Annotated in this window: 53 protein-coding genes and 1 riboswitch (1 of these 54 only partly in view); of the genes, 26 read left to right on the forward strand and 27 right to left on the reverse strand. The window is 71.7% G+C overall.

Annotation, left to right across the window (positions count from 1 at the left end; all coding sequences use genetic code 11):
* Positions 1–623: 623 nt before the first annotated feature.
* Complete coding sequence (locus DCI01S_RS06815; protein ID WP_061228518.1) at positions 624–1,781, reverse strand: acyl-CoA dehydrogenase family protein; 1,158 nt, start codon at positions 1,779–1,781, stop codon at positions 624–626.
* 109 nt (positions 1,782–1,890) lie between these two features.
* Here DCI01S_RS06815 and DCI01S_RS06820 point away from each other — a divergent pair, with 109 nt between their 5' ends.
* Positions 1,891–2,664 (forward strand): PIG-L deacetylase family protein, encoded by a 774-nt coding sequence (locus DCI01S_RS06820; protein WP_082767677.1) that lies wholly within the window; start codon positions 1,891–1,893, stop codon positions 2,662–2,664.
* Positions 2,665–2,674: 10 nt separating this feature from the next.
* On the opposite strand, the gene DCI01S_RS06825 is transcribed toward DCI01S_RS06820, so the two are convergent.
* The 3 genes from DCI01S_RS06825 to DCI01S_RS06835 are packed head-to-tail and all read right to left on the reverse strand — an operon-like array spanning position 2,675 to position 5,568.
* Positions 2,675–3,421 carry an APA family fibronectin-binding glycoprotein gene (locus tag DCI01S_RS06825; protein ID WP_082767678.1) on the reverse strand — a complete coding sequence of 249 codons (747 nt, stop codon included), beginning with the start codon at positions 3,419–3,421 and terminating at the stop codon, positions 2,675–2,677.
* On the reverse strand, positions 3,418–4,107 hold the full coding sequence (locus DCI01S_RS06830; RefSeq protein ID WP_061228519.1) for an alpha-ketoglutarate-dependent dioxygenase AlkB family protein: 690 nt from the start codon (positions 4,105–4,107) through the stop codon (positions 3,418–3,420). Before DCI01S_RS06830 ends, DCI01S_RS06825 begins: the two co-directional genes overlap by 4 nt.
* Before the next feature lie 36 nt (positions 4,108–4,143).
* Complete coding sequence (locus tag DCI01S_RS06835; RefSeq protein WP_061228520.1) at positions 4,144–5,568, reverse strand: MFS transporter; 1,425 nt, start codon at positions 5,566–5,568, stop codon at positions 4,144–4,146.
* Between the two features lie 500 nt (positions 5,569–6,068).
* Between DCI01S_RS06835 and DCI01S_RS17165 the strand changes: the two genes are divergently transcribed.
* Entirely contained in the window at positions 6,069–6,263 is a 195-nt protein-coding gene (locus DCI01S_RS17165) for a hypothetical protein (RefSeq protein ID WP_129591165.1), read from the forward strand.
* Between the two features lie 102 nt (positions 6,264–6,365).
* Here the strand turns inward: DCI01S_RS17165 and DCI01S_RS06840 are convergent, their stop codons facing one another.
* Positions 6,366–7,250, reverse strand: a complete 885-nt coding sequence (locus DCI01S_RS06840; protein WP_061228521.1) for an inositol monophosphatase family protein — start codon at positions 7,248–7,250, stop codon at positions 6,366–6,368.
* Between the two features lie 137 nt (positions 7,251–7,387).
* Here DCI01S_RS06840 and DCI01S_RS06845 point away from each other — a divergent pair, with 137 nt between their 5' ends.
* From DCI01S_RS06845 to DCI01S_RS06865, 5 genes are all read left to right on the forward strand, one after another.
* Positions 7,388–8,032, forward strand: coding sequence for an ABC transporter permease (locus DCI01S_RS06845; protein ID WP_061228522.1), 645 nt, complete (start codon positions 7,388–7,390; stop codon positions 8,030–8,032).
* A complete protein-coding gene (locus DCI01S_RS06850; protein ID WP_061228523.1) occupies positions 8,029–9,225 on the forward strand; it encodes an ABC transporter ATP-binding protein in 1,197 nt (398 codons plus the stop codon). Before DCI01S_RS06845 ends, DCI01S_RS06850 begins: the two co-directional genes overlap by 4 nt.
* The gene (locus tag DCI01S_RS06855) at positions 9,222–9,974 is read left to right on the forward strand and encodes an ABC transporter permease (protein WP_061228524.1); all 753 of its coding nucleotides are present in this window, start codon (positions 9,222–9,224) and stop codon (positions 9,972–9,974) included. Before DCI01S_RS06850 ends, DCI01S_RS06855 begins: the two co-directional genes overlap by 4 nt.
* Positions 9,971–10,963, forward strand: coding sequence for a glycine betaine ABC transporter substrate-binding protein (locus DCI01S_RS06860; RefSeq protein ID WP_061228525.1), 993 nt, complete (start codon positions 9,971–9,973; stop codon positions 10,961–10,963). The genes DCI01S_RS06855 and DCI01S_RS06860 overlap by 4 nt, the downstream gene beginning before the upstream one ends.
* 61 nt (positions 10,964–11,024) lie before the next feature.
* Positions 11,025–11,909, forward strand: a complete 885-nt coding sequence (locus DCI01S_RS06865) for an alpha/beta fold hydrolase (RefSeq protein WP_244881670.1) — start codon at positions 11,025–11,027, stop codon at positions 11,907–11,909.
* 12 nt (positions 11,910–11,921) lie between these two features.
* On the opposite strand, the gene DCI01S_RS06870 is transcribed toward DCI01S_RS06865, so the two are convergent.
* The 3 genes from DCI01S_RS06870 to DCI01S_RS06880 form a co-directional block, all read right to left on the reverse strand.
* Positions 11,922–12,245 (reverse strand): hypothetical protein, encoded by a 324-nt coding sequence (locus DCI01S_RS06870; RefSeq protein WP_061228527.1) that lies wholly within the window; start codon positions 12,243–12,245, stop codon positions 11,922–11,924.
* Between the two features lie 9 nt (positions 12,246–12,254).
* Positions 12,255–12,671 (reverse strand): MmcQ/YjbR family DNA-binding protein, encoded by a 417-nt coding sequence (locus tag DCI01S_RS06875; protein ID WP_061228528.1) that lies wholly within the window; start codon positions 12,669–12,671, stop codon positions 12,255–12,257.
* Between the two features lie 101 nt (positions 12,672–12,772).
* Entirely contained in the window at positions 12,773–13,201 is a 429-nt protein-coding gene (locus DCI01S_RS06880) for a hypothetical protein (protein WP_061228529.1), read from the reverse strand.
* A 140-nt stretch (positions 13,202–13,341) separates the two neighbouring features.
* On the opposite strand from DCI01S_RS06880, the gene DCI01S_RS06885 reads away from it, so the two are divergent.
* On the forward strand, positions 13,342–14,364 hold the full coding sequence (locus DCI01S_RS06885) for a carbon-nitrogen hydrolase family protein (RefSeq protein WP_232303033.1): 1,023 nt from the start codon (positions 13,342–13,344) through the stop codon (positions 14,362–14,364).
* Between the two features lie 36 nt (positions 14,365–14,400).
* Here DCI01S_RS06885 and DCI01S_RS06890 read toward each other — a convergent pair whose 3' ends face one another.
* Complete coding sequence (locus DCI01S_RS06890; protein WP_061228530.1) at positions 14,401–15,291, reverse strand: cation diffusion facilitator family transporter; 891 nt, start codon at positions 15,289–15,291, stop codon at positions 14,401–14,403.
* 68 nt (positions 15,292–15,359) lie between these two features.
* Between DCI01S_RS06890 and DCI01S_RS06895 the strand changes: the two genes are divergently transcribed.
* The 3 genes from DCI01S_RS06895 to DCI01S_RS06905 all read left to right on the forward strand — a co-directional run bounded on the left by DCI01S_RS06895 (position 15,360) and on the right by DCI01S_RS06905 (position 17,935).
* Positions 15,360–15,794, forward strand: coding sequence for an NfeD family protein (locus DCI01S_RS06895; RefSeq protein ID WP_061228531.1), 435 nt, complete (start codon positions 15,360–15,362; stop codon positions 15,792–15,794).
* 52 nt (positions 15,795–15,846) lie between these two features.
* Positions 15,847–17,208, forward strand: a complete 1,362-nt coding sequence (locus DCI01S_RS06900) for an SPFH domain-containing protein (RefSeq protein ID WP_061228532.1) — start codon at positions 15,847–15,849, stop codon at positions 17,206–17,208.
* Between the two features lie 70 nt (positions 17,209–17,278).
* Positions 17,279–17,935 (forward strand): TetR/AcrR family transcriptional regulator, encoded by a 657-nt coding sequence (locus DCI01S_RS06905; RefSeq protein WP_061228533.1) that lies wholly within the window; start codon positions 17,279–17,281, stop codon positions 17,933–17,935.
* 24 nt (positions 17,936–17,959) lie between these two features.
* On the opposite strand, the gene DCI01S_RS06910 is transcribed toward DCI01S_RS06905, so the two are convergent.
* The 7 genes from DCI01S_RS06910 to DCI01S_RS06940 are packed head-to-tail and all read right to left on the reverse strand — an operon-like array spanning position 17,960 to position 26,642.
* Positions 17,960–19,399, reverse strand: a complete 1,440-nt coding sequence (locus DCI01S_RS06910; RefSeq protein ID WP_061228534.1) for a TIGR01777 family oxidoreductase — start codon at positions 19,397–19,399, stop codon at positions 17,960–17,962.
* Positions 19,400–19,434: 35 nt separating this feature from the next.
* A complete protein-coding gene (locus tag DCI01S_RS06915) occupies positions 19,435–20,211 on the reverse strand; it encodes a lipocalin family protein (protein WP_082767679.1) in 777 nt (258 codons plus the stop codon).
* Positions 20,208–22,427: an MMPL family transporter gene (locus DCI01S_RS06920; RefSeq protein ID WP_082767680.1), complete on the reverse strand. Its 2,220-nt coding sequence runs from the start codon at positions 22,425–22,427 to the stop codon at positions 20,208–20,210. The genes DCI01S_RS06915 and DCI01S_RS06920 overlap by 4 nt, the downstream gene beginning before the upstream one ends.
* Before the next feature lie 41 nt (positions 22,428–22,468).
* Entirely contained in the window at positions 22,469–23,278 is an 810-nt protein-coding gene (locus tag DCI01S_RS06925) for an alpha/beta fold hydrolase (RefSeq protein ID WP_061228535.1), read from the reverse strand.
* Positions 23,279–23,314: 36 nt separating this feature from the next.
* Positions 23,315–24,025, reverse strand: coding sequence for a histidine phosphatase family protein (locus DCI01S_RS06930; protein ID WP_061228536.1), 711 nt, complete (start codon positions 24,023–24,025; stop codon positions 23,315–23,317).
* Positions 24,025–25,338 (reverse strand): phosphotransferase family protein, encoded by a 1,314-nt coding sequence (locus DCI01S_RS06935; RefSeq protein WP_061228537.1) that lies wholly within the window; start codon positions 25,336–25,338, stop codon positions 24,025–24,027. The genes DCI01S_RS06930 and DCI01S_RS06935 overlap by 1 nt, the downstream gene beginning before the upstream one ends.
* Positions 25,339–25,352: 14 nt before the next feature.
* The gene (locus tag DCI01S_RS06940) at positions 25,353–26,642 is read right to left on the reverse strand and encodes an acyl-CoA dehydrogenase family protein (protein WP_061228538.1); all 1,290 of its coding nucleotides are present in this window, start codon (positions 26,640–26,642) and stop codon (positions 25,353–25,355) included.
* 80 nt (positions 26,643–26,722) lie between these two features.
* Between DCI01S_RS06940 and DCI01S_RS06945 the strand changes: the two genes are divergently transcribed.
* Together DCI01S_RS06945 and DCI01S_RS06950 are read left to right on the forward strand one after the other, a co-directional pair.
* Entirely contained in the window at positions 26,723–27,712 is a 990-nt protein-coding gene (locus DCI01S_RS06945) for a glucosyl-3-phosphoglycerate synthase (RefSeq protein WP_061228539.1), read from the forward strand.
* 79 nt (positions 27,713–27,791) lie between these two features.
* A complete protein-coding gene (locus tag DCI01S_RS06950) occupies positions 27,792–28,400 on the forward strand; it encodes a class I SAM-dependent methyltransferase (RefSeq protein ID WP_061228540.1) in 609 nt (202 codons plus the stop codon).
* Positions 28,401–28,835: 435 nt separating this feature from the next.
* On the opposite strand, the gene DCI01S_RS06955 is transcribed toward DCI01S_RS06950, so the two are convergent.
* Positions 28,836–29,582, reverse strand: a complete 747-nt coding sequence (locus DCI01S_RS06955) for a nicotinamide mononucleotide transporter family protein (RefSeq protein WP_061228541.1) — start codon at positions 29,580–29,582, stop codon at positions 28,836–28,838.
* A gap of 100 nt (positions 29,583–29,682) precedes the next feature.
* Positions 29,683–29,838: riboswitch (FMN riboswitch) on the reverse strand.
* Between the two features lie 121 nt (positions 29,839–29,959).
* A complete protein-coding gene (locus DCI01S_RS06960) occupies positions 29,960–30,466 on the reverse strand; it encodes a Rieske (2Fe-2S) protein (protein ID WP_244881671.1) in 507 nt (168 codons plus the stop codon).
* Positions 30,467–30,529: 63 nt separating this feature from the next.
* Between DCI01S_RS06960 and DCI01S_RS06965 the strand changes: the two genes are divergently transcribed.
* Positions 30,530–31,690: a pyridoxal phosphate-dependent aminotransferase gene (locus DCI01S_RS06965; RefSeq protein WP_061228542.1), complete on the forward strand. Its 1,161-nt coding sequence runs from the start codon at positions 30,530–30,532 to the stop codon at positions 31,688–31,690.
* A 43-nt stretch (positions 31,691–31,733) separates the two neighbouring features.
* Here DCI01S_RS06965 and DCI01S_RS06970 read toward each other — a convergent pair whose 3' ends face one another.
* From DCI01S_RS06970 to DCI01S_RS06980, 3 genes are all read right to left on the reverse strand, one after another.
* Complete coding sequence (locus tag DCI01S_RS06970; RefSeq protein ID WP_061228580.1) at positions 31,734–32,699, reverse strand: NADPH:quinone oxidoreductase family protein; 966 nt, start codon at positions 32,697–32,699, stop codon at positions 31,734–31,736.
* Positions 32,700–32,795: 96 nt separating this feature from the next.
* Positions 32,796–33,233: a hypothetical protein gene (locus tag DCI01S_RS06975; protein WP_061228543.1), complete on the reverse strand. Its 438-nt coding sequence runs from the start codon at positions 33,231–33,233 to the stop codon at positions 32,796–32,798.
* Positions 33,234–33,253: 20 nt separating this feature from the next.
* A complete protein-coding gene (locus DCI01S_RS06980; RefSeq protein ID WP_082767681.1) occupies positions 33,254–33,916 on the reverse strand; it encodes an SDR family oxidoreductase in 663 nt (220 codons plus the stop codon).
* A gap of 197 nt (positions 33,917–34,113) precedes the next feature.
* Here DCI01S_RS06980 and DCI01S_RS06985 point away from each other — a divergent pair, with 197 nt between their 5' ends.
* Entirely contained in the window at positions 34,114–35,376 is a 1,263-nt protein-coding gene (locus DCI01S_RS06985) for a L,D-transpeptidase (RefSeq protein ID WP_061228545.1), read from the forward strand.
* Positions 35,377–35,469: 93 nt separating this feature from the next.
* Here DCI01S_RS06985 and DCI01S_RS06990 read toward each other — a convergent pair whose 3' ends face one another.
* Positions 35,470–36,945: a peptide MFS transporter gene (locus tag DCI01S_RS06990; protein WP_061228546.1), complete on the reverse strand. Its 1,476-nt coding sequence runs from the start codon at positions 36,943–36,945 to the stop codon at positions 35,470–35,472.
* Positions 36,946–37,170: 225 nt separating this feature from the next.
* On the opposite strand from DCI01S_RS06990, the gene DCI01S_RS06995 reads away from it, so the two are divergent.
* A complete protein-coding gene (locus tag DCI01S_RS06995; RefSeq protein ID WP_061228547.1) occupies positions 37,171–38,529 on the forward strand; it encodes a hemolysin family protein in 1,359 nt (452 codons plus the stop codon).
* Positions 38,526–39,629 carry a hemolysin family protein gene (locus tag DCI01S_RS07000; RefSeq protein WP_243699593.1) on the forward strand — a complete coding sequence of 368 codons (1,104 nt, stop codon included), beginning with the start codon at positions 38,526–38,528 and terminating at the stop codon, positions 39,627–39,629. The genes DCI01S_RS06995 and DCI01S_RS07000 overlap by 4 nt, the downstream gene beginning before the upstream one ends.
* Before the next feature lie 72 nt (positions 39,630–39,701).
* On the opposite strand, the gene DCI01S_RS07005 is transcribed toward DCI01S_RS07000, so the two are convergent.
* Complete coding sequence (locus tag DCI01S_RS07005) at positions 39,702–40,202, reverse strand: DUF4112 domain-containing protein (RefSeq protein WP_061228548.1); 501 nt, start codon at positions 40,200–40,202, stop codon at positions 39,702–39,704.
* A gap of 83 nt (positions 40,203–40,285) precedes the next feature.
* On the opposite strand from DCI01S_RS07005, the gene DCI01S_RS07010 reads away from it, so the two are divergent.
* The 3 genes from DCI01S_RS07010 to DCI01S_RS07020 are packed head-to-tail and all read left to right on the forward strand — an operon-like array spanning position 40,286 to position 44,978.
* Positions 40,286–42,217, forward strand: coding sequence for a penicillin-binding transpeptidase domain-containing protein (locus DCI01S_RS07010; protein WP_061228549.1), 1,932 nt, complete (start codon positions 40,286–40,288; stop codon positions 42,215–42,217).
* 18 nt (positions 42,218–42,235) lie between these two features.
* Positions 42,236–43,150: an SDR family NAD(P)-dependent oxidoreductase gene (locus DCI01S_RS07015; RefSeq protein ID WP_061228550.1), complete on the forward strand. Its 915-nt coding sequence runs from the start codon at positions 42,236–42,238 to the stop codon at positions 43,148–43,150.
* 10 nt (positions 43,151–43,160) lie between these two features.
* Positions 43,161–44,978 (forward strand): acyl-CoA dehydrogenase, encoded by a 1,818-nt coding sequence (locus DCI01S_RS07020; RefSeq protein WP_061228551.1) that lies wholly within the window; start codon positions 43,161–43,163, stop codon positions 44,976–44,978.
* 117 nt (positions 44,979–45,095) lie between these two features.
* On the opposite strand, the gene DCI01S_RS07025 is transcribed toward DCI01S_RS07020, so the two are convergent.
* A complete protein-coding gene (locus tag DCI01S_RS07025; RefSeq protein WP_061228552.1) occupies positions 45,096–45,773 on the reverse strand; it encodes a fasciclin domain-containing protein in 678 nt (225 codons plus the stop codon).
* A 150-nt stretch (positions 45,774–45,923) separates the two neighbouring features.
* Between DCI01S_RS07025 and DCI01S_RS07030 the strand changes: the two genes are divergently transcribed.
* From DCI01S_RS07030 to DCI01S_RS07040, 3 genes are all read left to right on the forward strand, one after another.
* Positions 45,924–47,564, forward strand: a complete 1,641-nt coding sequence (locus tag DCI01S_RS07030) for a molybdopterin-dependent oxidoreductase (protein WP_061228553.1) — start codon at positions 45,924–45,926, stop codon at positions 47,562–47,564.
* Between the two features lie 98 nt (positions 47,565–47,662).
* A complete protein-coding gene (gene sigK, locus DCI01S_RS07035; RefSeq protein WP_061228554.1) occupies positions 47,663–48,244 on the forward strand; it encodes an ECF RNA polymerase sigma factor SigK in 582 nt (193 codons plus the stop codon).
* Entirely contained in the window at positions 48,241–49,107 is an 867-nt protein-coding gene (locus DCI01S_RS07040; protein WP_061228555.1) for an anti-sigma factor, read from the forward strand. The genes sigK and DCI01S_RS07040 overlap by 4 nt, the downstream gene beginning before the upstream one ends.
* A gap of 20 nt (positions 49,108–49,127) precedes the next feature.
* On the opposite strand, the gene DCI01S_RS07045 is transcribed toward DCI01S_RS07040, so the two are convergent.
* Together DCI01S_RS07045 and DCI01S_RS07050 are read right to left on the reverse strand one after the other, a co-directional pair.
* Positions 49,128–50,402, reverse strand: a complete 1,275-nt coding sequence (locus DCI01S_RS07045) for a class I SAM-dependent methyltransferase (protein ID WP_061228582.1) — start codon at positions 50,400–50,402, stop codon at positions 49,128–49,130.
* A 65-nt stretch (positions 50,403–50,467) separates the two neighbouring features.
* Positions 50,468–51,940, reverse strand: a complete 1,473-nt coding sequence (locus DCI01S_RS07050) for an FAD-binding oxidoreductase (protein WP_061228556.1) — start codon at positions 51,938–51,940, stop codon at positions 50,468–50,470.
* Between the two features lie 320 nt (positions 51,941–52,260).
* Between DCI01S_RS07050 and DCI01S_RS07055 the strand changes: the two genes are divergently transcribed.
* Positions 52,261–52,860 carry a DUF732 domain-containing protein gene (locus tag DCI01S_RS07055; protein ID WP_061228557.1) on the forward strand — a complete coding sequence of 200 codons (600 nt, stop codon included), beginning with the start codon at positions 52,261–52,263 and terminating at the stop codon, positions 52,858–52,860.
* Positions 52,861–52,881: 21 nt separating this feature from the next.
* Here DCI01S_RS07055 and DCI01S_RS07060 read toward each other — a convergent pair whose 3' ends face one another.
* Complete coding sequence (locus DCI01S_RS07060) at positions 52,882–54,009, reverse strand: patatin-like phospholipase family protein (protein ID WP_061228558.1); 1,128 nt, start codon at positions 54,007–54,009, stop codon at positions 52,882–52,884.
* Positions 54,010–54,198: 189 nt separating this feature from the next.
* Here DCI01S_RS07060 and DCI01S_RS07065 point away from each other — a divergent pair, with 189 nt between their 5' ends.
* Positions 54,199–54,681 carry a DUF4262 domain-containing protein gene (locus DCI01S_RS07065; protein ID WP_061228559.1) on the forward strand — a complete coding sequence of 161 codons (483 nt, stop codon included), beginning with the start codon at positions 54,199–54,201 and terminating at the stop codon, positions 54,679–54,681.
* Between the two features lie 38 nt (positions 54,682–54,719).
* Positions 54,720–54,912: the 5' portion of a type I 3-dehydroquinate dehydratase gene (aroD, locus tag DCI01S_RS07070; RefSeq protein ID WP_061228560.1), read on the forward strand. Its footprint extends 737 nt past the window's final position; the window shows 193 of its 930 coding nt (coding positions 1–193); the start codon lies at positions 54,720–54,722; its stop codon lies beyond the right edge, outside the window.

The raw sequence follows: 54,912 nt of genomic DNA on the forward strand, positions 1-54,912 counted from the left end.
CCGGTTCTCCGCCGCCCACCCCTCCCGCGCCGCCACCGTCAACCCCGTCAACGCCGCCGGGGCGGATGAGTCGGCGGAACCGGACGAGCCAGCAGCGCCAGACGAGTGGGCAGAACCGGACGAGCCAGTGGAGCCGGCAGGGCCGGAACCGGACGCGGGGCCGCCAGCAGCGCGCTCGGGATCGCCGTCCATGCCCCACCCCCCCGTGGTCGCCTACGCGGCCATGCCGCGCCATATCTCGAATACGTGTTCTATTCTACGGTCACGCGTTCGACACCACAAGGGCTTCCCACGAGTCGACCGCCGAGTTCCGTATCGACGCACTCCCCACACGGCCCGCGCCAGCAGAGCGGCTCGTAACCGCCGTCGCGTCCCGCCCGGGCCCGTAGCGACGTTCGGCCCTGCGGCAGCAAACTCCCGGTACACGCACGATCGCGCGCACCCAAAGGCGCGCGCGACCGGTCAAGCGGTGCGGCGGACGCCGGTCACCGACGGCGGCCGCGGCACCGCGCCCACCCCGGGCAGCCGGCACCGCGCCCACCCCGGGCAGCCGGCACCGCGCCGACCCCGGGCAGTCGGCGCCGCGCAGCCCACGCGCCGCGCGGACCCCGCCCGCAGGAGGGCTACAGCGCCCGGCCGATGACCTCCTTCATGATCTCGTTCGTGCCGCCGTAGATCCGCATGACGCGGGCGGCGGCGAACTTCTGGGTGATGGGGTACTCCATCATGTAGCCGTAGCCGCCGAACAGTTGGAGGCAGCGGTCCACCACGTCGTCGAGCATGTCGGTGGCCTGCATCTTGGCCATGGAGGCGGTCACGGCGTCGAGTTCACCGGCGATCTCGCGCTGGATGCAGTAGTCGACGAACGTGCGGGTGGCCATCACCTGGGTCTTGCAGTGCGCCAGCTCGAAGCGGGTGTTCTGGAAATCCAGCACCGGCTTGCCGAACGCCTCCCGCTCGCGGGTGTACTCGAGCGTCTCCACGACGGCGGCCTCTGCCATCGCCAGCGCGTCGACCGCGATGGCCAGACGCTCGCGCGGCAGCTGGTTCATCAGCTGGTAGAAGCCCTGCCCCTCCTCGCCGCCGAGCAGGTTGGCGGCGGGCACGCGCATGTCGTTGAAGAACAACTCGGCGGTGTCGGCGCCGTGGCGGCCCATCTTCTCGAGCACGCGCCCCCGCTCGAAGCCGGGCGTCGACGCCTCGACCGCGAACAGGGCCATGCCCTTGTGGCCGGCGTCGAGGTCCGTCTTGGCCGCCACCACCACGAAGTCGGCGGAGCCGCCGTTGGAGATGAAGGTCTTGGAGCCGTTGATGATGTAGTCGTCGCCGTCGCGGCGGGCGGTGGTGCGCACGCCCTGCAGGTCGGAGCCGGCGCCGGGCTCGGTCATGGCGATCGCGGAGATCCACTCACCGGAGCAGATCCTGGGCAGCCACGCCTTCTTCTGCTCCTCGGTGGCGTAGTTGGCGACGTAGTGCGGGGTGATGGTGGAGCCGACGCCCATGCCGAAGGCGGTGTCGCCGGAGTAGACCAGTTCCTCGGTGACGAGGTACTCCATGCCGGGGTCGCCGCCTTGGCCGCCGTACTCCTCGGGCACGTCGAGGCAGATGAGGCCGGCCTCGCCGGTGCGCACCCAGGTCTCGCGGTCGACGTGCTTCTGCGCGGCCCACTTCTCCTGGTTGGGGGTCATCTCCTTGGCGAAGAACGCGCGGGCGTGTTCGCGCAGCAGCCGGTGGTCGTCGGTTTCCCACGCGGGGCGGTAGTCGGGGAAGAGTGCGGACACGAGAGGCCTCCGGGAGGGGACGACGACGACGAGGAACGCCTCCGAGCGTACGTCCGCCCGTTCCGGAAGAGGGCGCGCGCACGGTCGCGGGAGAGGTCATACTCGTGCCATGAGCGAATCCCCCGACCTGCCGGAGAAGACGGAACCGACCGGGACGACGCCCGGAGGTGGGGCCGCGGCTCTCCCCGAGCCGTTCCCCTCGGACTGGACCCGCTGCCTGGTCCTCGTCGCCCACCCGGATGATCCGGAGTACGGGATGTCCGCGGCCGTGGCGCGGTGGACCGCGGAGGGCCGCAGCGTCGTCTACGTGCTGGCATCGAGCGGCGAGGCGGGCATCGAGGGGATGTCGCCGGCGATCGCCGGGCCGATCCGCGAGGAGGAGCAGCGGCGGTCCTCGGCCGTGGTGGGGGTCGACGAGGTGGAGTTCCTGGGGTTCCCGGACAGCCGGATCGTCAACAACGCGGCGCTGCGTGACGCGATCGCGGACGCGATCCGCCGGCACCGGCCCGACATCGTGGTGTCCCTGTACTCGGGCCCCGAGTTCGGCCCCGGCATGCCCAACCAGAGCGACCACATGGAGTTCGGCGCGGCCGTGGGCGCGGCGTACGACGACCTCGTGGCTGCGGTCGGCGTGGACGCCGCGGAGGGGCGACCGCAGATGTGGTTCGAGTCCGCGCCCGGGCCCACCCACTACGTGGAGGTCACGGGCTTCGTCGAGCCGGCTGTGGAGGCGCTGGCGCAGCACTCCGAGTACCTCTCGGTCCTCGACCCGGCCACGCCCGTGCGGGAGCAGGCCCGTCGGCAGGTCGAGGCGGTGTGCGCGCCGATCGAGGGGATCGCCGGCGGGAACCCGGTGGTGGGTTTCCGGCGGATGCGGCCGTGACGGCCGGGCGTCAGGCAGGCGCGCCCGGCTGGCCGGCCGGCGTGTAGGCGGCCTCGGACAGCCGCAGGCGCTCGACGATCTCGTCCGCCCACTCCGCGGTCGGTGAGGGCACGGTGCCGTCGCCCGGGCGACCGACGTAGGTGAGCCAGTAGCGCTGCGCGCCCTGACCGACGACCGCCGAGTACACCAACGCCCCCTCCGGGCCGACCACGTCCTGCGGGGCCGAGGGGATGACCCGGAACGAGACCGACCAGCCGTCGCCGACTCGGGTCGACAGCTCCTCGACCCGCTCGTCGACCGCCTGCCCCGGGACCGGGAGGAGGATCGGGCCCATTCCGTTGGCCAGGGTGATCGCCGCCAGCCGGTTGTCGCTCTCGCGGGGGTCGAACAGGTCCTCGGTGAGCCCGCCCACCAGCACGACTCCGTCGGACTGGGCGGGTTCTGCCCGCTCGGGGCTCATCGCGGTGCTGCCGAAGAGCAGTTCGCCCGACTCCGCACGCCAGCCCTCGGGGACGCGGATCACCAGCCCGGCGAAGGGGTCGACGTGATCGGAGCCGGCGGCCACCTGGACCTTCGGACTCAGCTGCCGCGCGGACGGCGCGTGCGTCCGGTCCGAGATCACCCATGTCGCCACCGCCGCGATCAGCGCCACCACCAGGACCAGCGCGATCGCCAGCGCGGCCCGGGCCCGGCCCGCGAGAGGGGACGCGGAGGGCCCGGAGGAACGGCCGGATTCGGACCTCTCTGCGGAACTCATCCGCCCAGCGTAGGTGGCCGGGTCATCCGCAGCGTGATGTTGACCCGCCCCGGCTCGGCGCCCAGCACCTCACGGCACCACGACGGCGCCGTGGAGTCGAAGACCTTGGGCACGCCGTGGAACGCCATCCGCGACGGCCCGCCGAACACCACCAGATCGCCCGACTCCAGGCGGACGTCGGTGTACGGCCGGCCGCGGTGCTCGGGCGTGCCGAAGCGGAACGTGCACGCGTCTCCCAGGCTGAACGACACGACGGGCGCGGGGCTCGCCTCGTCGCGGTCCTGGTGCAGGCCCATCGTCGCGCCACGGCCGTAGAGGTTCACCAGAGCGGCGTCGGGGGTGCAGGGATCGCCGCCGTCGAGGACCGCGGAGCGCGGATCGACCGCCGCAGCCGAGGTCAGCGCGGTTCGCGCGGCCCGCACGAGCCAATCGGGGATCGGCGGGGTGGCGGCGTCGTCGTCGTCATATCTATACGGCGACCAGTGGCGCCCCAGACTGAACGTCCGCACCGACATCCGCCCGCCGCCGGGTAGGACGATCGAGCGCGGCGCCGCCACGGCCGCCCAGTCCGCGCACGCCCGGAGGAGATACTCCTGCTGCTCGCGGCTCATCCAGTCCGGCACGTGCACCGCGCCCGGGCCGAGGAGCGACGGCTCGCGGTGGACGCCGAACAGTGGCTCAGTCATCGGAGAAGAACTCAATCATTGAAGATGAACTCAGTATCACCTGGTCGTGTTCTCCTCCCCCGGCTTCTGCGCGGTGATCGGCGCGGCGATGTCCTCGAGGGACTTCCCCTCCGCGTCGACGCCGAGGAAGATCTCGGCGATTCCGCCGATCGCCATGATGCCCGCCGCGAGGAGGAAGCCCAGGCCGACCAGTCCGCGGTCGCCGCTCTCGATGAAGTTACCGAACAGCAGCGGGCCAATTATGCCGCCGACGCCCGTGCCGATCGCGTAGAAGAAGGCGATCGCCAGCGCGCGGGTCTCCATCGGGAAGATCTCGCTGACGGTGAGGTAGGCGGCCGACGCGCCCGCCGTGGCGATGAAGAACGTCAGTGACAGCAGCACGACGAAGCCCCACAATCCACCCGTCTCATTGAGGAATACGAAGTACAGCGGCACCGTCACCAGCGCCGACCCGAGGTACGTGCCGGCGATCATCTTCTTACGTCCGACCTTGTCGAACAGCGGGCCCAGAGTGAGCGCGCCGAGGAAGTTGACGATCGCGAACAGGGCCAGTAGCAGCGGCGCCGAGCCCGCGTCGATGCCGTAGTAGTTCTGGTAGAGCGTGCCGAGGTTGAAGGTGATCCCGTTGTAGAGAAACGCCTGACCGATGAACAACGCGAGGCACAGGATCGCCCGCCTGGGATACTTCCCGAAGGCGGTCCTCGCGATCTCGCGGAAGGGGATCGAGGCCCTCTGGTGGATGGTGATCCGCTCGTCGCGGCCGACCTTCTCCAGCGGTTCGTCGGTCTCCTTCCGGATCTGCTTCTCGATCCTCTCGACGATCTCCTCGGCCTCGTCCTCCCGGCCGTGGATGAACAGCCACCTCGGACTCTCCGGGACATGCCGGCGGACGAAGATGATCACCACGCCCAGCAGCGCGCCCACGCCGAGCGCGAACCGCCAGCCCAGGTTCTCGGCGAACATCGCCGTGTTGAGGAAGAACAGCGAGTAGAACGAGCCGAACGTCGCGCCCAGCCAGTAGGTGCCGTTGATGAGGATGTCCACGCGACCGCGGTAGTGGGCGGGGATCAGCTCGTCGACCGCGGAGTTGATCGCCGCGTACTCACCGCCGATGCCGGCGCCCGTGAAGAACCTGCAGATGAAGAACATCCACGGCTCCACCGCGAAGGCCGTGGCGAACGTGGCGACGCAGTACACCACCAGGGTGAGCATGAACAGCTTCTTGCGGCCCCACTTGTCGGTCAGTCGGCCGAAGAACAGTGCACCCAGACAGGCACCGAAGATGTAGATCGACGCTGCGAGACCGATCTGGCCCTCCGTGATCGGCAGGCCACTGCCGGGCTCCACCAGGCGCGCGGCCAGTGAGCCGATGAGGGTGACCTCGAGGCCGTCGAGGATCCACACGGTCCCGAGGCCCACGATGATCTTCCAGTGGATCCCCGCCCAGGGAAGGCGGTCCATCCGGGCGGGTACGGCCGTCTTGATGGTGCTGAGCCGGCGCTTACGCCTGCGTGTGCCCGACCCTGACCCGGTGTCGGGGGACGCATCACCCCGGGGATGTCGCTCCATGACTAGGTTCTAGCCAACTGTGACCGGGGTCGCATCCGATCCGGGCGTCGGCGCGGCGGGAAGTCCGTGCGCTCTCCTCTACCTCCGGCACGCACTCCGGCACGGTCCCGTCGGCGTCACCGACCCGGTAGACGGTGTCGTCGCATTCCTGCCCCCCGGACGCCCCGGAGCCCGACGCCGGGGTCGTGCTGCTCCACGAGCGGTTCGGCTTCACCACGTTTTCGACCCCACCGGGCGGGGCGACGGCCCACCGGCGTGGTGGATGCGAGCGGCCGCAGAGACCAACCTGCGGCGTTAACCCCCCTGACATGGGCAAGAACTTATGTTTGGTAGATTCTTAACGTCCCCAAAGAAACCGAGCCGAACTTCGGACGAAACAAGGAGAATCCTCAATGGGAAATCAAGGACTCGCGGCACTCAGCCTTATGCCCACCCTGTCCCTCACCGCGTTGATCCCCACGGCCGTCGGCCTGGTCACCTCGACCTCGTTCTGGGGCGCCGTCGCGCACAGCATGGGGATGCTTCCCCAGGAAGCCTTCATCCAGGCGGAGCAGCTGGGCATCACGCTGCCTCCCATGCCTCGCTGATTCAGGGGACTCTTAAGTAGTGCCTTCCGCGCCCCTCGACGTTTCTCGTCGGGGGGCGCGTCTGCGTCGTCGTGCCCTACCGGAGGGGCAGCTCCTCCCCTCTCACCGCTCCGGCTGCAGCACCGCCCAGGCCTGTTCGGCCAGCTCGGGCGTCGCCGCCGCCACCACGGTCCCGCCCTCGAGCGGCTGCCGGCCGTCCGGGCCGGTGATCACGCCGCCCGCGGCCTCGATGATCGGGATCAGCGCCACGATGTCGTAGGACTTCAGGTCGGCCTCCACGACCAGATCGACGCGCCCCGCGGCGAGCATGCAGTAGGCGTAGCAGTCCCCGCCGAAGCGCTGGAGGCGGACGCGGCGGCCGAGGTCGTCGTAGCGGCTGCGCACCTCGCCGTCGTCCCCGAACATCGACGGGTGCGTGGTGTACATGATCGCCTCGGAAAGCTCCGTGCAGCCCGATACGCGCAGGTCGATGGCCTCCGGTCCGTTGGTGCGGCGCCGCACGGTGGCGCGCCCGTGGACGGCGGAGAACGTCTCGCCCAACACCGGCTGGTCCATCCAGCCCGCGACGGCGCGGCCGCCCTCCACCACGCCGACCAGGGTCCCCCACCCCGTCATCCCGGTGAGGAACGCCTTGGTCCCGTCGATCGGATCCAGGTACCACGTACGGGCGGCGTCGGCGGGACCGGTGAGGCCGTTCTCCTCCCCCACCACCCGGTCGCCCGGGGACATCGACGAGATCCCCGCGCGCAGGAGCTCCTCGATCGCACGGTCGGCCTCGGTCACGGGATCGTAGCGGTGCCCGTTTCCGCCGACGGCCGCGCCGTTCGAGTCCGTGGCGCCCTTGTCTGTGGCGCCCTTGTCCGTGGCGGCCAGCGCCGCGAGGTCACCGTAGAAGTGCCGGCGGGCGATGCGGCCGCTCGCGGCGAGGAGCTCGTCGAGGTGCTCCGTCAGGTCGGGATCCAGGGGACGGGTGGGCCGTGGCGTCATGTCTACATGGTGCACGACCGCACCGCGCCGCCACAGCCGATCCGGGAGTCGGATATCCCGACTCCGCCCTCTACAGGTGCGGACGGGGCTAACGTGGTCGCACCCGTACCGCGCCGACCCGACAGAGCCGAGATGCGATGACCGCCCTGATGGACTTCCTCTCCACGCGCCGCCTCCAGCTGGCCACGGACTCATGGCAGCACGTCAGCGCCACGGTGCAGGCGGTGCTGCTGGCGACGCTGCTGTCGGTGGCGATCGGCGTGGCCGTCTACCGCAGCCGGTCCGGGTCGGCGGTCGCCACCGGCCTCGCCGCCACGGCGCTCACGGTGCCGTCGTTCGCGCTGCTCGGCCTGCTCATCCCGGTGCTGGGTCTGGGCGTGCTGCCCACCATGACCGCGCTGGTCATCTATGCCGTGTTGCCGATCCTGCGCAACACGATCGTCGGCCTGGACGCCGTGCCCGCCGCGACCGTCGACGCCGCGCGCGGGGTGGGTATGAGCCGGATCGGGGTGCTCGCCCGCGTCGAACTACCGCTGGCGTGGCCGTCCATCCTCGCCGGGATCCGGATCTCCACGCAGATGTCGATGGGCATCCTCGCGATCGCCGCGTACGTCAAAGGTCCGGGGCTGGGCAACCTCATCTTCGCGGCGCTGTCGCGGGTCGGCACGCCCACCGCGCTGCCCATGGCGCTGACCGCGACGGTGCTCATCGTCGTCCTCGCGCTCGTCCTCGACGCGCTCCTCGTCCTGCTCGGACGCCTGACCATCAAGGGGAACCAGTGACCAGTACCGGATCGACCACCACCGAGTCCGTCTCCGGCGTCCCGATCGTCCTGGACGACGTCACCAAGATCTACCCCGGCCAGGAGCGGCCGGCGGTGGACAACGTCTCGCTCGAGCTGCCCGCCGGCCGGACCACGGTGTTCGTGGGGCCGTCGGGCTGCGGCAAGACCACCACCATGCGGATGATCAACCGCCTCATCGAGCCGACCTCCGGCACCATCACGATCGACGGTCAGGACAACCGCGGCCTCGACGCCGACACCCTGCGCCGCTCCATCGGCTACGCCATCCAGGCGTCGGGGCTGTTCCCCCACATGACGGTCGCGCAGAACGTCGGCACGGTTCCGCGCCTGCTCAAGTGGAAGAAGCCGCGGATCCGGGCGCGGGTGGACGAAATGCTCGAACTGGTGGGACTGGACCCGTCGGACTATCGCGACCGCTACCCCGCGCAGCTGTCGGGCGGGCAGCAGCAGCGCGTCGGCGTCGCGCGGGCGCTCGCCGCGGATCCGCCGGTGCTGCTCATGGACGAGCCGTTCGGGGCGGTCGACCCCATCACGCGGGCGTCGCTGCAGGACGAGTTGGTGCGGCTGCAGGACGAGCTGCGCAAGACCATCGTGTTCGTCACCCACGACTTCAACGAGGCGGTGAAGCTGGGAGACAGGATCGCGGTGCTCGGCCCCGGGTCGTCGGTGCTGCAGTTCGACACCCCGGAGGCCGTCCTCACCAACCCGGCGGACGACACGGTGAGCGGGTTCATCGGTGACGACGCCGCGCTCAAGACCCTCACCCTCCGGCGCGTGGGTGACGTGGACCTGGGAGAGGCGACGACGGCGAGGGCCTCGGACGACCCGGCCGAGTTCGCCACCCGGTTGCGCGGGTCCGGCGACGAGTGGGCGGTCGTGCTCGACGACGCGGGCCGGCCCCTGCGGTGGGTGCGCGGCGACACGGTGGCCCGGATGCCCGATCTGCGGTCGGGCGGACTGCCGGTGGTCGGGTCCGTGACGGTGGACTCGTCCCTCCAGGAGGCGCTCGACGGGCTGCTGTCCACGGCGAGCGCCACCACGGTGGTCGTGGACCGCGACGGGGTGTACCGCGGCACCATCGGCATCGACGACCTGGTCGCCGAGCTGCGGCGCATCAACCACCGGCACAACGACGAGGGCCGGGTCCCCGGCCAGAGCGGTCGGGCATGAGCGCGCCCGCTGCCGTGGCCCGCGGCGGGTCGGCGAGGTTGTGGGTGCAGCCGCTGGTCATCGTGGCCGCGGCGGTCGGGGTGCTGTGGTGGGCGTTCTCCCGCGAGCTCGACGAGACGCAGCGGGCCTCGCTCAACGCGGCGTCCCTCACCCAGCGGACGCTCGAGCACGTGCAGATCACGGTGACGGTGGTGGGGATCGTCGTGGCGGTGGGTGTTCCCCTGGGGATCCTGCTCACCCGCCGGCGGACGCGGTTCCTCGCTCCGGTGGCGGTGGGGTTCGCCAACATCGGGCAGGCTGCGCCGGCGATCGGGCTGATCGTGCTGCTGTTCCTGGCGACCAACCGGACGGGCTTCTGGATCGGGGTGCTGCCGGTGGCGGTCTACTCGCTGCTTCCGGTGCTGCGGAACACCATCGTGGGGATCCGCAACGTCGACCCGGCGCTCATCGACGCCGCGCGCGGTCAGGGGATGACGAGCGCCCGCGTCCTGCGGTCGGTCGAGCTGCCGCTGGCGGTGCCGTTCATCCTCGCGGGGCTGCGCACCACGCTCGTGCTGGCGGTGGGCACGGCCACGCTGAGTTTCCTGGTGGACGCCGGCGGGCTGGGCATCTTCATCGACACCGGGTACCGCCTGCAGGACTACACGACGCTGGCCGTGGGCTCGGTGCTCGCGGTGTGCCTGGCACTGTTCGTCGACTGGCTCGGCGGGGTCGGCGAGCTCCTGTTCAACCCGAAGGGGCTGCGATGACCAGCACGAGAACCTCGCCCGTCAGACGCCTCGCCGCCGCCCTGCTCACCACCGTGCTGCTCGCGACCGGCTGCGGCCTCAACAACGGCGGGTCCGTGCCCCTGAGCGTGGGACCGGGGCCCGGGGGCACGGTCCCCGAGCTCGAGGGCGTGCGCATCACGGTGGGCGGAAAGGACTTCACCGAGGGCGTCATCGCCAGCTATCTCGTGGAGTTCCTCCTCGCGGCGGCCGGCATGGAGGTGTCTGACATGTCGTCGCTGGCCGGGTCCAACAGCTTCCGGCAGGCGCTGGTGACCGGGCAGGTCGACATCGGCATGGAGTACACGGGCACCGCGTGGATGAGCTACCTAGGCAATTCCGAGCCGATCCGCGATCCGCAGGGGCAGTGGGAAGCGGTGCGCGACGCCGACCTGGCCGAGCACGACCTGCGCTGGATGCCACCCACGACCGTCGACAACACGTATTCGTTCGCCATGAACCGGGCGACCGCCGAGGAGACCGGGGTGCGGACGTTCTCCGACTACGCCGAGCTCGTCCGCACCGACCCCCAATCGGCCGTCACGTGCATGGAGACCGAGTTCTCGGTGCGCCGCGACGGCTGGCCTGGGCTCGCCGAGGCCTATGGGTTCGACGCGGCGGCGGTGCCCACGCCGATCATGCAACCCGGGATCATCTACCAGGCCACCTCGGTCGGCCGGGAGTGCCGCTTCGGCGAGGTCTACACCACCGACGGCCGGATCAAGGGCCTCGACCTGGTGGTCCTGCAGGACGATCAGCGCTTCTTCCCCGTCTACAACCTCGCGACCGTCGTCCGCGGCGAGGTGCTGGACGCGTACCCGCAGATCGAGGACGTCCTCGCGCCGCTGGTGGACCTGCTCACGAACGAGGTGATGGTGGAGATGAACATGCGGGTCGACGTGGACGGCGAGGATCCCGCGCTGGTCGCCCGGGACTTCCTCGAGCAGGAGGGACTGGTGTCCGTCGACTGACGCGGATGCGCCCGCCCGGCCGGTGCCCCACCATCAGGGGACCATACCCAGGAGGATGCCCGTGCCCAGGAGGCCGATCGGATCACTGCCGCGGGCGGCCGCGCGTGCCCCGCGGATGGTGCCCGACCTGTCGCGGCTGCCACCGGGACGGATCGTCTCGCTCTCCGACGGCGTCACCACCCGCGTTCACGACACGGGCGAGGAGCACCTCACGCCGGTGATCCTGCTGCACGGCATGGCGGCCACGGGGATGCTCAACTGGTACCAGACGTTCGAGCGGCTCCGCGGAGAGCACCGCCTCATCACGTTCGATCAGCGCTGGCACGGCCACGGCTTCCACGGCGAGTTCACGTTCGAGGCACTCGCCGACGACGTGCTGCGGGTCGCCGACCACCTCCAGTTGCCCGCGCCGGTGCTGGGTGGGTACTCGATGGGCGGGATCGTGTCCCAGCTGGCAGCGCGCCGCGACCCGTCGCGCCTGGGCGGGCTGGTGCTGGCCGCGACCGGCACCGGGGCTCGGCGCAACGCTCTCGAGCGGATGTCGCTCAGTGGGTTGACGCGGTCCGCCCCGTTGCTCAACGCCGTGCCGGAGGAGGTCGGCGAGGCCGTGGAGGAGGAGGTCGACGACGAGGCCCTCAGACCGCACGCGTGGGCGCTGCGCGAGCTGTCCTCGGTGTCGTTCGCGACGCACCGCAACGTCATCGCGCAGGTCGCGGGATTCAACTCGACGTCGTGGCTGAACGAGCTCACGCTGCCGGTGGCCGTCGTCAAGACCACTCGGGACCTGGCGTTCCCGCAGTGGGTGCAGGACGAGATGGCCGACCTGCTGCCCCACAGCGCGGTGTTCCCGGTCCACGCCGGGCACGCCGTATGCGCCACGCATCCCGGGGAGTTCGCCCGACGGATGCGCACGGCGATCGGCTGGGTCGTCTCCAACCAGCGCTGATCGCGCCGGCCACTACAGCGCCGAGTAGCGCACCGCCGTCACCACGAACACGACCAGCGCGACGGCTCCCAGGACGACCCCGGCCAGGCCGCGGCGCTGGTCGGCTTCCTGGTTGGTCAGCCACCCGGTCGGCCACCGCGCGAGCAGCCCGAAGGACACCGCCATGAGCGCGGCGAGGAACGCGATGATGTTGAGCAGCGGCACCCAGGACAGCGCAAGCGAACCGACCCCCAGTACGAGGGCGCGGGTGCCCAGGTCCATCCCGCCGGACGAGCGCGTGCCGCCGGACGGGCGCCGGCGCGGCGAGGCGGCGTCGGAGCGGGGGCGCAGCGGCATACCGCCAGCCTAACCGCGGGAGCGTCGCTGGTCGTCGAGGCGAGCGACCCGCCGGACCCCGGCGGTCTGCCGGTACGAGGACTCGACGAGCTCGGCCACCTCGTCCCAGTCGGGTTCCCCGCCGCCTCCGTCCAGCGGCAGCGCCAGCCAGCCGGCGGGGCCGTAGTACGCCGGGACGTGGAACCGCGCGTCCTGCTCCAGGGCGGTGCGCTCCTCCGGATCCGGCAGGAACAGCAGCGCCCGCGCCAGCAGGGGGTCGGAGTGATCGCCCTTGATCGAGCCGCCGAACACCGCGAACACCTTGGTCGTGAACCAGTTGGGGCGTCCGTGCGAGATCTTCTCCGCGGCGTCGGGCAACGCGAGGCACACCTGCCGCAGCCGCGCCAGCAGCGGGTCCGCGGCGTCGAACATGATCGGGTGGCCCACACCGCCGAGGATACGACCGCCGGCGGCCCGGGCCGGGGCGAACGGCGCACAGACCCCGCCGGGCCGGCCGCGCCCGACCCGCGCTCGGCCTCCGAACTGTCTCAGCCCATGAACTGTCCCGAGACGAACCCCGCGAGCAGCACTGCGAACCCGCCGATCTCTCCGAGGATGAGCGCCCCCATTCCGAGGTGCAGCGCGGCCGAGGGCCGCTCGAACTGGTTGGTCGTGTCCTTCAGCGCGCCGTGGAGGATGTAGCTGCCGATCGCCACGAGGAAGAAGAACACCAGCACGCCGGCGGCGGTGAGGTTGACCCAGGTCGGCCAGCCGCTCAGTTCGACGAACACGGCGATGAGCAGAGTCGCGAACGAGTACAGCAACGACGCCCGGTGCGCGATGTCCACGTACGGGTGTGCGACGTGGCCGGGGCTCGTGGCCATCTGGCGGTACTTCCACACGCCGAGGAACAGCGCCAGCAGAAAGACGAGGCCCGCCGCGAGGAGGGTGAGCAGGGTGTCGATGCCGAGTTCCATGGGTCCTTCCGAAGAGCACTTGACAATGCGCGGGGATTTGTATGATGACGACCATAGGGCAGGTCGCTGACCTGCGCGCTCGTTCGCGGTCGGTCCGCGTTCACGCTCGATCCATGTTCGTGCTCACTACAGGAGGTCCGATGTCGGGTCAGGTGGTCCGCGCCGCGGCCGTGCAGCTGGAGGGCGTGCCGGGTCGCGTCGACCTCACGCTCGGCCGGCTGGAAACGATGATCGTCGAGGCCGCCGAGCGGGGCGCGCGCCTCATCGCGGTGCCCGAGTTCTGTACATCGCCGCTGCCGATGCGGGCGGAGGTCCACGACGCGGTCCTGCCGCGCGAGAACGTGGCGGTGGACATGTTCCGTCGCCTCGCCGCGCGCTACCACCTCACCGTCGGTGGGTCGATGGTGGTGGCCGACGACGACGAGGTCTACAACCGCTACCACCTGGTCGAACCCGACGGGACCGTGCACACGCACGACAAGGACCTGCCGACGATGTGGGAGAACTGCTTCTACACCGGCGGCGACTTCTACCGCGACGGCAGTGACGACGGCGCGTTCGAGACAGCACTGGGCGGCGTGGGGGTGGCGAGCTGTTGGGAACTCATCCGCACCGGAACCGTGAGCAGACTCCGGGGACGCGTCGGTGTCGCCGTCACCGGCACGCACTGGTGGACGGTTCCGCGGAACTGGGGCAGGCTCACCGACCGCGCACTGGGCCCGCTCGCGGAGTACAACCGCCGCCTCTCGGAAGGCGCACCGACGGAGTTCGCCCGCCGCCTCGGCGCACCGGTCCTACAGGCCTCGCACTGCGGGTCGTTCCGCACCGATTTCCTCCTCGCTCCCGGGACGACCGTGTCCGTGCCGTACGAGACGGAGTACGTCGGCGCCACGCAGATCGTCGACGCCTCCGGCACGGTGCTCGCCTCCCGGCGGGCCGACGAGGGCCCCGACATCGTCTACGCGGACGTCACTCTCGGGACCCGAGAGCCCGTCCTGCCGCTCGAGGAGCGGTTCTGGATCCCCGAGTTACCACTTCTCCTGCGCGGTTACTGGCACCAGCAGAACGTCGTGGGCCGGAGCTACTACCGGCGTCGCGGCCGCGCGGCGGGCCTGCAGGCGGCGGGGTTGCGGGCAGCGGAGCCGCGGGAGACGGCGGGGTAGCGCCGGACGGCCGACGGGCGGGCCACGCGACGCGCTCTACAGGTGCACGTCGTTGTAGGCCCGCTCGTCCTCGATCGGCTCGAGGTGGGTGGTGATGTGCGAGTTGGGCAGGGCGGCGTGGATCTCCTGCTCCACGGTCTCCACCAGGTCGTGCCCGCGCTCGACGGTCCACCGGCCCGGCACGAGCGCGTGGAACTCGACGAAGCGCCATTTGCCCGACTCGCGGGTCCGAAGCTCGTGGAAGTCGACGCGGCCGGGCTCGCGGTGCCGCTCGAGCACCTCCTCGATCAGCCGGTTGTCCTCGTCGGGCAGGGTCGCGTCCATCAGGCCCATGCCCGACTCGTGCACCAGTCGGTAGCCGATGAACAGGATGTTCAGGCCCACGCCGATCGCCACGATCGGGTCGAGGACCTGCCAGCCGGTCGCCCACGCCAGCGCGACGCCCACCACCACGCCGACGGAGGTGATGACGTCCGTGATCAGGTGCTTGCCGTCCGCCCTCAGGGTCGGTGACCGGTGGCGGATGCCCGCCCGCACCAACACGAGACCGACGACCCCGTTGAGGAGCGCGGCGACCACCGAGATCGCCAGGCCGACGCCGAGCGCCTCCAGCGGGGCCGGGTTGATCAGCCGCTCCACGCTCACGACCAGGATGAACGCCGCGGCCACGAAGATCATCGCGCCCTCGACACCCGCCGAGAAGTACTCCGCCTTGGAGTGCCCGTACTGGTGGTCGTCGTCGGCCGGTCGCTCCGAGACGCTGATCGCCCCCAGCGCGATCGCCGCCGCCACCAGGTTGACCACGGACTCGGCGGCGTCGGACAGGAGACCGACCGAACCGGTGACCCACCACGCCCCGACCTTGAGCGCGATGGTGACGATCGCGGTGGCCACCGAGAGCCAGGCGAACTTCTTCAGAGTCGACACGTTCCCAGAGCGTAGTCGCGTGCCGAGAGTCCACCTGCCGACCGCCCGTTGTCGGTAGGGTCGGGGTCATGCACGTGGGATTCGCCTGGCTCGGGGCAGCGGTTCTTCTCGCCGCCGGAGAGGCGGCGGGCGGAGAGCTGTTCATGCTCATGCTCGCCGGAGGCGCCCTCGGCGGTTCGGCCGCCGCCTTCCTCGGCGCACCGGTGTGGGGTCAGGCGCTGGCGTTCGCGCTCGTCTCGCTCATCCTCGTCGTCGGCGTCCGCCCGCTTGTCCGTCGGCGCCTGCTCAGCGCGCTGCCGGAGCACGACACCAACACGGCCGCCTTCACCGGTCGCGGCGGCACGGTCGTCGAGGCGGTCGGGCCGTCCGGCGGCCTGGTCGAGATCGCCGGGGACACCTGGACGGCACGACCGCTCATCGAGGGCGAGACGTTCGAGGCCGGCGACAAGGTCCTGGTGCACGAGATCGAGGGGGCCACGGCGATCGTCGTGCGCGGCCTATGAGTTCGCGGCCTCCCAGCAGTAGCCGATACGCACGACTCAACCGGAGGTACCCATGGGTGGCTTGATCTTCCTCGCCGTCATCGTCGTCCTGATCGTCTCGGTGGTGGTGAGCTCGGTCAAGCTCATCCCCCAGGCCGAGGCCGCGGTCATCGAGCGGCTCGGCCGCTACCAGCGCACCGTGAGTGGTCAGCTCACGCTCATCATCCCGTTCATCGACCGCGTGCGCGCAAAGGTCGACCTGCGTGAGCGGGTCGTGACGTTCCCGCCGCAGTCGATGATCACCGAGGACAACCTCACGCTGAGCATCGACACCGTCGTCTACTTCCAGGTCACCGACCCCAAGTCGGCGGTCTACGAGATCAACAACTACATCGTCGCCGTCGAGCAGCTCGCGACCACCACCCTGCGCAACGTCGTGGGCGGCCTGACGCTGGAGCAGACGCTCACCAGCCGCGACATGATCAACAAGCAGCTCCGCGGCGTGCTGGACTCGGAGACCGGCCGGTGGGGACTGCGCGTCGCCCGGGTCGAGCTGCGCTCGATCGATCCGCCGCCCTCCATCCAGGACTCGATGGAGAAGCAGATGCGCGCGGACCGCGAGAAGCGCGCCACCATCCTCACCGCCGAGGGACAGCGCGAGGCCGCCATCACCACCGCGCAGGGCGCCAAGCAGGCCGCGATCCTCGACGCCGAGGGCAACAAGCAGGCCGCGATCCTCGCGGCCGAGGCGGACCGGCAGTCGCGCATGCTGCGCGCGCAGGGTGAGCGGGCCGCCCGCTACCTGGTGGCCGAGGGGCAGGCCGCCGCGATCGCGCGGGTCAACGCCGCCGTCAAGGCCTCCAAGCCGACGCCGGAGATGCTGGCCTACCAGTACGTGCAGAACCTGCCCGAGATGGCCAAGGGCGACGCGGCCACCATGTGGATGATCCCGTCTCAGTTCGGCGACTCCCTGGAGACCTTCGCCAAGGCCGTCGCCAAGAAGGACGACGACGGGGTCTTCCGCTACGAGCCGTCGGACGTCGACACCGACGCGGATCTGCCCTCGGCCCCCGACGAGTGGTTCGACACCCGGACCGATCCGGAGATCGCCCGCTCCGTGGCCGCCGCGGAGGCCGCCGCCAAGGGCGCCACCTCCGTGATGGACGAGGAGCCGCGACGGGACAAGCCCAGGCCCGGCGTGTTCGACATGGTGCCGGAGTCCGAGGGCGGCGCCGCCCCCGACGCCCCGTCGAGCCGGGAGACCCAGGCGATCGACGGCCCGCGGGGCGCCGCGCCCGGTCAGCCCGGCTTCGACCAGAGCGGGCAGGGCGCCCAGGGCTACGACCCGGCCTATCAGCCGGATCCCGACCAGCGGTGGGGCCAGGGCCAGCAGGGCGGCTATCCCGTCGACGGCGGCGATCAGCCTCCGCGATAGCACAACCCCGGCGGGCCCCCGACACCCCGTTACGGGCAGCCGCCGCGGCCTCACGTCCTAACATGAGGGCGTGACTCGTGACAGTGGCCGCGGTGGTGTCCGGACGCCGGAGGCGGAACCGGACGCCGAGGACGTCCGTCTGATCGAGACGGCGTCCGCGGTGTTCGCCGAACGCGGGATCAAAGGGACCAGCACCGACGACATCGCGCGGGCCGCCGGCGTCACGCGGGTGACGCTCTACCGTCGGCTGGGGCCACGGGACGACATCCTGCGGGCGATCTACGCGCACGAGGCGCAGCGGCTCATGATGACCGTCAACGCGCGGTACACGCCGTTCGAATCCCTCGAATGGGACCCGGTCCGGCACGTCGAGGACCTGCTCGTGGGCACCGTCTTCGACATCCGCCAGAACGAGTTGCTGCGTCGGATGATCGAGAGCGACAAGGTCGAGGCCATGGCGATGCTCGCCGGTCAGTCGGATTCGGTGCTCGAGACGATCATCGAGATGCTCGCGCAGTTCGTGCGCAGCACGTGGAACGCCGACGTCCACACGCGCCACATGGAGCCCGACGAGGCCGAGCAGCTCTCGCTCGAGGTCGCCTCCGTGGTCGGCCGCTTCCTGCACTCGCTCGTGGTGATGCCGGACGGCCCGCCCGTCGTGGACTCCGAGGAGCAGATCCGGGCGCTGGCGCGCCGGGTGCTCGTGCCCATGATCCTGCAGCGCTGACGCTACAGCGCGGTCGGCACCTCGCTACAGCGCGGCCGGGACCTCCTCCGCGCCCAGTTCGTGCGCGAACGCCGCGCGCAGCGTGCGATGCCGGAAGTGGTGACCGGCGTCCGTGAGCGTCCGCGGCAGGATCCGCTGATCGGCCAGGGCCAGTTCGTCGGCCCCGCGCTCACCGAGCAGGACGGCCGGCGCCCACCCCGGGACGGGGACGAGAGTGGGGCGGCGCAGGACCGAACCCAGGACGCGGGTGAACTCGGCGTTCGTCACCGGCTCGGGGGCCGTGCCGTTGACCGCCCCCGACATCGTGGGGTCGACGATCGCGCGCAGGTAGATGTCGGTGAGGTCGTCCAACGAGATCCACGACATCCACTGTCGGCCGGAGCCGATACGGCCACCGAGCCCCGCGCGCGTCAGGGCCGCCAGCGGAGGCAGCATCCCGCCGGCCCCGGACAGGGCGATGCCGGTGCGGACGGAGACGACCCGGGCACCGGCCTCGCGGGCGGGGTCGCAGTCGCGTTCCCAGTCGACCACGATGTCGGCGACCGGCCCGGTCCCCGGCGCGGAGTCCTCGGTCAGCTGCTCGTCACCGCGGTCGGGGCCGTAGTAGCCGATGGCCGAGGCACAGACCATGGCGGTGGCCCCGTTGCGGGCGGCGACGAGCTCGGCGAGGCGACGCGTGGGGCCGACGCGGCTGTCGCAGACCCGTGCGACGTGACGATCGGTGAACCGGCCCGCGATGGGTGCGCCCGCCAGGTGGACCAGCACGTCCACGCCGTCGAGCAGATCCGGGGCGGGGGCCTCCGGATCCCAGCTCCGCTCCGACCCGCCACCGCGTCCGTCCCGGGCGACGCCGCCCTCGTCGTCGTTGTCGTCGTCGTTGTCGCCGTCGTTCTCGCCGACCGGTCCGCGCACCAGGCGGATGACGCGGTGGCCGGCCACGCCGAGCAGGGCCGTCAGGGCCGTGCCCACCAGTCCGGAGGCACCGGTCACGGCGACCGTCACCGGCGCGCCGCGGTGGCGGTCGATCGCGGCCAGGTCGGCGGCCATCTGCCGGTACCGGTAGGCGAACACGGGGGCGAGGGCCCCGCCGGGGACGCGGGCCTCGACCCGGTCGCCGAGGAGCGCTTCACCGTCCGGAGCGGCGGTGACGGTGTGCGTGTGGACCCAGCCGGTCGCGGCGGCGTAGGGCTGCGACACGCAGCGGTCGACGAAGCGCTCCCCCTCCACGTAGCCGGCGGGATCGTGCCGGGCGTGCCACCGGGGACCGAAGCGCCTGCCCAGCGGGCCGGGCAGGGCCGTGCGCGGCTCGAGCACCGCGAGGCCGTCCCGCAGGGACGCCGCCTCCCGGACCGGACGCAGCGGCATGAACGGCGGGGACAGTCGGCGGAACGCACCCGGGGAGGCGAAGTAGCGCCACGCCTCCCCGGGCGTCGCGGCGACCGTGCAGGTCAGGTCGATGCTCATCGGTCACTCATCCGTGTCGATGTGGGTCGTCTGCGTCAGGGCAGGAGGCACAGCGGGGAGGCGTCGCCCCGCCCACCGGCCATCGGGACGGTGAGGAACGCGCAGGACCACCAGCCGCGGTCCTCGATGACGTCGCGCACCGTGGCCCACTGCCCGGCGTCGAGCGCGGGCTCGCGGCTGAGGACGAAGCCCGACGAGCGGGTGGGATCGCCGACGATCGCCAGCGAGTAGTCGTCGGCGAGGTAGGTGATCCGGTAGTTGACGGGTCCGGCCTCGTCCTGGAACGGGACCATCGGGAAGTTCACCCGCAGGGAGGCGTTCGTGTCCGTGTCGCGGACCTTCGCCTCGCCCTCGATCACCGAGTCCGAGCTGATCGCCGAGCCGCAGCTGTTGCGGACCGAGACCGTGCCGGGCGCGGTGACCGCGTACTCGGCGCGGGTGTCGTTGGTGCACTGCAGGGTGTACGGCTGCGGGATCGCGGCGACCTGGAACCACTCCCCCGCGTAGCGCTCGAGGTCGACCGACTCGACCTGCGAGAGCTCGGGGCCGCCGAGGGATCCGAGGGCCACGCCGTCGGGCAGCAGCTGCGAGGACCCGCCGCCGAGGCGGCCGCCGTCGGTGAGGTCCTGCGCGCCCGCCGCCGGGGCGGCGCCGAGGCCCGCCGCGAGCAGCGGGGCCACGGCCAGCGCGGTCACGAGCCCACGGAGGCGGGAGGAGGGGCGGGAGACGCGGCGGGAGGCGGGGCGCCGGGTGCGGTCGGCCGGGGCGTGGGCGCCGGCGGCGGGGGCGTGGGTGCGGGCGGTGGTGCTCATGCGCGGATCTCCTCTGTGTGGCGGGGGGTGTCGGAGTCGGGGCCGGCCGGGTCGGGGCCGGTGGTTCCGGTGCCGTCGGCGGTGTGGTCGGCGCCGGCGACGCGGCGGTGCCCGCCGCGCGGATCGCCCGGCCACCAGACCTTGTCCCCGACGAGGGTGAACAGCGCCGGGACGACCAGGGTGCGGACGATGAAGGTGTCGAGCAGCACGCCGAGGGCGACGATCACGCCGACCTGGGTGAGCACGATGAGCGGCAGGACGCCGAGCACCACGAACACCGAGGCGAGCACGATGCCGGCCGAGGTGATGACCCCGCCGGTGAGGGCGACGGCGCGGACCATCGCCTCGCGGGTGGCGTGGGTGCCGGCCTCCTCGCGGGCCCGGATGGTGAGGAAGATCGAGTAGTCCACGCCGAGGGCCACGAGGAACAGGAAGCTGTACAGCGGCACCGCGACGTCGAGGCCCGGGAAGCTCAGGATCTGGGTGGTGACGAACGTGCCGAGCCCGAGCGCGGCGACGGACGACAGCGCGGTCGCGGTGAGGACCAGCAGCGGCGCGACGAACGACCGCAGGACCAGGATGAGGACCAGGAACACCACGAGCAGGATGAGCGGCGCGATGAGGGTCAGGTCGCGAATGTTGCCCTCGGAGGTGTCGACGGCCTCGGCCACCGACCCGCCGACGAGTGCGTCCGAGCCCGACACCGTGTCGACCGCCTCGCGCAGGGCGACCACGCTGTCCTCGGACCGGTCGGTGGCGGGGGCGGCGTCGAGCACGACGGTGACGCGGCTCCACCCGGTTCCCGATTCCCCGGCGGGTCGGGCGGAGACGACGCCCTCGACGCCCCGGGCGGCCTCCGCGACCCCGGCCTCGGTCCCGGTGCGGGTGAGGACGGTGACCGGGTCGGTGACACCGGCCGGGAAGTGCTCGGCCGCGGTCTCCAGACCGGCGGCGGACTCGGACGCGGTGCGGAACTGCTCGGTCTGGCTCAGGCCGACGCGGGTGCCGACCAGGCCCAGCGCGAGGACCGCCAGCAGCAGAACGCAGGACACCAGCACCGTGACCGGGCGCTTCACGACGCGTGCGGCGATGCGGCCCCAGACCCCGGGGGGCACCTCCTCGTCGAAGCCCTCGGGCGTGGCGGGCTCCGAACCCGCCTCGTGGCGACCGTGGTGCCGGCCCGGGCGCGGGATGAACGGCCAGAACAGGCCGCGGCCGCACACCGCGAGGGCGGCGGGCAGCGCGACGAGCGCGTAGACCAGCGCGACGAGAAGGCCGACCGCCGCGGACAGGCCGAGCGAGCGGTAGTTGGGCAGGGTCGCCAGCAGCAGGGTGAGCAGGGCGAGGACGACCGTGATGTTGCTGGCGAGGACGGCCGGGACCGCGCCGCGGTAGGCGTCGCGGAGTGCGGTGCGGCGGTCCCGGGTCCTGCGCAGTTCCTCGCGGTAGCGGGAGACCAGCAGCAGGGCGTAATTGGTGCCCGCGCCGAAGACGAGGACGGAGACGATGCCGGAGGTCGAGGCGTCGACGGTGACGCCCGCGGCCTCGCCGACCGACGAGACGAGCAGAGCCGCGACCCGGTCGGCGACGCCGATGATGAGCAGCGGAACCAGCCACAGGACCGGCGAGCGGTAGGTGATGATGAGCAGCACCGCGACGACCAGAGCGGTGGCGGCCAGGAGCCGGAAGTCGGCGCCCTCGAACGCGGCGGCCGTGTCCGCGGCGAACGCGGGGCCGCCGGTGAGCTGCGCGCTCAGACCGTCGTCGAGCCCCGCGACGACGACGGAGCGCATCTCCGCGACGAGCTCACGCCCCTCGCCGCCGGAGATGAGCGACGCGTCGACGGGCACGAGCACCAGAGCGGCGGCCCCGTCGTCCGACGGGATCGGACCCTGCGGCGGGGTCCCCACGACCTCGGACATGCGCTCACCGGCGCCGACCGCGGCGGCGATGCCCTGCGGGCCGAGCTCCGCGCCGTCCTCGCGGGTCACCACGAGGACCGCGGGCACCGAGCCGGAGTCGGGGAACTCCCGCTGGATCTCGGAGACGAGCGCGGCCTCGGAGTCGTCGGGCAGGGTCCGCGGCGCCTCGGACGAGCTCTCCGACGAGGCGAACGCGAACACCGCCCCGCTCACCAGCAGAACCGCCACCAGCGTCACCCAGGCGGAGACCCGACCGGTGACGACGCCCACCCACCCTCCCGCCGACCCTGACATCTCCGCGGCAGAGCGCCCCGCTCGCATCGATTCCCCTGTCTTCACACGCCGTATTCGGAGAGGAACGCCTCGAGGATGGCGGTGACCTCGTCGGGGCGTTCCAGGGTGGGCGAATGCCCGGCCCCGGGTATCTCGCGGTACCGCGAGTCCGCGATCAGCTCGACCAGCCGGCGGGACTTCTCCGGCGGCGTGGCCGCGTCCTCGGCGCCCACCACGACCAGCGTGGGCGCGATGATCCGGATCGCCTCGTCCTCGCACGGGTCCCGATCGGCGACCGACTCGATCGCCTTGACGAGTCCGGCCCGGTCGGTGCGCTCGAGCATCGCCATCCACTCGTCGACCCAGGGCGCGTCGAGGTTGGCGTCGGCGAGCATGATCGGCGCTACCCGCAACCGGACGGGGCGGATGCCGGCGACGCGGTACACCGCCGACAGGGTCCGGTACTTGCGGCGGTTGGCCGGTTCCTCGGCGGTGGCGGCGGTGTCCATGAGGGTGAGGGTGTGCACGGTCTCGGGATTGCGGGCGGCCAACCGGATGCCCACGAAGCCGCCCATGGACAGCCCCACGAAGTTGACCACCGGGATCTGCAGGTGCCGCAGCAGCTCGGCGACGTCCACCGTGAGGGTGTCCATGTCATACCCGCCGAGGGCGCGCGGCGAGTTGCCCTGCCCGCGGAAGTCGATCGTCACGCAGCGGTAGCGGTCCCGCAGGCGGGCGATCTGGGGGTGGAACATCCAGCCGGAGAACAGCAGACCGTGGGCGAACAACACCACGGGGGCGTCCTCACGACCGGCGGGCGCGCCGGTGTCGGTGTAAGCGATCGTCGTGTGACCGCGTCGGAACGTGGGCATCGGGCGTCTCTCCTGAGGTCGTGTCCCGCTGCGCGCTCACCGGAGGGTGATCAGGCGACGCGGGTCATCCGGTCCGGCCGCCCGTTCGAGGTGCTGGTGCTCGTTGACCGCGATGCAGGTCATTCCGCCCCGACCCACCACGACACGGGCCGTGCCGGTGTTCACCGTCACACGCTGCAGTCGGGTCCACAACCCGACGACGCCCTCCGGGTCGGCCAGCAGGGTCGCCACGGCCAGTGAGATGGTTCCGGCCGACGACACGACGAGGGTCGTCCTTCCGCTGCCGGAGCGGGCGGCGGCGTCGGCGAGGGCGGCCTCGGCGTCGGCGCGGTACCGGGCGAACGCCTCGAGCCCCGACCAGTGACCCAACGCCGCGTCGAGCTCCCGCTGGAAGGCCTGCTTGGCCTCGTCGGAGGAGCCCGCCGAGTCGAGGGTCCCGTGCTCGGCGGACAGGCCGGCCACGCGCGCGGCCTCCAGGACGGCGTCGGCGTCGTACTCCGCCCACCGCTCGTCGACCTCGACGGGGCAGTCGACGGCGCCGTGTGCGCGCAGGCCCTCGAGCAGGCCCTCCGCGGTCTCGCGCTGGCGCCGCATGCCGCCGTGCACGACCACGTCGGGCCGCAGGCCGCGGGCGGCCATGTCCTCGCCGGCCAGGCGCGCCTGCAGGTGCCCGGTCTCGGACAGCCGGTCGTAGTCGCCGCTGCCGAACGACGCCTGCCCGTGGCGGACGAGGTGGATGGCGCCCATCAGCGCTCACCCCCCGCGCCGCGGACCAGACCGCCGATGACGGGGAGTCCGCCGAGGACGCCGGTGACCCTGCCGCGGGCGTCGTGGACGCCGCCGGCGAGAAGCGGCAGCGCCACCCGGGGCACGCCGAGCAACTCCGGGATCACATCCTTCGGTGAGATCCGCGTGGGTGACAGGCGTCCGTCGCCGGTGCGGATGAGGCGCAGGCAGCGCTGCTCGAGGAACGCCACCCCGGGGCGGAACGCGCGGAAGGCCGGGTTGGTGGTCTGCCCGTGGTAGTAGCGGTGGTTGATCTGCTGGGCGATCACCGCGAGCCGGAACAGGCCGAACACCTCGTAGAAGCGCCACTGCTCGTCGGTGATGTCCAGGCCGGCGCGGCGCGCGTAGCGCTCGACGACCTGCCGCCGGGTGAGCATCCCCGGCGCGTTCGTGGGCTGGCGACGGAAGGCCTTGAACAGCGGGCCGTCGTCATCCTGGACCCAGTACGCCAGCGCGCCGCCCAGGTCCATGAGCGGGTCGCCCACGGTGGCCATCTCCCAGTCCAGGACCCCGATCACCCGGGTGACGTCGTCGGGGTCCAGGACGAGATTGTCGAACCGGAAGTCGTTGTGGACGAGGCAGTGGCCGACGTCCTCGGGCTGGTTCGCGTGCAGCCACTTCATGACCGGCGCGAAGTCCGGGACGTCCGGGGTGCGGGCGCGGCGGTAGCGGGCGGACCAGCCCTCAACCTGGCGGCGCACGTATCCCTCGCCGCGGTCGAGGTCCTCCAGTCCGGCGGCGGCGACGTCCACCGCGTGCAGGTCCACCAGCGCGTCCACGGCCGACTCGCTCAGGCGCCGGGTCGTGACCCGGTCGAGGCGCAGGTCGCGGGGCAGGTTCTTGCGCAGGATGGTGCCCGCCATGCGTTCCATGACGTAGAAGTCCGAGCCGATGACCGAGTGGTCGTCGCAGAACCCGACCATGCGCGTGACCAGCGGGTAGACCGGCCGCAGCGCCGACTGGACGCGGTACTCGCGCCTCATGTCGTGCGCGCCCCGGGCCTTGGTCCCCGCCGGCGGTCGCCGCAGGACCAGGTCCGCGCCGGGGTAGCGCAGCAGGTAGGTGAGGTTCGACGCGCCACCGGTGTACTGGCGGACCTCCGGGAGGACCGGCTCGTCGTCGTCGCCCAGGTCCACGCCGGCGAGCACGTCCGGGTCGTCGGGGGTGATCGACCGCAACCACGCGGCGACGGCCTCCACGTCGAAGGCGTCCTCGGCGCGCACCGCGCCGGTGCCGGGGACGCGGCGGCGCAGGGCGGCGTCGTCGTCGGGCATACCGTCCCGCGGGCTCACCGGTCGGACCCGGCGTCGGCGGTGGTCCGGGCCGCGGCGGCGTCACGGTAGGGGGCGAGCATGGCGCGGGCGACGACGGCGAGGTGGACCTCGTCCGGGCCGTCGGCCAGTCGCAGCGACCGCGCGGTGGCGTACGCCCCGGCCAGCGGGAAGTCGTCGCTCATCCCGCCGCCGCCGTGCAGCTGCAGCGACATGTCGATGACCTCCTGCGCCATCTTCGGGACCGCGGCCTTGATCGCGCTGACCTCGACCGCCGCCTGCCCCTCGGCGTCGAGCTTCCAGGCGGCGTGCTGGACGAGCAGGCGGGCCTGGTCGATCGCGATGCGGGCCCCCGCCAGGCGCTCGCGGTTGCCGCCGAGGTTGACGATCGGCTTGCCGAACGCCACCCGCTCGGAGGCGCGGCGGCACGCCAGATCCAGCGCCATCTCGGCCAGCCCGATGAGCCGCATGCAGTGGTGGATGCGGCCCGGGCCCAGGCGGCCCTGCGCGATCTCCGCGGCCCGGCCGGGGCCGGCGATGATGTTCGACACCGGCAGCCGCACACCGGTGAGCGTCACCTCGCCGTGGCCGAGCGGCTCGTCGTGGACGCCCTGCGCGGTGAGCATCCGCTCCACCGTCACGCCGGGGGCGTCCATGGGCACGAGCACCATCGAGTGCCGCAGGTAGCGGTGCGCGTCCGGGTCGGACACGCCCATGAAGATGCCCACCTCGCAGTCGGGATGACCGACGCCCGTGGACCACCACTTGCGACCGTCGAGCACCACCTCGTCCCCCTCTATCCGCGCGGTGGCGGCCATGTTCGAGGCGTCGGAGGAGGCCACTGCGGGCTCGGTCATGAGGAACGCGCTGCGGATCTCCCCGGCCAGAAGCGGGTCCAGCCAGCGGTCCTTCTGCTCCTGCGAACCGTACTTGAGCAGGACCTCCATGTTCCCCGTGTCCGGGGCGTTGCAGTTGAACACCAGCGGGGCCAGGAACGAGCTGCCCATCTCCTCCGCGACCGGGGCGTAGTCCGTGTTGGTCAGGCCCGTGCCGCCGCGGGTGCCGTAGCGCTCCGCGTAGGGACGCTCGTGGCCGGCCGGCAGGAAGAGGTTCCACAGCCCCTGCTCGCGCGCGAGCGCCTGCAACTCCCCGACCCGGGGGTCCACCGCCCACGGGTCCCGCCCGGACAGACGGCGCCGGGCGATGTCGGCGTGGATGTCCGGTTCGACCGGGGCGATGTGGGCGTCGATGAACTCGCGGACCGCGGCGGTGAGCTCGGCGGCGCGCGGCGACGGGGAGAAGTCCATATGTGCATCGTGGCACACCGCTCCCACCCGGGCCCGGCGCTCGAGACCACCACGTCCCCGGCTCTGGCAGGATCGCGGACGTGACCGAGCATTCGCGGACGACCCTCGCCGACCGGGCGGACCCGGTTCGTGCCTGGTCGGCGCGACGAACCTACCGCGCGGCCGACTTCCGCCCCGGCGACCTCGTCGCGGCCAAGGCGGGCCGCCGCATCTCGGTCGTGCTGCCCGCCCGCGACGAGCAGTCGACCGTCGGCGCGATCGTCGCCGCCCTGCATTCCGAGCTCGTGCGGGGCGTGCCGTTGATCGACGAGCTCGTCGTCGTCGACTCCCACTCCACCGACGCCACCGCACAGGTGGCGCGCGCCGCCGGCGCCCGCGTCGTGGCCCAGGGTGAGATCCTCCCCGCCCTGGGCGACGTGCCCGGCAAGGGCGAGGCGCTGTGGAAATCGCTCGCCGCCACCGACGGTGACATCGTCGCGTTCCTCGACTCCGACCTGCGCGACTTCGACCCCGCGTTCGCGACCGGACTGCTGGGGCCGCTGCTCACCGAACCCGGCGTCGTGTTCAGCAAGGGCGCCTACGACCGGCCCCTCGACGACGGCCGCACCGTCCTGCCCGCCGGCGGCGGCCGCGTCACCGAACTCGTCGCCCGGCCCCTCATCGCCACCCACTGGCCCGACCTCGGCGGATTCGTCCAGCCGCTCGCCGGCGAGTACGCGGGGACGCGCGAGGCGCTCGAGTCCATCCCCTTCGCCGGCGCGTACGGCGTCGACCTCGGCATTCTCGTGGACCTCTATGAGGCGTACGGCCTCGACGCACTCGCCCAGGTGGACCTGGGGCGACGGGTGCACCGCAACTCCCCCGACTCCGCGCTGGCCGTGATGGCCATGCACCAGCACCTGGCGATGCTGAGCCGACTGCGGCGACACGGACGCGTGACCGGCGCCGACGCCCCCGGCGACACCCTGACCCTGCACCGGCGCGATCCCGACGACGGGGGCTTCCGCGCCCAGACCGTCCGCGTCGACCCCGGTGAGCGGCCGCCGATGCGCGACGTGCGCGGGTCGTAGTCGCCCTCCCTCCTGTCCGCCCCACCCGACCTCTCCCGTACTCGACCTCTCCCACACTCGACCGAAAGGACCACCGCCCGTGGACGCCTCCGCATGGAACGCCCGTTACCTCGCGCAGCCCGATGCCTGGGGGACCACCCCGGCCGCCCGGATCGTCGCGGAGGTCACGGCCGCGGAGGACGCCGGCCTCGGAGTGGGCACCGCCGTCGACCTCGCGTGCGGTGACGGGCGGCACGCGCGCTGGCTCGCCGCGCACGGCTGGCGGGTGCAGGCCGTGGACTTCTCCGAGGTCGCGATCGAGCAGGCCCGGGCGAAGGACTCCGACGAGGGGCGCAGCGGCAGCGTCGACTGGGTGGTCGGCGACGCGCGGACCTGGTCACCCGCGGAGCCGGTCGACCTCGTCGTGGTGGGCTTCCTCCACCTCGACCTGCCGGAACTCGACGCCGTGCTCCGCGACGCCGGCACCTGGCTGCGGCCCGGCGGGCACCTCGTCTACCTGGGCCACGCCGCCGAGAACCTCCGCCGCGGTGTCGGCGGGCCCCAGGACCCGACTCTCCTGCCCGGAGTCGCCGACCTCGCCCGCGGTGCCGAGGGCCTCGAGGTGATCTCCCTGCGACACGACCTGCGGCCGGCCGGCAAGGCCACCGCGATCGACGTCCTGCTGCACGCGCGGCGCTGGGCCGACTGACGGCGCGCGCGAGTTCGGCGTCCGCGGGGGTCGTTCGCGGCGGGGCCGTCCACGAGGGCCGTCCGCGGGGCCGTTCGCGCTGACAGCGGCGGTGAGCGGCGGTTTGTGACTGCCCCTGCGAACGCCACCTATCTGATCACGCGACACCTATCGGACCCCTTAGGCGGCGTGAAATCGGATAGGTGGCGCGACGTGAAAGGGCGGGCACTCCCGAACCCACGGCCGGAGCGCTGGTGTCGGGCTCGGTGTTCGCGGGGCTCGCGATCCGCACCTCGGGCCACGATCGGCCCCTCGAATTGCGATCGGCCCCTCGAATTACGATCCGCCCGCGGAGTTCCTAGCGCGGAGCGTACTCCGGAGGGCGAATCGTGAATCGGAGGGCAAGTCGCGAATCGGAGGGCGGATCGACGCAGCGGTGCGTACCCGGCAGCGGAACTACGCCCGCTGCGGCTCCGCCAGCGACTCCGTCCTCCCGACGGCCGTGGCCGCCGCCGCTCGCTCCGCCAGGTCGACGCGCCACCACACCACGAACCCCCAGATGACGAACGCCGCGTACACGAGGTACAACGCCGCCGACGGGTAGTAGCCGGCCTTGAGCAGCAGCGGAACGCCCACGACGTCGACCGCGATCCACAACAGCCAGAACTCCGTCCAGCCGCGGGCCATGCCGTAGGTCGCGAGGATCGAGCCGGTGAAGATCCACGCGTCCGCCCACGGGCCCCACGAGCCGAGCTGCGCGAAGATCCAGCCGAACAGCAGCGTGCCGACGAGCATCCCCACCACGAGCCCGGCCCTCTGACGGCCCGTCGCCCAGTGCGGTCGTACCGCGGGCGCGTCAGCGACGGGCCCACCGTGGGCGGCCGCCGCGGCAGCAGCGGTCGCGTTGGCCCGCCGCGTCCGCGACCACTGCCACCAGCCGTACACGCCCACCGCGAGGAACATCACCTGCCGGCCGGCCTGGCCGTAGAGGTCGACGTCCTGCGGGGTGTGGAAGACGCCGCCGAGGAAGACGGTGAGCAGGGTGAGGTTGCCGACGATCCCCACCGGCCACGCCCACACCACGCGGCGCATGCCACCGATCGCGGCGGCCAGGCCGAAGACGTTGCCGATGATCTCGCGCCACAGGATCGGGACTCCGCCGATCACCAGTTGCGCGTCGAGGAAGGAGACGAGGAGGCTCATCGTGTGCCCCTTTCACGGGCTCTACACAGACGGCCCAGGGCTTGTGCCACGACGCCCGCCCGGCCACGACCGTCGCCGGCCGGGTCCGCATCGGGTGACGCGAGGTTCTCTTCCATCCGGACTATGACCGTCGGCCCCGGGATCACACCGGGTCTGCTGACCCCCGCGCGTGCGGGGCGCTCGCGGGCTCGCCGCCGACCATGGGGTCGACGACATCACCGCCGGTGGGGAGTTTCACCCCGCCCTGAGAACGTGTTCCTGTTGTACCCCTGAACGCGGCCGCGCCGCAACCCGCGTCGGGGCCGCGCCGCGCCCCGCCCCGGGATGCACCGCAAGCCGCGGGGTCGTAGGCCGGCGTCGACCGGCTCCAGTCAGCGTCAGCCGAGGGCGAGCTGTCCGCCGGACTCGCTGACCGGCACGACGTCGAGTGGACGCGGCGCGGGGGCGAGCGTGTTGCGGCCGTCGGTGGCGTCGTACTCGGCGCCGTGGAGCGGACAGCGCAGCGTCATGCCCTCGATCACCTGCACGACACCGCCCTGGTGGGTGCAGCGCGCCGAGTAGGCGACGAACTCGCCCTCGGTGGGCTGGGCCACGATGACCGTCGAGTCGCCGACCTTGAACTGCTTGGCCGTGCCGACGGGGATCTCGGCGGCCGGGATGGTGGTCGCGGCCACCGTGGTGGTCTGCTGCACGGTCGACGGCGGCTGGGCCGGCTCGGTCATCCCGCACGCGGAGGCGATGCCCGGCAGCAGGATGATCCCGGGCAGGGCCGCCAGCACGGCCCGGCGCTGCGTGCACGGGCCGACCGTGGTGGAGCGGGCACCGCTGGCACGGGCGGGGGAGGTACCGATCGGAGCGGGGGCGGCGGAGAAGGGCTCGGACATGCCGCCCATCGTATCGGCCCGGCCCGCGGCCACCGGCGCCGTCAACACACCTAGGCTTCCCCCATGACGGTCCGCAGACTCGCGCCCCACGCCACGACGATCTTCACCGAGGTCTCGCGCCTGGCAACGCAGTTCGACGCGATCAACCTGGGCCAGGGCTTCCCGGACACGGACGGGCCGGAGTCGATGATCGAGGCGGCGGTGCGGGCGCTTCGCGACGGCCACAACCAGTACCCTCCCGGGTCGGGGATCCCCGAGCTGCGTCACGCGATCGTCGCCGACGAGACGGCGCGCACCGGCCTGGTGCACGATCCGGACACCGAGACGTTGGTGACGGTCGGCGCGACGGAGGCCATCGCCGCCGCGGTGGTGGGCCTGGTGGAGTACGACGACGAGGTGGTCGTCATCGAGCCGTATTACGACTCCTACGTGGCCGCGGTGGCGATGGCCGGGGCCACTCGTCGCGCCGCGCGGTTGATCCGCTCGGGCGGCCATATCCGACTCGATGTGGACTCGCTGCGGGACGCGTTCTCGCCGCGGACGCGGGCCGTGCTGGTCAACACGCCGCACAATCCCACGGGCGCCGTGCTGCCGCGTGAGGACCTCGAGGAGATCGCGGCCCTGTGCCGCGAGTTCGACGCGATCGCGATCTCCGACGAGGTGTACTCCCACCTCACCTACGACGGGGTCGAACACGTCTCGATCGCCACGCTGCCCGGGATGGCGGAGCGGACGCTGCGGATCTCCAGCGCGGGGAAGCTGCTCAACTGCACGGGCTGGAAGATCGGGTGGCTCACCGGGCCGGCGCATCTCGTCGAGGGGGCGCGCACCGCGCGTCAGTACATGAGCTTCACCGTCGCCTCGCCGCTACAGCCGGCGGTCGCGCACGCGCTGCGCCACGAGCAGGAATGGATCGCGACGCTCCGGAAGGACATGCAGGACCGGCGGGACGAGCTGGCGGGGATCCTCACGGGAGTCGGGTTCGACCTCGTCGTCGCGCAGGGCACCTACTTCCTGACCGCCGACCCGGGCCCGCTCGGGGTGACCGACGCGGCGGCGTGGTGCCTCGAGCTGCCCGAGAAGGTCGGGGTGGCGGCGGTGCCGTTCGCGCCGTTCACCGACGCGTTCACCGACGACTGGTCGCACCTGGTGCGGTTCGCGTTCTGCAAGCGACCCGAGGTGCTCGCGGAGGCCGGGCGGCGGTTGCGGGCCCTGGCGCGCTGACGCCGCCCGGCGCAGCACCCGGCCGCCGCGACGCGGGCCCGGGTCAGCGGCCGGTGGTCAGGACGATCTTGCCCACCGCGCCGCGGCCGTCCATGAGCTCGAGCGCCTCGGCGGCGTTCTCGAGCGGGAACTCCGCACCGACGAGAGGGTCGAGCCGGCCCGAGGCCAGCAGCGGCTCGACCTCGGCCCACTGCTTCTGCAGGTAGCCGGGGTTGGACATCCAGTACTCGCCCCAGCCGACGCCCACCGCGCTCTTGTTACCCAGCAGCAGGCGGTTGACCTTGACCGTGGGGATCTCGCCTGCCGTGAAGCCGATGACGAGGATCCGCCCCTCCTGGCCCAGCGCGCGGATGGAGTCGGTGAACCGGTCACCGCCTACGGGGTCGACGACGATGTCGACGCCCTGACCGCCCGTGAGCTCCTTCACGGCGTCCTTGAACCCCTCCGGCGCGATGACATCGGTCGCGCCGGCCTTGCGAGCGAGCTCCCGCTTCTCCTCGGTGGAGGCCACCGCGATGACGCGGGCACCCAGGGCGGTGGCGAACTGGGTGGCGGCGATACCGATCCCGCCGCCCGCGCCGTGCACGAGCACCGTCTCGCCCGGCTGCAGCCGACCGCGGTGGGCCAGCGCGAAGTGGACGGTGAGCACGTTCATCGGGATCGACGCGCCCTGGACGAAGCTGAGGTTCTCCGGCAGGTGGAACACCTGGGACGGCTCGGTCGCCACAACCTCGGCGAAGCCACCCAGACCGGGGAACGCGCACACGCGGTCCCCCGCGGCGAATCCCGATCCCTCGGGCGCGGACCGCACCACGCCCGCGACCTCCGAGCCCGGGATGAAGGGCAGAGGCGGCGAGATCTGGTACCTGCCACGGGTCTGGAGCACCTCGGGGAACGTCACGCCGGCGGCGTGGACGTCGATCAGGACCGCGCCGGGCTCCGACTCAGGAAGATCGACCACCTCGAGGGCGGCGGGTCCGTCATGGCTGGAGATGTGGATGGCACGCATGCGATCCATAGTGTCAGCCCACCACTGCGCGCGTGCCCCGCTCGGCTCAGCCGACGCGCGCGCCGGAGGGTTCAGCCGACGCGCGCGCCGGACGTTTCAGCCGACGCCGGCGCCCTCCGCCGCACGGCGATGACGACGCCGGCGGAGCAGGTGCAGGACCAGCCCGAACGCGACCAGCACCTGGCCCACCTGGAACGCCAGCGCCATGACGATGAACTCCCGACCGAATGCGGTGGGCGAGATCAGCAGTGCCGCGCAGATCCCCAGCAGGATGACCGTCACGAGCTGGCCTCCCGCGAGGAACCGCCGCGGCATCGTGGTGAGCTGACGACGGAGGCCCATCAGCAGCGAGTTGAGCGCCACCAACAGGCACACCGGCACGCCGATCTGCGCCGGGAACAAGAACAGCACCACGAACAACGGATGGGAGTTGAGCGTGACGGTGTCTGTGATGATGTACTGCGGGACGCTCCACGACGCGGTGAGCAGTGCGCAGATCACGGTGATCCACGAACCTCCCACCAGGATCCTCATCCGGTGAGGATAACGCGGCGCTAGTCCCTCGTCAGGGCCTCGCCGATCGGGGTGTCCCCGTCGGAGAACTCGATGGTGCGGCGGACGGTGTCGGGCCGGCGCAGGACGGCGGCGACGACCTCGGCGACCGTGTCCCGACTGGTCGCCCGGTCCTCGCGCTTGTCCGCTCCCATCCCGATCGTCTCGCCACCGGGCTCGTCGGTCAGCGCGCCGGGCCCCAGAATGGTCCACTGCAGATCGGACTCGCGCAGGTGGGCGTCGGCCGCCGCCTTGGCCTCGGCGTACGGGAAGAACGCGTTGTCCTCCGGCACGCCGTGATCGGGTCCGGCGCCGTCGTAGGACACCATGACGTAGCGCTCCACGCCCTCGGCGACGCTCGCGTCCATCGAGCGGATCGCCGCGTCGCGGTCTACCGCGTAGGTGCGGTCGGGATTGCCGCCGCCCGCGCCGGCGGACCAGACGACGGAGCCGCTGCCGCGGACGACCTCGCGGAGGCCCTCGACGTCGAGCTTCTCGACGTCCGCCACCACGGGGGTGGCGCCCGCCGCCCGGATGTCGTCGGCGTGGTCCGGGTTGCGGATCACCGAGCGCACCTCCGCGCCCGCGTCCGACAGGATCCGGGCCGTGCGGAGGGCGACCTTGCCGTGGCCGCCGATGATGGTCACTGGTCGATCGATACTCATGGCCTCCGTTGTACCCGTCCGAACGCATCCCCGCCGACCGGCTTCCGCCATCGCGCGGGCCCCACGACGGTCACAACTCCACAACGAGTGGGCGGCCGGCCGTTTCGGATTCGCTCCGTGTCGGACACGGAGTGCATCATGTCGACATAAGCCGTGATTCACCGGCTGCCCCACGCTTGTCGCTTCGGAGTTGATGCATGTCCCTGTCCAGGTCTGAAACCCCCTCTCTTCCGGCGGTGACGGGCCCCCTCGCCCTGCTCGCCGGACTGCTCGCGCTGATCCTCGTCGTCGCCGGGTGCACCATCCCGGTGCCCACGGGCTCCGCCGGGGAGACGACCCCCACCGAGCCCAGTGCGCAGGCGCCCGCCCCGGCGGCACTGGAGGTCGTCCCCGCCGACGGCGCCACTGACGTCGCCGTGGTCGACGGCGTCCGGGCCACCGTCGAGAACGGCACCATCACGAACGCGGTGCTCACCAACGACGCCGGCAAGCAGATCGAGGGCGAAATCTCGCGTGACGGATCGGAGTGGGAGCCGGCCGTCACACTCGGGTTCGGGCGCACCTACACCCTGGAGATCACCTACGAGGGTGCGGTCGGCGGGACCAGGACGGACACACGGACGTTCAGCATGGCCGACCCGGCGGCCGTCGTGACCCCGACCCTGACCACGACCGGAGGCGGGACCCTGCAGTCGGACCGTGAGTACGGCGTCGGAATCGTCATCGTGGCGAAGTTCGACCAGCCCATCGCTGACCGCGAAGAAGCTGAGAAACACATGAAGGTCACCACCTCGCCCGAGGTGGAGGGCAACTGGTTCTGGGCCGACGACTCCTCGGCACACTGGCGTCCGAAGGACTACTACGAGACCGGCACCCGAGTGCGGGTCGAACTCGACACCGAGGGGCGCGACCTCGGTGGCGACCAGTGGGGCGGTGCCGGCGCGGAAGCCGACTTCACTATCGGCGACCGGCGCATCGCGATCGCCGACGACGCGACCAAGACGGTCTCCGTGTACCGCAACGGCGAACTGCTCAAGACCATGCCCACCTCCATGGGCAAGGGCGGCTGGGCCACGTACGGCGGCGTGACCATGCATTTCTGGACCCAGCCGGGGACCTACACCGTCCTGGACAAGTCCAGCTCGGTGTTGATGGACTCCACGACCTACGGCCTGCCCCTGTCCGCCGGCTACCGGGTCACCGTCGACCACGGCGTGCGCATCTCCAACGACGGGATCTACTTCCACGCCCTGGAGTCGTCGATGTGGGCCCAGGGCAACACCAACACCTCGCACGGCTGCCTCAACCTCTCCCCCGCTGACGCGAAGTGGTACTTCGACCAGGCGGTCACCGGGGACGTCGTCGAGGTCCGCGGCACCGGCGGGCCCGAGCTGGAGGTCTGGCAGAACGGCGACTGGTCCGTGCCATGGGAGGTCTGGCAGACCGGCTCGGCCGACTGAACACCGCCGTCCCGGCCGGATCCTGATACGACCGCGGCCACCGAGAATCTCCTCGGTGGCCGCGGTCGTGTCAGGGGATGAGTCAGAGGTGCGTCAGCGCACGCCCATCATGTTCTTGCGGATCCACGGCGACAGCGCGGCGATGATCCCGGCCAGGACGATCGACGCGACGCCGAGCACCAGGAAGTAGTTGCGCTCAGCCCCGGCGTCGTTCGGGTCGTAGTACCCCGCGAGCACGCCGGACAGCGCACTGCCGATGGAGACGCTGAGGAAGAACAGCGCGACCATCTGCGTCTTGAAGGCCTCCGGTGCGAGCTTGGTCGACAGCGACTGCCCGACCGGCGAGAGCAGCAGCTCGGCCATGGTGAACAGGAACAGGATACCGACGATGCCGAGCAGCGGCGTCGCGACGCTGCCGACGAAGAACAGGAACACCAGGTAGGCGATGCCCATGATGAGGTTCGCGAGCGCGAACTTGATCGGGCTCGAGGGCTGACGGCTGCCGAGCTTGACCCACAGGGTCGCGAAGACCGCGGCGAAGATGATGATGAACAGCGGGTTGATGGACTGGACCCAGCTCGCCGGCATCTCCCAGCCACCCAGGTTGCGGTCGAGACGCTGGTCCGAGTAGATCGCGATCACCGTGAACTGCTGCTGGAAGAGCGCCCAGAACGCCACCGACGCGATGAACATGGGGATGAACGAGACGACCCGGCTTCGCTCGTCGGGCTGCGTCTTGGGGCTGGTGATCAGCAGCGCGAACAGTGCGACGGCGCCCACCACGGCGATCGCGGTGACGATGTCCGCCAGGGATTCCAGCGGAATGAGGCCCAGGGCCAGCGCTGTCGCGACGAGCACCACCACGACCACGCCGATGACCAGGGCCCGGACCCGCTGCGGCCGCGGGAGCGGGTCGGGCACGACGGCCCCGACGCCCTTGAGCGTGGCGCCACGCACCGCGACGTACTGGATGAGGCCGATCGCCATTCCCGCCGCCGCGGCGCCGAATCCCCAGTGGAATCCATTGGCGTGCCACAGCACCCCGGTGATCAGCGGGCCGGTGAGGCCACCGATGTTCACCGCCATGTAGTAGATGGAGAACGCGGCGTCACGCCGGTCGTCCGTCCGCCGGTACATGTCGCCGACCACGGTCGAGGTGGTGGCCTTGAGCGTGCCGGCGCCGACGCCCACGAACACGAGGCCGATCCCCAGCCCGACGGGGCCCGGCACGAGGGCCAGGGACAGGTGGCCGAGCATGATGAGCACGGCCGCCCCGAACAGGGTCCGTTCGGCGCCGAACAGGCGATCCGAGATCCAGCCGCCGAGGATCGCGGAGGCGTAGACCAGACCGCCGTAAGCACCGACGATCGACGCCGCGATCTGTTCGGAGTACCCGAGGCCACCGTCCGCGACCGCGTAGTAGATGTAGTACGCCAGCAGGCCCTGCATGCCGTAGAAGCTGAAACGCTCCCACAGTTCGATACCCGACAGGTTCGCCAATCCGAGTGGATGGCCGAAGAACCTGCGGTCCGTATCGGCGAGAGCCACCTCGGCATTCCGAGTTGTCATGACAGACAGTGCTACTCCTGCTTTTCCTGCGGGACAAACTGTGCCGTCGATCTCGCCCCACAGGTGGGAGTCGACATTTCCCACCCGGGACAGGACAATCGGAGAAATCAACCCTCGGGCGACCGGCCCGGGGTGCAACCCGATGAGCGCAGGAGCACCTCCAGTGAGCCGAGCCGACACCCCGGCCCGATCTACCAGCCCCCTTCACGGAAGGGGGCACACCGGATGAGCATCGCGCTCTCACTACTAGTGGGCGTCGTGGTCGTACTGGCGATCACCGCGCTGACGGGCTACTTCGTGGCCCAGGAGTTCGCCTTCATGGCCGTCGACCGCTCCCGCATGGGGGCGGCGGCCGAGAAGGGCGACCCCGTCGCCGAGCGGGTCCTCGGCGTCACCAGACGCACGTCGTTCATGCTCTCGGGCGCACAGCTCGGGATCACCGTCACCACCCTCGTCGTGGGGTACGTCGCCGAGCCGCTCATCGGCCGGGCGATCGGTGACCTCCTCGGCCTGGCCTCGGTGCCGCAGGCCGTCGGCGTCGGTGTGGGCACGATCCTGGCACTGCTGTTCTCGACCGTGGTCCAGATGCTCTTCGGCGAGCTCGTGCCGAAGAACCTCGCGATCGCCAAGCCCGAGCCCGTGGCCCGGTGGCTGGCCCGGTCCACCGCCATCTACCTCGCCGTGTTCGGCTGGATCATCGGCCTGTTCGACAAGGCCTCCGAGGCGCTGCTCAAGGCGGTCGGCATCGAGCCCGTGCACGACAAGGAGCACTCGGCCACCGCTCGCGACCTCGAGCACATCGTCGCCGAGTCGGGCGAGGCCGGCGAACTCTCCCCCGAGCTCAGTCGGCTCCTCGACCGGATGCTCGACTTCCCCGGGCAGCCGGCCGAGCACGCGATGATCCCGCGTTCGCGCACCGACGTGGTCCGCGCCGAGGACTCCGTCGACGAGGTGCTGTCCAAGATGGCGACGGGACACACCCGCTACCCCGTGGTGGGCGAGGACTCCGACGACGTGATCGGCATCGTCGACCTGCACGACCTCCTCGTGCTCTGTGGCGACGACACCGACGGCTCGCTGACCCAGGTGTCGACGGTGATGCGCGCCCCGATCCGGGTGCCCACGTCGCTGCCGCTGCCCGAGGTGGCGGCCCGACTGAGCGCCCAGAACTCCGAGATGGCCGTGGTCGTGGACGAGTACGGCGGGTTCGCCGGCGTCGTGACCATGGAGGACATGGCCGAGGAGATCGTCGGCGAGATCGCGGACGAGCACGACCCGCAGGCCGCGGACGTCCCTGTCAGTGAGGGGCTGGGTTGGATCCTCACCGGCGACACGCACCTCGACGAGGTGGAGCGTCTCCTCGACATCACCCTCCCCGAGGTCGACGCCGAGACACTCGGCGGCCTGGTCATCGAGACGATCGGCGACCTGCCGGACGTCGGCGCCCGCGTCGACATCCCGCTGCCGGACACGGACGTCCTCGAGGAGATCTCCGCCGATCGCGTCCTGCGGACCGAGGTCCGCCGCATCGAACGCCGCGTCCCCGCGGAACTGCACGTCGTGGTCGAGGAGGCCGCACGATGACCCCCACCACCACCCTTCTCGCCGCCGACGCCGACGGTGGGATCATGAGCAACCCCTGGGTCGTCCTGGTGGCGACCGTCCTGCTCATCGCGGCGTCCGCGTTCTTCGTGGCCGTCGAGTTCTCGCTCATCTCCGCCCGCCGGCACCGGCTCGAGGACGACGCCGCGCACAGTGCCGCCGCCCGCGCGGCCCTGAAGAACGCGTCCGAGCTGACGCTCCTGCTCGCCGGCGCCCAGCTCGGCATCACGCTGTGCGCGCTGGCGCTGGGCTCCATCACCAAGCCCGCCGTGCACCACTGGCTCACCCCGGTGTTCGCCGGATGGGGGCTCCCGCTGTGGACCGCCGACGTCATCGCGTTCATCCTCGCGCTGATCATCGTCACGTTCCTGCACCTCGTGGTGGGCGAGATGGCCCCCAAGTCGTGGTCCATCACCCACCCCGAGTACTCGGCCACCCTGCTGGCGATTCCGATGCGGGCGTTCCTCTGGCTCACCCGTCCGCTCCTGGTCGCCCTCAACGCCATGGCGAACAACATCCTGCACCGGCTGGGGGTCGAGTCGAGGGACGAGGTGTCCGCGGGTCAGGACGCCGACTCGCTGCGTGAGCTCGTCCGGCATTCCGGCGAGGCCGGGACGCTCGACGACACCCATCAGCGGCAGCTGCTCAGCGCCCTCGAACTGCAGGAGCTCACCGTGGGCGACCTGCTCGGCGAGCGCGACCTCGATCAGCCCGCCGCGCCCGAGGAGATGTCCTCGGTCGGCGTCGACGCGGGCCCGGAGGAGATTCTCGACACCGCGCGCCGCACCGGCCATCTGCGCCTGCTGGTCCTCGAGGACGACACCGCGGTCGGCGTGGTCCACGCGCGGGACGCGATCAACGTCGACGGCGACGCCACGGCCCGGGAACTCATGCGGCCGAGCCTGTCACTCGAGCACGATCTGACGGTCGCCGAGGCGTTCCGCCGGATGCGTGAGGCGCGCGCCCACCTCGTCGTCGTCGAACAGTCCGGTGGGCACCCGGGCACCCACGTCTCCGAGGTGCGGGGCGTCCTCACGCTCGACGACGTGGTCCGGCGCCTCCTGCCGGTCACCTCGGCCTGACCCACGCACCGCGACGACACGCCCCCGGGAGGACTGGCCTCCCGGGGGCGTTCCCCGTCGGCGCGGCGCGGGTCAGAACACCAGGCCGATGAGCCTGAGCAGTCCCCACAGCGCCAGGCCCACCAGGCCGAGGAGCACCAGCAGGATGAGCCCCACGGCGCCGATCGCCCGCAGCAGGTAGCCGCGGGCGTCGGTGTCCACGCGGCGCCCCTCGGCGATGGCGCGGTCCACCAGCCGAAGGTTCTTGGAGGTGGCCTTGTGCGCGACGTCGGCGACGTCGCCGACGAGGGGCACCACGCCGAGCGCGGCGTCGACCAGGTAGTTCCACCCCATGCGGAACAGCAGGTGGACGGGGATGCGATTGCGCACGGCCTCGGCGAACACGGCCGCGGCGACCACCGTGCCCACCGCGTCACCCACCACCGGCACGAGGCCGATCACCGGGTCCAGCCCCACGCGGTAGTTGGTGCCCGGCACCCGGACGAGGTCGTCGAGGACTCGCGCGAGGCCGGCGGTCACCGGCGAGGCGCCCGGACGGTCGGCGGGTGCCCGCGCGGGGCGGCTGTCGCTCATGTGGCCCGAGGGTACGTGGCGGACCGGCGGCGGCGCCGACCACACGACGGGCGGACGCGGCCGGAATCTGGTTTCGTGGAGAGATGACGACCGCGCCCGCCTTCCGCACGACCCGCCGTCGGCGCGGCCGCACCGCCTCCGGTGTGGTCGCCGCCGTGCTGACCGTGGCCCTCGGGGGAACCGGCTGCGCGGCGCTGACCGGGGACACCGGCTCCGACGAGCTCCAGCAGTTCCTCTCCGCGCTCGAGGCCGGCGACGTCGCCGGGGCGGCCGCGATGACCACCGACCCGGCCGCCGCGGAGGAGACGCTCGCCGCGAACATCGAGTCGATGGGGTTCACGCCGACCCTGACGATCGACACGCCCGAGGGGGACCGGCGCCCCGACAAGGACCCCGTGCCCGTGGAGATTACGTGGGACATGGGCGTCGCCGGAGGCGGCGGGGGTGAGGGTGACGACGACGAGGGCGGCGCCGACCCGGCCGGCGGGGGCGGTGAGCCGTCGCCCGCCCCGCGCGTGGCCACGACCACGGGTGAGGCCGCCACGACCAAGGTGGACGACCAGTGGAAGGTAAAGTGGGCGCCGACTATCCTCGACACCCGTCTCGAACCGGGTGGCTACCTGGCGTTCTCCGAAATCCTCGACTACGACACGTCCGTCCTCGACCGGACGGGCGCGCCGCTGCTGCAATGGACTCCGGTCACGGCGGTGACGCTCGCCCCCGACGCCGCCGGGAGCGCCGACGCGGTCGCGGCCCTGGTGAGCGCGGCCGCCCCGACCATCACCGGGCAGTCGATCCGCGACGGCATGGCGCAGGCCGGCGACCAGCCGTACCAGGTGGTCGCGCTGCGGCCCAGCGACATCGACCCGATCCGCGAGCGACTCGCCGCGGTCCCCGGCGTGAGCCTGCCCGAACAGGGCCAGCTGATCCGCACCGACCGCGAGCTCCGCTCCCCGGTGCTGGACGGACTGCCCGACGCGTGGCTCGCGGCGCTGCAGGCCGAGGGCGGGTGGCGTGCAGAGATCGTCAACCCGGGCGTCGAACCGATCGAGCTCGGCAGCGCGCCGGTCGGGGAGGTCGAGGACCTCGTCTCCACCGTCCAGATATCCGTGCAGCAGGCCGCGGCGGACGCGGTGGCCGGCACCGGGCTGGCGGCGTCGATCGTCGCGATCCAGCCCTCGACCGGCGGGATCCTGGCCGTGGCGCAGAACTCCGCCGCCGACCAGCAGGGACCCGTGTCGCTCGAGGGCCGCTTCCCGCCCGGCTCCACGTTCAAGGTGGTCACCACGGCCGCCGCGTTGCAGTCCGGCGCCGTCGGTCCCGACGAGATCGTGCCGTGCCCGGCCTCGATCACCGTCTCGGGCCGCACGATCCCCAACGACAGCGATTTCGCGCTGGGCGAGGTGCCCATGGAGACCGCGTTCGCCCGCTCCTGCAACACCAGCCAGGCCGTCATCAGCGACCGCCTCGAACCGACCGCCATGAAGGACACGGCCGCGCAGCTGGGCCTGGGGGTCGGCTTCTCCGGGCCGGGGATGAGCCCGTCGTGGTTCACCGGCTCGGTGCCCGTCACCGACCGCGGCCCGGCGCGCGTGGAGGCCGCGATCGGCCAGGGCGAGGTCCTGGCCAGCCCGCTCGGTATGGCGGTGATGACCGCCTCGCTCGCGAACGGCGGACGGATGATCCTGCCGCAGGTGATCGCCGGCATGCCGGCGGTGGCCGCCGCCTCGCCCGAGCCACTGCCCCCGGCCGTCGTGGACACCCTGCGCCGGTACATGGTGCAGACCGTGCAGTCCGGCACCGCGACCGCCGCCCGAGCGGTCCCCGGCCTGGGCGGCAAGACCGGCACCGCCGAGGTCGGCAGCGGCCCGTCGCACGGCTGGTTCGTCGGCTCGACAGGCGACATCGCCGTGGCGGTGCTCATCGAGGGCGCCGACTCCTCGGCCCCGGCGGTGGAGATGGCCGCCGACTTCCTCGGCGCCGCAGGGCAACCGGCCCCGCTGCCGGCGCGCTGAAACGGGTAGTTTCGGCTCATGCGCCTGCCCAAGGTCCCCCTCCCCGCACTCTCCCTGCCCGCGGTCTCCCTGTCCGCTCTGCCGCTGCCCGGGCTGGATCGACTGCCCTTCTCGTCGTCGTCCCCCTCCCCCACCGACACCAACCGTCGCATCCTCGTCACCGGCGGCGCCTCCGGACTCGGACTGGCGCTGGCCACCGCGTTCCTCGAACGCGGTGACCGCGTGATCGTCACCGACGTCGCCCCCACCGACGCCCGGCCCGACACGATCCCCGCCGACGCCCGCTACCTGCGCCTCGACGTGCGCTCGGAGGACGAGTGGCAGGCCGCGCGCGACGAGGTCGAGTCGATCTGGGGCGGCCTCGACGTGCTGGTCAACAACGCCGGCATCGCCCAGGGCGGGCGCATCGAGATGCTCACCGAGGACGACTGGCGGCAGATCGTCGACATCAACCTGCTCGGCGTGGCCCGCGGCTGCCGCACGTTCGTGCCGATGCTCAAGGCGCAGAACAGCGGTCGGATCGTCAACACCGCCTCCCTCGCCGGGCTCGTGCACCCGCCCACCATGTCCTCCTACACCGCCGTCAAGGCCGCCGTCGTGGCGATCTCCGAGAGCCTGCGCTGGGAACTCGAGCCGTTCGGCGTGGACGTGTCCGTGATCTGCCCGTCGTTCTTCCGCACCAACCTCGCCTCGAGCCTCAACTCCTCCGACCCCGCCGCCAGCGGGTTCGCGAGCAAGCTCATCGACCGCTCCGAACGCGGCGCCGCCGAGATCGCCGCCGAGGTCATGAGCGGACTCGACGCCGGGCGGTTCCTCATCCTCCCCGACCCCGAGGCGCGGAAGTCCTACCGAGGCAAGCGGCTCCTGCCCGCCGCCTACGAGAAGACGATGACCGAGATGGGTCGGAAGTTCGCGCGCGCCACCCGCGAGTAACCTGTGGGGCATGACCCCCTCCCACCTCCTGTCCCGCGCCGACCTCGACTTCCTCCTGCACGACTGGCTGCGGGTGTCCGAGCTGACCGGGCGCGAGCGCTACGCCGACCACTCCCGCGAGACGATCGACGCCGTGCTGGACCTGTCGGCCGAGCTCGCCGAGACCTACTTCGCGCCCCACTTCCGCAAGGCCGACCTCACCGAGCCCCGCCTCGTGGGCGAGGAGGTCGAGCTCATCCCCGAGATCGGCGAGGCGCTGGCGAAGTTCGCCGAGGCCGACCTCGTGGGCGCGGCGATGGACGAGCGGGTCGGCGGCATGCAACTGCCCTACACCGCGTACCTGGCGTGCATGGCCTGGTTCTACGCGGCCAACATCTCCACGGCCGCCTATCCGCTGCTCACCACCGGCAACGCCAACCTGCTGCTCGCACACGGCTCCGACGAGCAGATCCGGACGTACGTCGAGCCGATGATCCAGGGCCGTTTCACGGGGACGATGTGCCTGTCCGAGCCGCACGCCGGCTCCAACCTCGCCGACATCACCACCCGCGCCGAGCCGCAGCCCGACGGTACCTACCGCCTGTTCGGCCAGAAGATGTGGATCTCCGGCGGCGAGCACCAGATGGCCGAGAACATCGTCCACCTCGTCCTGGCCAAGGTGCCCGGCTCCCCCGCTGGCACCCGCGGCATCAGCCTGTTCATCGTGCCCAAGTACCTCGTCGACGACGACGGCTCGCTCGGTGAGCGCAACGACATCGTCATCACCGGCCTCAACCACAAGATGGGCTTCCGCGGCACGGTCAACACCATGCCCACCCTCGGGCAGGGTATACACACCCCCGGCGGGCGGCCGGGCGCGGTCGGGTACCTCGTGGGCGAGGAGAACACCGGCCTCAAGAAGATGTTCACCATGATGAACGAGGCCCGGCTCGGCGTGGGCCTGGGCGCCACCGCGATCGGCTACACCGGCTACCTCAAGTCGCTGGACTACGCACGAAACCGGCCCCAGGGCCGGCCCGCCGGCGCCGATCCGTCGACTCCGCAGGTGATGCTCACCCGTCACACGGACGTGCGGCGGATGCTGCTCGCCCAGAAATCGTACGTGGAGGGCGCGCTGGCGCTGGGCCTGTACTGCGCGAGACTGGTCGACGACGAGAAGACGGGCTCGCCGGAGGAGTCGATGGCCGCGAAGACGCTTCTGGACGTCCTCACCCCGATCGCCAAATCGTGGCCGTCGCAGTGGTGCCTCAAGGCCAACGAGCTGGCGGTGCAGGTGCTCGGCGGGGCCGGGTACACGATCGACTACGACGTCGAACAGCACTACCGCGACAACCGCCTCAACCCGATCCACGAGGGTACCCACGGCATCCAGGGGCAGGACCTGCTCGGCCGGAAGGTCCTCGCCGGCGGCGGCGCCGGACTGACAGCGCTCACCGGGCGGATCACCCAGAGCTGCGATCGGGCGGCCGCGGCCGGCGGGGTCGTCGCCGAGCTGGCCTCGCTGCTGCGCCCGCGCGTCACCCGGCTCATCGAGGTCACCACTTCGCTCGCTGAGGTCGGCGCGACCGACCCGGAGGCGTTCCTCGCCGACGCCACCGAGTACCTCGAGGCGACCGGCCACGTGGTGATCGCGTGGATCTGGATCGAGCAGCTGCTCGCGCTGGGTGACCGGGTGGCGGGCGGTGCCGGCGCCGACGCCTTCGCCGCCGGCAAGCTCAAGGCGGCCGAGTACTTCCTGCGCCGCGAGCTGCCGATCGTCGACGCCAAGTTCGACCTGCTGGCCGCCGGCGACCGCACGACGCTGGACATGCGCGACGACTGGTTCTGACGCGACTGGGCCCGGACCGACGTGGTGTCGGCCCGGGCCCGGGTCGCGTTGCGTGGGAGTTCAGGGCTCCCACTGATGCCCTCGGCGGGGTGTTCAGGGCACCGGACGCCGGTCTGCTCACTCCTCGGGGATGAGGACCTGGTCGATGAGGTAGACGGTGGCGTTCTCGGTCTGGACGCCGCCGCAGACGACGCCCGCGCCGTTGACCATGAGCTCGTCACCGGATCCGGTGACCTCGAGCTGCGCACCGTTGAGGGTGGTGTGCTCGCCGACGACCTGATCGGGCGCGGCCTGACCCTCCACCACGTGGTAGGTCAGGATGCCGGTGAGCAGGTCGGCGTCGGTCTGCAGCGACTGCATAGTGGCCTCATCGATCTGCGCGAAGGCGTCATCGATCGGGGCGAACACGGTGTACTCGCCGCTGTTCAGGGTGTCGACGAGGTCGACCTCCGGGTTCACCCCGCCCGAGACGGCCGAGGTGAGCGTGGTGAGCAACGGGTTGTTGGAGGCGGCGGTGGCGACCGGCTCCATCGCCATCGCCTCGACCGAACCCGGACCCTCCGGGTTGGCCTCGGCGTAGTCCGCGCAGCCCGCGCCGACGAGCATGCCGGCAGGCTCCGACTCCATGGTGGAGGTCTCGCTCGCCGACGTGGTGGTCATGACCGAGGTGGCGGTGCCCTCGGCGGTGTTCTCCGTATCGCTTCCCTCGTCGCTCGAGCAGCCGGCGAGGACGAGACCGGAGACCGCGGCGGCCGCGGCGATCGACGCGACGCGCCGGGAGATCGTGATGCCCATGGTGCGTTTCCTTTCGGTAGGGCCCCGCCGAGTTGGCGGGACTCTGTGCAGTGGGTCACCAGTGCTTCGGCGGGCCATCCGGTCCGGATGGGTGCCGTAGGGAATTTGTTTCGTACCGGTCCACCGAGACCCCGGCTCCGAACTCCTGGCATGGACAGCACAGAGCAACGACCCAGGGCGGTCGCTCGGGCCGCCTCGGGCCTCCTCGCCACCGGCCTCGCCGTCGCGGTGGGGCACGCCATGGCGGGATTCGTCGCCCCGGGCTCGTCCCCGTTCCTCGCGGTCGCCGACTCCGTGGTCGACCGCGCACCGGCGGCCGTGCGCGAGGTGACGATCGACGCGCTCGGCACCGCGGACAAGCCCGCGCTGATGCTCGGCCTAGCGGCCATCCTCCTCGTCACGGGCGTGGTGGCGGGCCTCGTCGAGCGTCCGCGTCGTCCCGCCGGGAGCGCCGTCCTGGTCGTCTTCGGCCTCGTCGGCATGGTGGCGGCGCTGGCCCGCCCGTCTGCCGGGCCGCTGTGGGCCGTACCGACCCTGCTCGGCGTGGTCGTCGCCGTCGTGGCGCTCCGAGCCCTCATCGGGACCCTGTTCACGGCAGAGGCCGGGTCCCGACCGTCCGCAGCCACCTCCTCGGAGGCGGGGCCGCCCGCGTCGACGCCACCGTCGGCGCCGACGCCGCAGCCCGGAGCGCGGCTGGGCGACCGGCCCGCACCCGACCGCCGACGCTTCCTCGTTCTGGCCGGGTCCGCTGTCGCCGTGATCGCCGCCGCCGGCACCACGGGCATCGCGCTGACCCGCCGGGCCGCCGACGCGGTCGCCGAACGCACCGGTCTGCGACTGCCGCGGGTACTCGCCCGCAACGCGGCCGCCCCGGTTCCGCCGGGCGTCGTGCCCGACGCGCCGGGCGTGACACCGTTCCTCACCGACAACGCCGAGTTCTACCGCATCGACACCGCCCTTCGCGTGCTGTCCCTGAGCACCACCGAGTGGCGGCTGCGGGTTCACGGGATGGTCGAGCGGGAGATCGAGCTCGACTGGCAGACGCTCGTGGACCGCGAGGCCCGCGATCGAATCGTGACCCTGACCTGCGTGTCGAACGAGGTCGGCGGGGACCTGGTGGGTACCGCGACCTGGACCGGGTTCCCCATCGCCGACCTGCTCGCCGAGGCGGGTCCGTTGCCCGAGGCCGACATGCTGCTGTCGACGTCGGTCGACGGCTGGACGGCCGGGACGCCACTCGAGGCTCTGACGGACGGCCGCGACGCCCTGCTGGCAGTGGGGATGAACGGCGAGCCGCTGCCATTCGAGCACGGCTACCCCGTCCGCCAGGTGGTCCCCGGCCTGTACGGGTACGTCTCGGCCACCAAGTGGGTCGTGGACTGGGAGGTCACCCGCTTCGATCGGGCCAGCGCGTACTGGACCGACCGCGGCTGGGCGGAGCGCGGCCCGATCCGCACCGCGAGCCGCATCGACCGCCCCGGCCCGCTGGCGGAGTTGCCGCCCGGACCGACGATCGTCGCCGGGACCGCGTGGGCCCAGCGCCGCGGCATCGACCGGGTGGAGGTGAGGGTCGACGACGGGCCGTGGCAGTACGCACAGCTGGCGGACGAGTACACGGTGGACACCTGGCGCATGTGGTCATGGGTGTGGGACGCCGAGCCGGGCCTGCACACCCTGCACGTCCGGGCCACCGACTCGACCGGTGAGGTCCAGTCTGAGGAGCGCAGGGATCCCGTACCCAGCGGCGCCACCGGCTGGCACAACCGCACGTTCCGGGTGGTGGCGGCATGACCCTCCAGGTCACCCGCAGACCGTCGGCGCGGCCACCGGGTCGACCACCCGCGCCGCCGTCGCGCGGTCACGAGCCGGCTGGCACTAGACTGGTCGCCGTGTCCGAGCCAGCCTCCCCGCCGCTGACCGACCCGGGGAGCCTGCTCGAGTTGGCCGCGTTCGGTGATCTCCAGGCCTTCGGTCGTTTCTACGACCTCATGGCCCCACGCGTCTACGGGCTCGCCCTGCGGGTCCTACGCGACCCGGGGTACGCCGAGGAGACGGCGCAGGAGGTGTTCCTGCAGGTCTGGAAGCAGGCTGCCGACTACCGGCCCTCGCTGGGGTCCGTCCAGTCCTGGGTGCTGACCATCACACACCGCCGGGCCGTCGACCGCGTCCGTTCCGAGAGTTCGGCTGCACGACGTGACGAGGTCGACGCCGCCACCGGCACCATCCACGGAGGCGATGTCGCCGAACAGGTCACGGAGCAGATCTCCCGCGGCGAGGAGGCCGCCGAGGTGCGCAGGTGCCTGGAGACGCTGACCGACAACCAGCGCGAGTCCATCGAGATGGCGTACTTCTCCGGCCACACCTACCGTGAGGTCGCCGAGAGACTGGGCACCGCGTTACCCACCGTCAAATCGAGAATCCGCGACGGACTCCGTCGCCTGAAGAACTGCCTGGGAGGTGAGCTGTCATGAGCGTTCGTCACCACGATCACCCGTCGACCCCTGACAGCGTCCGCCCCGAGGACCTCGACCTCTACGCGCTGGACGCACTGCCCGAACACGAGGCCGATGCCGTCGAGGCCGCACTGGTCAGCGCCGCCCCCGAGGACCGGTCATCGATGTTGGCGCACATCGCGTCGACACGTGAGGTCGTCGCGGCCCTCGTCGCGGACGCCGGACTCGACACCGCGCCGCCGCCGCAGCTGCGGGAGCGGATCCTCGAGTTGGCGGCGGTCTCCTCGCCGTCCGGCACCACCGGTCCCGTCGGTCCGGGCGACCGCCGCGGCTCCGGGCGGGACGCCGACGGGGGTGCGGACGTCATCGACCTGAGTCGCGAACGCGAGCGCCGACGGCCCGGTTTACTGACGTTCCTCGCGGTCGCCGCGGCCGCCGTGGTGCTGCTGGTCGGTGGTGTGATGATCGGTCGCCTCACCGACGGGACCGGGTCTGAGAACCTACCCACCGCCGCGCCCCCCTCGGGGACGATGCCGCCTCAGGTCACCTCGCTGTTGGCGGCCGAGGATCTCGCGGTGGTCCGCGGCCAGGTCGGCGGGACCGGAACCGCCACCGTGCTGGCGTCGAAGTCGGCGGACATGGCCGTCATCTCGATGACGGACCTCCCCGCCCCGCCGGAGGGCCGCGCCTACCAGCTGTGGCTCATGGGCGATCACGAGCCCATCTCCGCGGGAACCATGGAGTCCGGTGAGGTCGGCCCGTCGCCCTCGGCCCGGATCGACGGCATCCGTGACTCAGAGCAGATCGGCATCACCGAGGAGCCCGCGGGTGGCTCGCCGGCGCCGACCGGTCAGGTCCTGCTCGCGCTCGACCTCCAGTGACCCGGCGGAGGTTCAGTCGGTCAGGCCTGCCACCACTGGCGCAGCGGCACGTCCCAGGTCTGGCGCTCGTCCGGGCGCACGGCGAGGATCTGGTGTAGCTGGATCTTGTTGTGCTCGAACCCGTACTGGCAGGCCCCCATGTACAGGCCCCACAGCTTGGCCATGGGCTCGCCGACCTCCTCGACCGCCTCGTCCCAGTGATCGACGAGATTGGTGCACCAGTCGCGGAGGGTGAACGCGTAGTGCTGGCGCAGGTTCTCCTCGTGTACCACCTCGAACCCGGCGTTCTCCGCCTCGAGGTGCACGGTGCCGGCGCCGGCGAGCTCGCCGTCGGGGAAGATGTAGCGGTCGATGAACTGCCCGGCCTTGACCTTGCCGACGTTGTCCGGCCGGGTGATGCAGTGGTTGAGCAGCCGCCCACCCGGCTTGAGATATCCGTGCAACTTGGCGAAGTAGTCGGGGTAGTTCTTCCGGCCGATGTGCTCGGTGATGCCGATCGAGCTCACGGCGTCGAAGTCTCGCTCGGGCACGTCGCGGTAGTCCTGTAGCCGGACCTCGGCCAGGTCGCCCAGCCCCTCGGCCTCGATGGCGGCGCGGCCCCACTCGACCTGCTCCTTGGACAGGGTCACGCCGATCACCTTCACGCCGCGGCGTGCGGCGTAGCGGACCATGCCGCCCCAGCCGCAGCCCACGTCGAGCAGCCGGTCCCCCGCCTTGAGCCCGAGCTTGTCGAACACCAGCCGGTACTTGTTCTCCTGCGCCACCTCGAGCGACGCGTCGGCGTCCGGGTAGCAGGCGCACGTGTACGTCATGGACGGTCCGAGGATCCACTCGTAGAAGCGGTTCGACACGTCGTAGTGGTAACTGACCACCTCGGAGTCCCGCTCCTTGGAGTGCCGCCGCATCCCGGACAGGACGCGCTTCCACGCGGGCTTGACCTCCATCGGCGGAGTAGGCAGGAACCGGACGTTCTCCGTGCCCACGGACCGGGCGATCCGCGCCAGTGTCCTGGCGTCGGGTGTACGGGTCATGTGCTTGCGGAACACCTCGAGCGCGCCGAACACGTCGTGGGGCGCCCCGGGGTGCACGCCGTCGATCTCCAGCTCGCCCATGAGGTAGGCGCGGGCCAGGCCGAGGTCGCCGGGGGCGGTGACGAAGTACTGCAGCGCCTTCTCACTCTTCAGGCGTAGCACCAGTCGGCTGTCCGCCGGGCCGATCGCGGACCCGTCGTACGCCTCGATCCGCAGCGGCGGCTCACCGGTGGCGAAGGCTGCGATGATCTCGCCGATCGTCATCCTGCCCGCTGCACCCGCTGCGCCCGCCGCGCCCGCGGGCTCCGCGGTCCCCGCGCTCGTCGTGGTCACCGTGCACCCACCGCCTTCTCGTAGAGGGTCGCGAACCGGCCCTCGGGATCGAATTGCGTCTTGAGCCGGCCCGCGTGGTCGCCGCCGTAGAGTTGGGCGAACTCCTCACGGGAGTAGAAGACCTCCGAGTACAGCGACTTGTGACCGCCGAGCCGGGACACCTCCTCCTCGATGCGCCGGTTCCACGCGCCCTCGGCCATCCCGGGCTCGATCGGCGCCGACGACCAGAAACCGATGTTGACGTAGGTGGTGTCGGCGGCCAGGGGGTACAGCGGCCACGGACGGTCGGACGCCGGCTCGCCGTCCAGGCCCGGCGCCGGGGTGGACTCCCGAAGCCGCAGCGGGCAGATCCACAGGGGTTCGATGGGCACCTCGCGCAGGAACCAGTCGAGGAACTCGGCGGTGTGGTCGAGGGTCACCTCGACGTCCTGCACCACGCGCTCGCGCGGCCCCTCGCCCTTGAGGGCGCCGATCTTGTTGCCGAGGTCGTACTTGTGGTCGAGGCCGATGATCTTCCAGTACGCCGAGGAGCGCAGCAGCTGCTGCGGCCAGAACCGGCGGACCCTCGGGTTCTGCACCCCGAACGCGCGGGAGCACCAGAACCAGTCGGTGTCCCAGCGCCACAGGTAGTCGCGGATGGTGAGGCGGTCGCGCTTCACGGAGCCGGCGGGACCGCCGTGTTGGACGGAGCGGTAGTAGATCGCCTGCTTGTCGGCCACACCCGAGTAGTCCGAGACGGGCCCCGGCTCGTCGGTCCGCCGCCCCAGACAGAGGTAGGACTCGTCGGCCGAGAAGACGATCCCGTCGAGGAAGTCGACCTCCTCGTCGTCGTACGTCCCCGACTCACTGACCCGCGCCAACGCCGACTCGAGCGCGGTGAGGGAGTCGAACCGCACGTGCCGCAGTTCCACGAACCGGCTGACCGGTTCGAGGGCGATGCGCAGCCGCACCGCGTACCCGAGGGAGCCGTAGGAGTTGGGGAATCCGCGGAACAGAGCGCGTTCGCGCTCGGTTCCGTCTGGGCGTGCGGTGACGATCTCGCCGGTGCCGGTGAGCACGTCCATCTCCAGCACGGACTCGTGCGGCAGGCCCAGGCGGAACGAGGTGGACTCGATGCCCAGGCCGGTCACGGCGCCGCCGAGGGTGATGGTCTTGAGCTGCGGCACGACGTAGGGCATCAGGCCGTACGCCAGGGTGGCGTCGACGAGGTCCTCGTAGGTGCACATCCCCTGGACGTCGGCGGTGCGGGCGTCGGGATCCACGGAGACGACGCGCGTGAGGCCGGTGGTGTCGAGACCGGGCGACGACGACAAGGCGCGCGGTCGGAAGAGGTTGGATGTCTTCTTGGCCAGCCGGACGGGCTCGTGGGCGGGCACGGCCCGGAAGCTGTCGACGAGTCGCTGCACGCCGCGCGCGTGGCTTTCGGTACCGACGACGAGTGGTTCGGCGAGACTCACGGCGGTTCCCATGAGTCACACCTTAGTAGCGCTCGGTGGCCCCCGCCGACTATCGGGTGGCGGGGGCGGACGGCGCCGGCGAGGCCGCAGGCTTCCACCCGGGCGGGCCTAAGACGCATTCGAGCCGCTCGCGGCAGCCGCCCGCGACTCCCCGAAACCCATCTCGTTCACGTCTCGATTGTGACACCACTCACGGGCGATCGGGCGATCCGGGCCACCCGCCCCCGCGCGGGCCCGTAGCCTCTCGGACACGTCGGCCTCGAGGGCCGTTCGCGCACACCGATTCTGCGCACACCACCGCGTGCGCACACCGTCTCCGGAGGAGGACCCGAGTGTTCACCGCATCCCGATCCGCTCGCCCCACCCGCTCCCGCGCCGCCCGTTCCGGCCCCTCCCGTCCCCGCACCGTCGCCGCCGCGTCGGGCCTCGCCGCCCTGGCGTTGGCGCTCGGCGCCTGCGGCGAGGAGGGCAGCGCCGAGCAGGCGGTCGGCGAGGCCACCAGCGCGGTGGGGTCCGCCGCCGCCGAGGCCACGAGCGCGGTGGGTGACGCCACGCGCGACGACGGCGAGGGCGACCCCGACGCCACGACTGGCGACCAACCGCAGCCCGAGGACTCCACGGGCGGCGAGGGCGGGTCGGGGAACCCGGACGAGGAGTTCCTGCGCGACATCGGGCGGGTGGGCGTGGACGCCGGGAACGAGCAGGACTATCTCGCCCGCGGCCGCGACGCATGCGCCTCGCTCGACGCCGGAACCGGCTACGTCGACGTGCTCCGGCAGTACAACGACGCCCACCCCGACGCCCCGGTCACCGAGGCGCCCGTCGTGGTCACGGCGGCGGTCAAGGCGTTCTGCTCGCACCACCTGCCGCAGGTCGGCGAGGGTGACGGGGGCGGGGGCGGCGAGGTCGGCGAGGCCGGGGGCGGCGCCTGACGCGGGAGACCCGGCCCTGTCTCAGACGCCGGCCCGGTCGAGTTCCTCCGCGGTCAACCGTCGCCCGAGAGCGATGAGCTCGTCTGCCCGGTGGAAGTCGAAGGTCGAGCACGCGTCGGAGGGCACCTCGACCAGCACGTCCGGGCGGTTGCCCGCGAGGCGGTAGGCCGTCACGATGCTCTCCATCGCCTCGATGGATTGCGTGACCACGTCGAAGATGCGCAGCGAAGCGGGAAGCGACTCCTCGTCGCCGTCGGCCACCTCCTCCTCGCCGTGCTCCACGGCCTCCTCGACCTCGTGGGAGAGCTGCCGCGGCGTCTTCGCACCGACCGAGCCGTCGGAAGCGGTGACGGTCGCACCGGCGTCCACCCCGTCGACGGCGGCGACGTCCGGATCGGGTTCGGGGTCCTGACCGAAACGGGCGGCGATGAGCCGGATCAGGTCGGCGTCGCGGACGTCCGCCGCCGCGGTGCGGATCCGGCCGGTCAGCCGTCCCGCCGGCCTCGCCCCGCCGCCGGGGCCCCTGCGGGCGATCCGCGGCTCCGCGTCGGGCGTCGCCTCATCGGGGTCCGAGCTCTCCTCGAACGTCGACCCCCGGATCCCGGTCCGGCGGCCCGTCAGTGACACGGCCAGCAACAGGTCGCTGCTCACCGGCGCGAGCGGTTCCAGCGGGACCGGGTTGGTGACGCCGCCGTCGATGATGAGCCGCCCGCCCACGAGCGCCGGGGTGATCACGCTGGGGATGGCGAACGACGCCCGGACGGCGACGTCGGCTGGCCCGCGGGTGAACCACACCTCGCGCCGGGCCCGAAGGTCGGTGGCGACGGCGGTGAACGGGATGGCCAGGTCCTCGATGCGGACGTCGCCGAGCATCGCGCCGATCACGCCCATGATCTTGTTGGCCCGGATGGCCCCGCCGCCGGCGAAGGACACGTCGAGCAGCCGCAGGACGTCACGCTGCGTCAGCCCGCACACCCAGTCCTCGAAGTCGTCGAGCTTCCCGGCCGCGTAGAGCGCGCCCACGATCGCGCCCATCGACGCGCCGGAGACGCCGACGACCTCGTGCCCACGTGCCTCGAGCTCGCGGATCACCCCGATGTGCGTGTACCCGCGTGCCCCGCCGGATCCCAGTGCCAACGCCACTCTCATCGATGCCCCCTCCTGCCCAGTCTTCGCGCGATCCCCGCGCGGTCGTGACCAGTGTGCACCGGGCGCGTGCCGGCCACGGGCCTCATCGTCACCCGTTCGTGTCGTAGGCGCGATCTACCGTCTGCACCGTATCGAGCACCTGTTCGATATCGGACCCACAGTCCGGACGACTCACCATCAGGAGAAGCCATGTCCCGCACCGCCATCCCGCTCACCTCCCGCTCCGGCCTCGCCGCGACGATCGATCCGACCATGCTCGGGATCGCCTCGGCCATCGACCGTCACGGGATGCACGTCATCCACATCGGCGAGGGGTGTGACTGCGGGGAGTGCACGGCCGCACCACTACCACCGGACCAGAGGTTCGGCTACACGATCGGGTTGACAGGCGTCGGGCACCCGGAACTGATGGTCCGCGGGCTGAGCGCCCGGGAGACCGCCGGACTGCTCTCCCGGTGGGGTGACACCGTCCTGTCCGGGGAGGTCTTCGACGCCGGGCACCTGCTGTGCGAGGGCTCCGGCGGGCCGACCTGGGAACTCGTGCCGGTGCGGCGCCCGTCGCGCACGCTGGTGCTGGCCGCGCGCTACTACCGCACCGCCGGGACCGGCGGCCTCTCCGCGCTCGAGCTGATCCCCGCGCGTCGGCCCTGCCCGTGCGAGGTGTGCGACTGACAGCCGAGGCTACCCGCGGGTCGTCGTAGGGTCTAGGGATGCCCCGCACTCCGCTGCACCTGGACGCGAACTCGCCGTCGATCATCGTGCCGGTCACCGCGCGCGACCGCTCCGAGCTCGGCCGACAGGCCGAGGCACTCGCGCGCGCCCGCGCCGGGGCCGTCGGAGTCGGAGCCGGAGTCGGCGTTGACGCCGGAGCCGGCGAGGACGGCGTGGCGGACATCCGGGCGT

The sequence above is a fragment of the Dietzia cinnamea NBRC 102147 genome (assembly GCF_001571065.1).
Lineage (GTDB): Bacteria > Actinomycetota > Actinomycetes > Mycobacteriales > Mycobacteriaceae > Dietzia > Dietzia cinnamea.

What these genes read in the sequence shown, in the direction of transcription:
- DCI01S_RS06835 (WP_061228520.1), bottom strand. Translation starts at nt 5,568, where the DNA reads ATGGACCGCCTTCCCTGGGCGGGGATCCACTGGAAGATCATCGTGGGC.
- DCI01S_RS06855 (WP_061228524.1), top strand. Translation starts at nt 9,222, where the DNA reads ATGAGCGCGCCCGCTGCCGTGGCCCGCGGCGGGTCGGCGAGGTTGTGG.
- DCI01S_RS06995 (WP_061228547.1), top strand. Translation starts at nt 37,171, where the DNA reads ATGAGCATCGCGCTCTCACTACTAGTGGGCGTCGTGGTCGTACTGGCG.
- DCI01S_RS17165 (WP_129591165.1), top strand. Translation starts at nt 6,069, where the DNA reads ATGGGAAATCAAGGACTCGCGGCACTCAGCCTTATGCCCACCCTGTCC.
- DCI01S_RS07050 (WP_061228556.1), bottom strand. Translation starts at nt 51,940, where the DNA reads ATGGGAACCGCCGTGAGTCTCGCCGAACCACTCGTCGTCGGTACCGAA.
- DCI01S_RS06955 (WP_061228541.1), bottom strand. Translation starts at nt 29,582, where the DNA reads ATGAGCCTCCTCGTCTCCTTCCTCGACGCGCAACTGGTGATCGGCGGA.
- DCI01S_RS06845 (WP_061228522.1), top strand. Translation starts at nt 7,388, where the DNA reads ATGACCGCCCTGATGGACTTCCTCTCCACGCGCCGCCTCCAGCTGGCC.
- DCI01S_RS06915 (WP_082767679.1), bottom strand. Translation starts at nt 20,211, where the DNA reads ATGAGCACCACCGCCCGCACCCACGCCCCCGCCGCCGGCGCCCACGCC.
- DCI01S_RS07005 (WP_061228548.1), bottom strand. Translation starts at nt 40,202, where the DNA reads ATGAGCGACAGCCGCCCCGCGCGGGCACCCGCCGACCGTCCGGGCGCC.
- DCI01S_RS06870 (WP_061228527.1), bottom strand. Translation starts at nt 12,245, where the DNA reads ATGCCGCTGCGCCCCCGCTCCGACGCCGCCTCGCCGCGCCGGCGCCCG.
- DCI01S_RS07045 (WP_061228582.1), bottom strand. Translation starts at nt 50,402, where the DNA reads ATGACGATCGGCGAGATCATCGCAGCCTTCGCCACCGGTGAGCCGCCG.
- DCI01S_RS06970 (WP_061228580.1), bottom strand. Translation starts at nt 32,699, where the DNA reads ATGCGTGCCATCCACATCTCCAGCCATGACGGACCCGCCGCCCTCGAG.
- DCI01S_RS06940 (WP_061228538.1), bottom strand. Translation starts at nt 26,642, where the DNA reads ATGGACTTCTCCCCGTCGCCGCGCGCCGCCGAGCTCACCGCCGCGGTC.
- DCI01S_RS06860 (WP_061228525.1), top strand. Translation starts at nt 9,971, where the DNA reads ATGACCAGCACGAGAACCTCGCCCGTCAGACGCCTCGCCGCCGCCCTG.
- DCI01S_RS07025 (WP_061228552.1), bottom strand. Translation starts at nt 45,773, where the DNA reads ATGGGCATCACGATCTCCCGGCGCGTCGCGTCGATCGCCGCGGCCGCC.
- DCI01S_RS06825 (WP_082767678.1), bottom strand. Translation starts at nt 3,421, where the DNA reads ATGAGTTCCGCAGAGAGGTCCGAATCCGGCCGTTCCTCCGGGCCCTCC.
- DCI01S_RS06975 (WP_061228543.1), bottom strand. Translation starts at nt 33,233, where the DNA reads ATGAGGATCCTGGTGGGAGGTTCGTGGATCACCGTGATCTGCGCACTG.
- DCI01S_RS06820 (WP_082767677.1), top strand. Translation starts at nt 1,891, where the DNA reads ATGAGCGAATCCCCCGACCTGCCGGAGAAGACGGAACCGACCGGGACG.
- DCI01S_RS06840 (WP_061228521.1), bottom strand. Translation starts at nt 7,250, where the DNA reads ATGACGCCACGGCCCACCCGTCCCCTGGATCCCGACCTGACGGAGCAC.
- DCI01S_RS06935 (WP_061228537.1), bottom strand. Translation starts at nt 25,338, where the DNA reads ATGCCCGACGACGACGCCGCCCTGCGCCGCCGCGTCCCCGGCACCGGC.
- DCI01S_RS07065 (WP_061228559.1), top strand. Translation starts at nt 54,199, where the DNA reads ATGTCCCGCACCGCCATCCCGCTCACCTCCCGCTCCGGCCTCGCCGCG.
- DCI01S_RS07015 (WP_061228550.1), top strand. Translation starts at nt 42,236, where the DNA reads ATGCGCCTGCCCAAGGTCCCCCTCCCCGCACTCTCCCTGCCCGCGGTC.
- DCI01S_RS06965 (WP_061228542.1), top strand. Translation starts at nt 30,530, where the DNA reads ATGACGGTCCGCAGACTCGCGCCCCACGCCACGACGATCTTCACCGAG.
- DCI01S_RS07040 (WP_061228555.1), top strand. Translation starts at nt 48,241, where the DNA reads ATGAGCGTTCGTCACCACGATCACCCGTCGACCCCTGACAGCGTCCGC.
- DCI01S_RS06830 (WP_061228519.1), bottom strand. Translation starts at nt 4,107, where the DNA reads ATGACTGAGCCACTGTTCGGCGTCCACCGCGAGCCGTCGCTCCTCGGC.
- DCI01S_RS07030 (WP_061228553.1), top strand. Translation starts at nt 45,924, where the DNA reads ATGGACAGCACAGAGCAACGACCCAGGGCGGTCGCTCGGGCCGCCTCG.
- DCI01S_RS07000 (WP_243699593.1), top strand. Translation starts at nt 38,526, where the DNA reads ATGACCCCCACCACCACCCTTCTCGCCGCCGACGCCGACGGTGGGATC.
- DCI01S_RS06900 (WP_061228532.1), top strand. Translation starts at nt 15,847, where the DNA reads ATGGGTGGCTTGATCTTCCTCGCCGTCATCGTCGTCCTGATCGTCTCG.
- DCI01S_RS06885 (WP_232303033.1), top strand. Translation starts at nt 13,342, where the DNA reads ATGTCGGGTCAGGTGGTCCGCGCCGCGGCCGTGCAGCTGGAGGGCGTG.
- DCI01S_RS06930 (WP_061228536.1), bottom strand. Translation starts at nt 24,025, where the DNA reads ATGGGCGCCATCCACCTCGTCCGCCACGGGCAGGCGTCGTTCGGCAGC.
- DCI01S_RS07010 (WP_061228549.1), top strand. Translation starts at nt 40,286, where the DNA reads ATGACGACCGCGCCCGCCTTCCGCACGACCCGCCGTCGGCGCGGCCGC.
- DCI01S_RS06920 (WP_082767680.1), bottom strand. Translation starts at nt 22,427, where the DNA reads ATGTCAGGGTCGGCGGGAGGGTGGGTGGGCGTCGTCACCGGTCGGGTC.
- DCI01S_RS06990 (WP_061228546.1), bottom strand. Translation starts at nt 36,945, where the DNA reads ATGACAACTCGGAATGCCGAGGTGGCTCTCGCCGATACGGACCGCAGG.
- DCI01S_RS07060 (WP_061228558.1), bottom strand. Translation starts at nt 54,009, where the DNA reads ATGAGAGTGGCGTTGGCACTGGGATCCGGCGGGGCACGCGGGTACACG.
- DCI01S_RS06880 (WP_061228529.1), bottom strand. Translation starts at nt 13,201, where the DNA reads ATGGAACTCGGCATCGACACCCTGCTCACCCTCCTCGCGGCGGGCCTC.
- DCI01S_RS06985 (WP_061228545.1), top strand. Translation starts at nt 34,114, where the DNA reads ATGTCCCTGTCCAGGTCTGAAACCCCCTCTCTTCCGGCGGTGACGGGC.
- DCI01S_RS06980 (WP_082767681.1), bottom strand. Translation starts at nt 33,916, where the DNA reads ATGAGTATCGATCGACCAGTGACCATCATCGGCGGCCACGGCAAGGTC.
- DCI01S_RS06910 (WP_061228534.1), bottom strand. Translation starts at nt 19,399, where the DNA reads ATGAGCATCGACCTGACCTGCACGGTCGCCGCGACGCCCGGGGAGGCG.
- DCI01S_RS06960 (WP_244881671.1), bottom strand. Translation starts at nt 30,466, where the DNA reads ATGTCCGAGCCCTTCTCCGCCGCCCCCGCTCCGATCGGTACCTCCCCC.
- DCI01S_RS06895 (WP_061228531.1), top strand. Translation starts at nt 15,360, where the DNA reads ATGCACGTGGGATTCGCCTGGCTCGGGGCAGCGGTTCTTCTCGCCGCC.
- DCI01S_RS07020 (WP_061228551.1), top strand. Translation starts at nt 43,161, where the DNA reads ATGACCCCCTCCCACCTCCTGTCCCGCGCCGACCTCGACTTCCTCCTG.
- DCI01S_RS06925 (WP_061228535.1), bottom strand. Translation starts at nt 23,278, where the DNA reads ATGCCCACGTTCCGACGCGGTCACACGACGATCGCTTACACCGACACC.